We start from the raw sequence: 56,111 nt of genomic DNA on the forward strand, positions 1-56,111 counted from the left end.
CTCGTCTTGGCTCGGGGCACGCGATGGCGGATTCCAGCCGTGCCCCTGGTCTTCTTCACGTGGATGGGCAGCGGCTTCCTGATACCCCTGCTGCCCTACATCTTGGTCAGCGCCGTCCTGGGCTCCGGTGAGAAGGACACCGGCGGCGACGCCGCACCGTCCTGGGAGACGACCTTCATCGGCATCGGATTCACCGGCATGGCCATCGGCCTCGCCATCGCGCTCCCCATCTACATGCGGGAACGCTGGCCGGCCGCCTTCCTGGGACGTCTTCCCGACCGCAGAAGAACCGCCGTCGGACGCGCACGCACCGCCGCCCTCCTGACCGCCGCGCCGATCGCCTTCTGGACGCTCTGGTCGGCAGGCGCAGGCCTCGGCCTCGCACACCGCGACCTCGTCGACCTGAACAGCCGTCTCCTCCTGGGCGACTCGGCACTCTGGGCGCTCCTCGGCGCACTGAGCGTCCTGGCCGTCAGCTCCGCCCGTCCGAACATGCCCGCCTGGCCGCCGATGGCACTCGGCTTCACCGCGTCCGGCTCCCTCTTCGCCTGGGGTGCCTGGAAACTCGCGGTAGCGCTCCTGCGCCCAGGCGGCTACACCCCCGCAGAACACCCAGCCGCCGCTGTGGCCCTCAACGCCCTCGCCGCCGCAGCCGGGCTCCTCATGCTGAACACCCTCGTATCCACCCTCCGCACCCACCCACACCCCAGTCGCTCTGAACACCCGGAGCCGACCCCAGAGGCAGCACCCGACCAACCTGGCGAGGGCTTCCCGCGCCAGGGACGCCGAAGTCAGGAGCGCGCCCCGGCCAAGAAACTGAGGTGAGGCCGCTCCGCCGGGGGAGTCTGCGAGGTTCGCGCCAGTGAGAAGAGCCATGAGTGCGCCAACCGGGTCGGGCCGGCCACCACCGGGGGCGGGACGCTGTTCAGCGAGTCCGGCCCCTTGGCTTCAGTGGTGTCGCCGGCATGGCGGGTGCCGGGATGGGGGAGCCGTCGTAGCCGCGCACGGCACCGAAGCGGTCGCCTCCCATCCAGTCCTCACGGGCGCGGGCGATTTCTTCTCCCGTCCGGGCGACGAAGTTCCACCACATGACGAGCTTCTCCTCGAACGGTTCGCCGCCCAGCAGCACGAGCCCGCTCGCGCTGTCGGCCGTCAGCGGCAGTTCGCGGCGGCCCGATCCCAGGTACAGCATCGAGCCGGGGTCCACCCGCATGCCGTCGACCTCCGTGACGCCGGACATCGTGAGCACGGCGTACTCGAAGTCCGGTTCCACCGGCAGGCGCACGTCGGCACCGCCCGCCAACGCGATGTCCGCCCCGACGATGGGCGTGAAGACCGTGCCGGGCGACGCGGTCCCGTCCAGCTCCCCGAGGATCACGGTGGCGCTGAACCCCGGGCCGTCGACGACGGGCAGGTCGGCGTGATGCTCGAACGCGGGATCCGTGTTCCGGTCCGAATCGGGCAGTGCCACCCAGAGTTGGGCCCCGTGCAGGACGGGACCGTGTCCGCGCGGCGATTCCTCCGAATGCGCGATGGCCCGCCCCGACGTCATCAGCCCGAGTTCCTTCGGCCGGACGGTCTGCAGACTGCCCAGGCTGTCGCGATGGAGCACCTCGCCGCCGTGCAGCCAGCTCACCGTCTGCAGGCCGATGTGCGGATGCGGAGGCACCTGCATGCCCGGCTCGTCGGTGATGTCGTCCGGCCCGTAATGGTCGACGAAGCACCAGGCGCCGACCATCCGCCGCCCCATGCTGGGCAGCAACCTCCGGACCACCGTGCTCTCACCGAGCGGCACCCGCCGGGGAGGCAGCAGCTCATGAACCGGCCCTCCCGGGACACTCTCCCGCCCCCCGCACTCGACCGGCTTCGGCTTGACGTCGAGATTGCTCACCCAGACCGCCCTCCCTGCGACGCCGCCATTCAACAATGCCCCCGCCCACCTTGCCGAACCAACCCCACCACCAGAGCCACAAGACCACACCGGCGCGCAGCCCAGGGGTGGTGCGGCCGTGTCAGGGGCGGGCCAGGCGCCGTGGTGAGTGGGGATCACGGGGATGTTGAGGTGGGGAAGGAAGGGGCCCAGGGCTCGTTGTCGAGTTCCAGTGTGTTGATGAGTTGGCTGATGGTGCGGTACCAGCCGGCGAGCACCACGATTTCGAGTAGTTGCGGGTCGTCGTAGTGCTCGGTGAGGGCGCTCCAGGTTCGGCGGGATATGCGAGCCGCGTCATGGAGTTCGTCGGCCGCGTTCATCAGGAGGCGGTCCTTCGGTGACCAGGGGGTGCTGTCGCCGGACACGGTCGCCTGGAGTTGTTCGTGGTCGAGCCCGGCGCTCTCACCGAACGTCGCGGCGTGGACGCCCCACTCGTACTCGCAGCCGGTGCGGGCGCAGGTCCGGTCGATGATGATCTCGCGGTCCCGGGCGGGCAGGCGGCCGTGGGCGAGGAGTCCGGCGCCGAGCACGCGCATGCGGGACGCCAGTTCGGGGTTGCGGTGCAGGGTGCGGAACAGCACCAGCGGGTCATGCGCGACGCCGGGCGGCATCCACTTGGCCAGGGCAGCGGCGATCTCGGGAGTGTACGGGGGGGCGAGCGGCGGTACGCGTGGCACGGCGGCCTCCGAAGTGCTTCGATTTTCGAAGCAGTCTGATGCTTCGAAAATCGAAACGCAAGGGGGCCGTGTCAGCCGGGGCCTTCGTCGAGTACCGCGGCCCATCGGTCGGACCACCGCGACAGCGGGCGGAGCGCCTCGCGGGCGTCGCGGCCGAGGCCCGTCAGGGCGTACAGGTTCTCGGGCGTCTGGTGGACGAGGCCCGCGTCGATCAGTTCGAGGAGCCGCTGCCGCAGGACGCTGGAGGACATGTCGTCGCAGCGCTGCTGGAGGGTGCGGAAGCCGAGGGGCGCGTCCTGCAGCTCCCAGACGATGCGCAGTGTCCAGCGGCGGCCGAAGAGGTCCAGCGCCGCCATGAGCGGGCGGCCCCCGGACGAGCCGCGCACCGGCCTTCCCGGTTTCGGCATGCCCCCTCCTGTGGTCCGGTTTCCGGAACAGTAGCCGCAGCGGTCGCCTCCCGCCGCACCATGGTCCCGCACGCGGCGGAATCCAGCGCGAGGCCGCGGGGTTCAGATTGACGTGATGCACGGTGAGTACAAGGTCCCCGGCGGCAAGCTGGTCGTCGCGGACGTCGACGTCGTGGACGGCGTGCTGCGCGGCCCGCGGATCAGCGGCGACTTCTTCCTGGAGCCGGACGACGCCCTCGAAACGATCAACGCGGCCCTGGACGGGCTGCCGGCGGGGCTCGACGCGCGGGCGATCGGGGCCCGCGTGCAGGCGAGCCTTCCGCGGGACACGGTGATGCTCGGCATCACCGCCGAGGCGGTGGGGATCGCGGTGCGGCGGGCCGTCGCGCGCGCGTCCGACTGGCGCGAGCACGACTGGCGCCTCATTCATGAACCGCCGCAGGACCCTGCGCTGCACATGGCCCTCGACCAGGTGCTCGCCGAGGAGGTCGGCGCGGGACGCCGCCCGCCGACGCTGCGGGTGTGGGAGTGGGCGTCGCCGGCGGTGGTCATCGGCAGCTTCCAGTCGCTGCGCAACGAGGTCGACGCCGCGGAGGCCGAACGCCACGGCGTGGAGGTGGTCCGCAGGATCAGCGGCGGCGGCGCGATGTTCATCGAGCCGGGCAACACCATCACCTACTCCCTCTACGCGCCGGAGAGCCTGGTGGCCGGGATGTCCTTCGCCGAGAGCTACGCCTTCCTCGACGACTGGGTGCTGGGCGCGCTGGGCGAACTCGGGATCAGGGCCTGGTACCGGCCGCTGAACGACATCACCTCCGACCACGGCAAGATCGCCGGGGCCGCGCAGAAGCGGCTCGCCGCCGGCGCCGTGCTGCATCACGTGACGATGGCCTACGACATCGACGCCGACAAGATGCTGGAGGTGCTCCGCATCGGGCGGGAGAAGATCTCCGACAAGGGCATCGCCAGCGCGGTCAAGCGCGTGGACCCGCTCCGCCGCCAGACCGGCCTCTCCCGTGAAGAGATCATCGACCGCATGATCGCCCATTTCCGCGGCCGCTACGGCCTCTCCGACGACCGCGTGACCGAGGACGAGCGACGTCTCGCCGACAAGTACGCGACCAACAAGTTCACCACCCCCGCCTGGACCGCCCGAGTCCCCTGACACCACGACGCGCTCCCCCCCAGGCACCGAGCGGATCGCCTCCCGGTCCGGCCGCACCCGATGAGTACCCCCGACCCCGCATCGCGGTGTCGCCAGCTGGGGCCAACCCCTCGATGCCCACATCTTGATCGGCCCCATGGACGGCCACCTCCTGTACTGCGCGGATGCGCGATCGGGTGGGTGGGGTTACGCGGTTCGGGTGTGGTGGCAGGGGGTGGGTGCTGGGATGGGGGGCTGTTCGCGCGGGGCGGTTCGTTCGGGGCGCGTTATGAGGCGCCAGGCCGCCAGGGCCGCGGCGGTGTAGGCGGCTCCGATCAGGGAGAACGCGATGATCGCGCTGGTCGTCCAGTCGGTGGACGCGCCGAGGATGGCGCCGACGACCGCGATGCCGATGAGCGTGCCGATCTGGCGGCCCGTGTTGAGGACGGAACCGGCGACGTTGCCGTTACCGGGGCCTGCGGCGTCGACCATGACCGCCGTCATGGCGGGAGAGGTGATGCCGCCCGCGATGCCGGTCGCCGCCAGGGCCGCGGCGGTCGTCCAGTAGGGGCCGGACGAGGTGAGCGCGGTCAGCGCGAACGAGGACGCGGCCGCCAGGAGCAGGGAGGCGGTCAGCAGGGGGCCGGTCCGGGCGCGGGCCGACAGGTGCGCGAAGGCCAGGTTGCTCAGCGGGAGGAAGACGGTCATCGGGAGGACCATCAGGCCGGCCCGGAGCGGGCCTGCGCCCGTGCCGTGCTGGAAGTACAGGCCGACCAGGAACAGCGTTCCGAAGAACGCGGCGTTGAACAGGAAGCCCACGGTGTTGGCGCCGGTGAAGCGCGGGCCGCGGAACAGCGCCCACGGCATCACGGTGGTGCGGGCGCGGCGTTCCCGCACGAGAAGGAGTGCGGTGGTGCCCAGCGTCACGGCGAGCGCGGTGAGGAGGGGGATCGAGGTCCAGCCGCGGTGCGGCCCCTCGATGAGGGCGAAACTCAGGGCGCCGAGGCCGGCGGCCAGGGCGGCGTGGCCGGGGAGGGCGAGCGAAGCGGGTCGGCCGGGGACGGGGGCGATGTGGCGGCGGGCCAGCGCCATGCCCGCGATCGCGATCGGCACGTTGAGCAGGAAGATGCTGCGCCAGCCGAGCGTGCCCACCAGAACGCCGCCGATCGTCGGGCCGAGCGCGATGGAGGACGACACGATCGCCGACCACAGGCCGAGCACGCGCGTGCGGCGCCGCGGGTCGGGGAACGCCTCGACCAGCAGCGCCAGCGAGCTCGGCATGAACAGCGCGGCGCCCGCGCCCTGGACGAGGCGGGCCGCGATGAGGACCTCGATCGCGGGGGCCAGCGCGGCGGCCAGCGAGGCGGCGAGGAACACCGCCATGCCCCACAGGTAGACCCGCCGGGCCCCGAGCCGCCCGGCGAGCCCGCCCGCCAGCATCAGCAGGGCCGCGAACGTCAGCACGTAGCTGTCGACGGCCCAGGTGAGCCGGCTGAGCGGGGCGTGCAGGCGCTCCTGGACGGTCGCCCCGGCGATCTGCATGACCGTGGCGTCCACGCTCGCCATCACGAAACCCGCGGCGAGCGCGGTGATCTTCATGGCGGGGGAGCCCCCGCGCCCGGATGCCATGATCAGTCCCTTCGTCAAACGGACCGATGCCGTCCGCTTCGAGGGAAGTTAGCGCAACCGGACGCGAGCTGTCCACTTGAATCGGACCGGAACCGTCCGCTTGCGGCTAGGATCCGGTTCATGAGCGGTACCAGGAGCGCCGTGGACCGGTTGCTGGACGACGGTTCGGGCCGCCGCCCGCGGGCCGACGCCCGGCGCAACGTGGAGCGTCTCGTCGCGGCGGCGCGCGAGGCGGCCGGCGAGATCGGCGGCGACGTCACCGCCCATGAGATCGCTCGCCGCGCCGGGGTGGGCGTCGGAACGTTCTACCGGCGCGTCAGCACGCTGGAGACGCTCCTGGAAGCGGTTCTCGCGGAGGTGCTCGGCGAGATCGTGGCCAAGGGCGACGAGGGGCTGGCCGATCCCGACCCCTGGGAGGGCTTCTGCGACTTCGCGGCGTCCTACACGCGGCTGCGCAACGAACTCTGCGACATCAACTACGCGCTGGGCGGCGGCATCGACCACGCGCGCGCGGAACTGCGCGAGCGCATCCGCCTGCTCGTGGAGCGCGCCCAGGGCGCCGGCGCCATGCGCGCGGACATCACCTGGCAGGACGTCGCCTTCCTGCTGATGTCCGTCTCCACCGGCGACCACACGGTGGGTCTGCAGGCGGGCGACCAGCAGTGGGACCGCAATCTGCGAATCGTCCTGGACGGCCTGCGCACGCCAGAGCCCGCCCCACTTCCAGGGGTGCCGCCCACCGACTCCTCCGGTTGAGGGCACGCGAGCGAAACGGAACTCCCGAAGGTCGCCGAGCGTCCTCCCTCATGGCATGTCGCGGGGCCGGGCGGCTGCCCGTAGGTTGGTCACAGTCGGTCGATGACGAGGAGCGTTCATGTCGATGCAGAAGGGCGCCAACACGGCGGTTCCGGTTCCTTCGGTGCGGGTCGAGCTCGGCTGGCAGGGCGGCCCCGGCGTGCCCGACGCGGACGCCTCGGCGCTCCTGGTGGCGGAGACCGGCCGGGTCCGGTCGGATGACGACTTCGTCTTCTACAACCAGCCCGTGCACGGTTCGGGCGCGGTCAGGCACGAGGGCAAGCAGCAGGGGCCGACCGTGCTCGATGTCCTGTCGGTCGACCTGAACCGGGTCGAGCCCGCCGTCGACAAGATAGTCATCGCCGCGTCCTCTGACGGTGGAAAGTTCTCACAGTTCAAGGGACTGTACGTGCGCGTGGTGGACGCCGCTGCCGGGACGGAGGTCGCCCGGTTCGAAAGCCAGGGCGCCACCACCGAGACGGCGTTCGTGCTCGGCGAGCTCTACCGCAGGCAGGGCGTGTGGAAGTTCCGTGCGATCGGCCAGGGCTACGACTCCGGGCTCGCCGGGCTGGCCACCGATTTCGGTATCAGCGTCGACGACCCCGGCCAGACGCCGCCGCCCGCGCCTCCGCAGCAGCAGACCCCGCCTGCGCCCCCGCAGGCTCCGCCCGCGCCGCAGGAGCAGTACGCGCCCCCCGGCGGCCAGTACGTGCCTCCGCCGCCCCCGGGCGGCCAGTACGCGCCCCCGCCGCCTCCTGGGGGGCAGTACACGCCGCCGCCCGGCCAGTACGCCCCGCCTCCTGGTCAGTATCCGCCTCCTCCCGGGCAGTACGCGCCTCCGCCGCCCCCTGGCCAGTACCAGCCGCCGGCGGACCAGTACGCCCCGCCTGCCGGCGGGTACACACCGCCGCCCGCCCAGCACACGCCCCCGCCTCCTGCCGGGGCCGCGCCGCCGCAACAGCAGGGCGGCAAGATCTCCCTGACGAAGAACGCGCCGTCGGTGTCGCTCACCAAGCACGGGGCGACGGGCGGCCACATGCGCGTCAACCTCAACTGGACCGCGCGCGAGGGCGCCGCCAAGGGGCTCCTCGGCAAGCGCCGCCGCGGCGTCGACCTCGACCTGGACCTGTGCTGCCTGTGGGAGCTGAAGGACGGCCGGAAGGGCATCATCCACGCTCTCGGCGACATGGGCGCGCTGGAGCGCCCGCCGTTCATCAAGCTCGACAAGGACGACCGCACCGGCGCGATCGAGACGGGGGAGAACCTCCACATCAACCTCGACCACACGGCGGACTTCAAGCGGATCCTGGTGTTCGCGGAGATCTACGACGGCGCGGACGACTTCCGGGGGATGGACGCGGTCGCCACGCTCTTCCCGGTGGGCGCGCCGCCGATCGAGATGCACATGAACGACTGCATGGACGCCTCACGTGACGCGGTCCTGGCGCTCATCGAGAACGTGAACGGGGAACTGGTCGTCCGCCGTGAGGGCCGGTACGTCCTGCCGCCGCCCGGCCGTCCGCGCTGGGGCAAGATGACGGTCGACCAGGCGTACGGCTGGAATCTGGAGTGGGTCGCCTCGCGCGGTAAGGACTGAGCACCCCGCGACGCGCGGAGTGCCGGAACGGGCCCGGAACGTTGGCTGATCCTGCCGATTGTCCCGGGCCCGTGGCCGACGGTAGGAACGGTCACATGAGCACCCAGCCGCGGTATCCCGTCGTGCCTGCGCCCCGTTTCGACGTCTCGCCCGAGCAGTCCGTCGAGCGCGTCCAGGCGTTCGCCGACACGATGACGCTGCGCCGCACCGTCAGGGACTTCTCCGACCGTCCGGTGCCGCGCGAGGTCATCGAGCACGCGATCCGGGCCGCGGCGACGGCGCCCAGTGGGGCCAACCTGCAGCCATGGCGTTTCGTGGTGGTGACCGACCCGGAGCGCAAGAGGCTTCTCAGGGACGCCGCCGAGCGGGAAGAGCGGGAGTTCTACGAACGGCGCGCCTCGCAGGAGTGGCTGGACGCGCTGGCTCCGCTGGGCACTGATTGGCGCAAGCCGTTCCTTGAGGACGCCTCGGCGGTCATCATCGTCTTCGAAGTGCACAAGGGCCCTGAGACGCCGCGGCCGTACTACGTGAAGGAGTCCGTGGGCATCGCCGTGGGGTTCCTGCTGGCCGGGCTCCACCAGGCCGGATTGGCGACCCTCACGCACACCCCGAGTCCCATGCGCTTCTTGAACGAGGTGTGCGACCGCCCGCAGGAAGAACGCGCGTACGTCGTGATTCCCGTCGGCTACCCCGCGCCCGACGCGATGGTCCCCGACATCACACGCAAGCAGGTGGACGAGGTCGCCGTCTGGATGTGACGCTTGCGCGTCCGGCTCACGCGGCTTTCAGGTGCTCGGCGAGCTTCTTGTCCCGGGCCACCCTGACAAGCGCCGCGGTGAGCCGGGCCAGGTCCTTGTCCGGCACCTGCGAGGCGAGTCGGTTCGCGTCGCTGGGCAGGCCGAGCCGCTCGGCGCCCTTCTTCACTTGGCCGTCCACGTAGGGGCGGAGCCACGGCCAGATGGACTGCGCCTCGCGGCAGAAGATGTCCACTCCGGTGGGGCCGATGCCGGGGAACTCCTGCAGCAGCTCCGCCGCCTTCTTGGGGTCGCGCCCGGCTTCGATGGCGAGCCGCCTCAGATCGCCCTTGTACCTGTCTTCGACGAGCTCCGCCATGTCGCCCAGGCGGGACGCGGTGCTCTCGTCGTAGCGGACGTAGTGGCCCCGGCCGAGCGCGTCCACGCGTTCCTGCCAGGTGAGCCTCGCCATGCCGCGTGCCGTGCCGCCCCCCGCCTCGAACAGCTCGCGGGCGGCGGCGAGGGCGATGCCCGAGGAGATGCGGGCGCTCAGCAGGTTCGCCAGGACGAGGAGCTTGAACAGTGGGGCGGGCTGGTCCTTCAGGGTTATGCCCGCGTCTTCGGCGAACGTCCCGCCGGACTCTCGCAGCAGCTTCTTGACGACGGCATCCATGGCATCCACCTCCCCTGTCTGCCGCTCTACCCGAGCCATCGGGGATGACTCATGCGCGGGAGGGGCTCACCAAAGGGTCACAGCAGGCTGAGCTGTCCTTCGCCGGCGAGCGGATCGCGGTGCTTCTTCATGTGCCGCCAGCGTGGAAGGTCGTCCAGGTACGACCACGACAGCCTGTGATGCCGCGTAGGCCCGTGCTCCTCCAAGGCCTTCTGATGGACAGGTGAGGGGTAACCGGCACTGTCGGCGAACCCGTAGCCGGGGAACTCCTCGTCCAGATCCGCCATCAGCCGGTCCCTGTGGACCTTCGCCAAGACCGACGCGGACGCGACGGTGACCGACCTCTGGTCGGCCTTGACCTCGCACCGGACGCGCCAGGGTCGGCTGAGGAAATCATGCTTGCCGTCAAGGATGACCACATCGGGCTGGACGGGCAGCGACTCCAACGCGCGGACGGCGGCACGCCTCAACGCGGCGGTCATGCCCAGCTCGTCGATCTCCTCTGGACTGGACGAGCCTATGGCGTGCCCGTCCAGCCAATCGGGGAGGATTTCTGCGAACGCCTCGCGATGCGCATGCGTGAGGAGCTTGGAGTCGGTCAGCGCGACCGTCTTCTTCCCCCGCCCAGGCAGGGACGGCGGCGGGCTCAGGTCCGTCACCGCCGCGCACACTACGACGGGGCCCGCCCAAGCGCCGCGCCCGACTTCGTCCACTCCCGCGATCACGACCGGGCGGCCGGTGCCGGACGGCGCGGCCCGCAACTCCTCCTCGATCTCGTAGCCCGCGGCGCGCGCCACGCTCGGGGCGGTGGCGGGAGAGGGGACCAGGCCGGGGAGGGCGCCGGTGGGGTCGGTCAAGGGGTCTCCTTAGAGCGGGAACGGCCTGCGCCACCGATCGTAGGGGCGCGCCGTCCCGCGTGCCCGGAGGCGGCGGTTCACAGCCAGCCGTTGTGGCGCGCGGTCCCCACCGCCTCGATGCGGTTGCGCGCACCCGTCTTGCCGATGGCTGCGGAAAGGTAGTTGCGGACGGTGCTCTCCGACAGATGCAGGCGCCCGGCGATGTCGGTGATGGGAGACCCGTCTGCCGCAGCGCCCAGCACGTCCCGTTCCCGTTCGGTCAGGGGGTTCGGGCCCATCGTAAGGGCGGCGGTGGCCAGTGCGGGGTCGACGACCTGCTCACCGGCCAGGACACGGCGCAGGGCGGTGACCAGGTCCTCGATGGGGCCGTCCTTGACCAGGAACCCGCTGGCGCCCGCCTCCATGGCGCGGCGCAGGTAGCCGGGGCGCCCGAACGTGGTGACGATCAGGATCTTGCAAGCGGGCAGCTCCCGGCGCAGGTCGGCGGCCACGTCCAGACCACTGCGGCTGGGCATCTCGATGTCGAGCACGGCGACGTCCGGGGACGTCCGGATCGCCTCGGGCAGGACCTGCGCGCCGTCGCCGACCTGGGCGACGACCTCGACGTCCTCCTCCAGGCCGAGCAGCAGCGCGAGCGCCCCGCGCATCATGCCCTGGTCCTCGGCGAGCAGAACTCTGATCACGGGGCTCATCGTCCACCGGCGTCCATGGCCGCCGTGACGGGGACGGTGACGGTGAGCAGGAAGCCGCCGTCCGGAGCGGGGCCCGCCTGGACGGTGCCGGCGACCACCTCCATCCGCTCGGAAAGGCCGCGCAGGCCGTAGCCGCCGGAACCGACGGAACCGACAGAACCGCCGTGCCCGCCCCCGGCCCCGTCGTCCTTCACCTCCAGGACGGCGCCGTCCTCGCCACTGCGGACGGTGATCTCGCAACGTCCGGCGCCGCTGTGCCGGATGACGTTGGTGACCCCCTCACGCACCGCCCAGCCGAGCAGGGCGTCCGGCCGGGGCGCCAGAGGCGGGCCCGTGCGCCGGACGGCGACGTCCACGCCGCTGTCGGCCAGCGCCATCCTGGCGGCGTCCAGCTCGTCGGTCAGCCCGCGACCGCGGTAACCGCTGACCGCCTGGCGGACCTCTTGCAGGGCCTTGCGTCCGACGGTCTCGATGTCGGCGGCCTGCTCGGCGGCCACCGCGGGATCGCGTTCGGCGACGCGCCGGACGGCCTGCGCCTTGACCACCATCAGCGAGAGCGTGTGGCCGAGCAGGTCGTGCAGGTCGCGGGAGAACCGGAGCCGCTCACGGGCCACGGCGGCCTCGGCGAGTTCCTCCCGGGCGTCGCGCAGCAGCCCGATCGCGGTGAACAACCTCAGGATGACCGCCGTCACGATCCCCGCGGTCACGGTCCCGTACCAGTTGGCGGCGAGGGCACCGCCGTCCTCGCCGCCCAGCAGGCCCGCCAGGACGCTCAGCGACGAGACGCCGCCGACGCCGATGAGCATGGGCAGCTCCGGTCTTCCCGACCTGGCGGGGACGTGTCCCACGACGACGCCGGCGGCGAGACCGAGGAGCGGGAACAGCGTGTACCACCGTCCCTGGAAGGCCAGTGCGGCCGCGGACGTGACACCCGCCTGGACGACCAGCAGCACGATCGGCGACCGCATCGGGCAGCGCCCGTCGAACGCGGTGCGAACGACGGCGAAATGCAGGAAGGCGAAGACGGCGAGTGCGGGTATCGCGAGCCACAGCGGATGGGTCCGGCCCTTGACCATGTCCCAGATCGGCCACACAAGGATGACGAGCCAGAACACGAATGCCTGACCACCTGGGCCATTACGGTCCAGCAGCTCCATGTCCAGAGCCGGTGCACGCCGGGTCGGGGCGCCTTTCCAGCGGATCACGTGACGTTCTTCTCGTTCACGGGGACACGGTACGCGGACCGGTCCGTGCCGGATGCAGAGCCGAACATCTACTTCTGGACAGGACAAATGTCCTGCTCCCCGGTGCGGCCTGGGCTCTGCTCCGCACCAGGCAGACTCGATGTAAGTCAACGAACAGGGCGCGGGTAGTCCCGTTCCGGGCGGTCCTGCGCTTTACTCGCTCTTGATGGCTTTGTTCGGCAGGTCCCGCTCCCGCCCGGCGAAGAACGCCGCGGCGCGGGATCTTTTCGAGCGCCTGAGATGGCGCTACTTCCAGGTCACTCCAGGACTGAGGTTCCTGGGGGCCGCGCTGCTCGTCGCGATCGTACTGGTGGCGACGGTCCTTCTGGACGGGCCGATCCTCTACGTGGCCGCCTTCACGGTGATTCTGCTGGTCGTCGTTCACCTGACGCTGCGCTCACCCACAGGTATGGCCGTCGTCGCGGTCATCCTGGCCTGGCTGGCCCTATCGGTGCCTCTGGGCGGGCTCTACCCGGACGAAGGAAACCCGCCCTACCTGAATCCATCGCTGCTCCTCGCCCTGCTCGCAGTACCCGTCGCATTCGTCGCCTTCCGACTGCGCGGATATGCGCCGTGGCGCACGACGCTGCTGGGGCTGGCCGCCGCGGGTGTGGCGACGGCGGCGTGTGCCCACCCGCTGCCGGAGGCCGGCGTCACGCCGGGCTGGCTGGCGGCACTGGCCGTTCTCGCCTATCGCTGGGATCGTGCAAGACGAGCCGTTCCGGCGGAGGCCTACGAGACGGGTTGGGTGCAGGAACAGGCGAGCCCGAAAGGGGACGCCCTGGCAGGGCCGCGCAAGAACTCCGGTTCCGAGAAGCGCGAACGGCCGGAGAAGCCGAGCAGACCCGACCGGCGCGGTGCCGGAGAGGACGGGGTCGCCGGCACCGCCGCTCAGGCGGTCCACGACCAGCGCGCCGCGGCGCAGGCGGCCGACTCCGGCGCCGCCCCCGAGCGCCAGGCGCCGCCCGAGCGCCGCACGGAGTCGCCCGACGTCTCCGTGGCGGACGCGCTCGCGGAGCTGGAGAACATGATCGGGCTTGAGCCGGTCAAGCGGCAGGTCCGCTCCATCGCCGCGTCCATCGAGGCCGCGCACATGCGCGCCGCCGCCGGGGTGCCCACCGAGAAGCCCATGCGGCATTTCGTCTTCGTCGGGCCCTCCGGCACGGGCAAGACCACCGTCGCGCGCGTGCTGGCCAAGATCTTCTACGCGTTCGGGCTGCTGCCCGAGCCCGCCCTGGTCGAGGCCCACCGCGCGGATCTCGTCGGTGAGTTCCTGGGGGCGACGGCCATCAAGACCAACCGGCTCGTCGACTCCGCCTTGGGTGGTGTCCTGTTCATCGACGAGGCGTACAGCCTGGTCAACTCCGCAGAGGGGCAACCCGACCGGTTCGGGGACGAGGCCGTCCAGACGCTGCTCAAGCGGGCCGAGGACGACCGGGACAACCTCGTCATCATCCTGGCGGGGTACGAGACCCAGATGGCGGAGTTCCTCGACTCCAACCCTGGGCTGGCATCCCGGTTCGGCACGCGCGTGCTGTTCCCGTCCTACCGCCCCTCGGAGCTGCTGCAGATCGCCGACTACCACACCACCCTGCGTGAGGACAGGCTCGACGCGGAGGCCCGCCAGCGGCTCGCCGCCCGCTTCGAAGAGGTCGAACGGCGCGGCATCATCGACGACCTGGGCAACGGCCGGTTCGTCCGGTCGCTGGCCGAGGCGGCGGCGCGCGCGCGGGACGTGCGCGTGGTCGAAGCCGTCTCGTCGTCGGGCGCACCGGCCAGGCCCACCGCCGAAGACCTGGTCACCGTGCGCGCCGAGGACGTGGAGACCGCCTTCGCTGAGGTCACCGAGCGGTTCCGCGGCTACGCCGAGACCCCCACCCTGGACGAGGCGCTCGGCTCCCTCGACGCGATGATCGGGCTGGAGCCGGTGAAGCGGCAGGTGCGCGAGATCGCCGCCCAGTTGCAGGTGGCCCGGATGCGGCAGGAGCAGGGCCTGGTCACCCGCCCCCCGACCCGCCATTTCGTGTTCACGGGACCGCCGGGCACGGGCAAGACCACCGTCGCGCGGGTCCTCGGCGGCATCTTCGCCGCGTTCGGGCTGCTCGCCCGCCCCGAGGTGGTCGAGGCCCAGCGCGCGGACCTCGTCGGCGAGCACCTCGGCGCGACGGCGCTGAAGACCAACAAGGTCGTCGACTCCGCCCTCGGGGGCGTCCTGTTCGTCGACGAGGCGTACGCGCTGAGCAACTCCGGCTACTCGGGGGGCGACGTGTTCGGGGCGGAGGCGGTGCAGACGCTGCTCAAGCGGGCCGAGGACGACCGCGACCGCCTCGTCGTCATCCTGGCCGGATACGACGCGGACATGACCCGGTTCCTGGCCTCGAACCCCGGGCTCGCCTCCCGGTTCGACGTACGCGTGGACTTCCCGTCCTACGGCCCGGACGAACTGCTCCGCATCGCCCAGCTCATGGCCGAGCAAGACGGCGACGAGTGGGAGGAGCACGCCCTGGACGACCTTGCCCTCGTGTTCCAGCGCGCATGCGGAACGGGCCGGATCGACGAACTGGGCAACGGTCGCTTCGCACGCTCCATGTACGAGAAGGCGTGCGCGTGCCGGGCGCTCCGGGCGGCGCGGCTCGGGTCCGCGGCGACCGCCGCCGACCTGACGCTCCTCACCACCGACGATGTACGGGACGCCTTCGCCGAGCTGTCCCACCGCCTCGCCTGACCCGCGTTCGAGGGCCCTGCGTGAACTGTCGGTGAGCTGCGCTGTAATCGAGGCATGGTCTCGGTGACGTGGAAGCAGGTCCTCGCCTGGCGGATGCGGCGGCAGTTCGTCGAACAGGCGGAGGACGTGTCCGCGCCGCAGATGGCCCGGAGACTGGCGGGGGTGCAGGCGCAGGTGGCGTCCGCCGCCGAGTTCGCGGTCGCGGTGCGTCGGCGGACCGCCGTCCCCGGCGAGGTGTCACGGGCGCTGCTGGACGAACGGACGCTCGTGAAGACGTGGGCGGCGCGCGGCACACTGCACCTCCTCCCCGCAGACGAGGCCGCCGCCTATCTCAAGCTTTGCTCGTCCATCCGCAACTGGGAGAAGGGCGCCTGGCAGCGGACCTTCGGCGCCACCCCCGCCGACCTTGAGGCGATCGCCGCCGCCGCCGCCGAGGCTCTGTCGGGCGGGGCGGCGCTCACCCGCGAGGAGCTCACCCGGGCCGTCGTGGACGAGACGGGCTCGCGCCATCTGGCCGAGGTGCTCGGATCGGGCTGGGGCACGCTGCTCAAGCCGCTGGCCTGGTGGGGCGTGCTCTGTTACGGGCCGTCCCAAGGCGCCAAGGTCACCTTCACGTCTCCGGCGCATTGGCTCCCCGGGTGGTCGGGTCTGCCCTCCATGGAGGACGCCGCCCGGACCGTGATCCATGCCTATCTGGGCGCCCACGGGCCCGCGACCCCCGACCTGTTCGACAACTGGCTGATGCGCAAGCAGAGCCGGAAGAAGGACGTCAGGGCATGGTTCGCCGCCGCGGAAGAAGGGTTGGCCACGGTCGAGGTCGAAGGCGTCTCCATGTACGTCCTGGAAGAGCACAGGGACGAGCTCCTCGACACCGCGCCCACCACGTCCGTCAGGCTGCTCGGTGGGTTCGACCAGTACATCCTGGGTGCCGGGACGGGCTCGACCTACCTGGTGCCCGCCGAGCACAAAAGCCAGGTAAGCCGGGCAGCGGGATGGATCTCCCCGGTCGTCCTGCATGAGGGGCGGGTCGCCGGCGTCTGGAGCGCCACAGACGGCGACGTGACCGTGACCCCGTTCGAGGACATTCCCGCCGCGCTGCTCAAAGAGGAACTGAACCGTCTGAGCTCGCTGCTGGGCTGACCCACAACGCGTCTGGAGCGAGGCGGCCGAACCGGCCGACGTCCGGTATGGGCGGTCGTCTAGGGTGCGCAGCGTGGACGAGCCGAATGAGCCGAATGAGCCGACCGAGCCGAATGAGCCGACCGAGTATCGGCAGACGCCGTACAAAGCGCCGGACGGCGCCACCGAAGTGCTGCTCATCAGGCACGGCGCATCCGCGCCCGCGCGCCCGGACCGGCCGTTCCCGCTCGTGGACGGCCATGGCGACCCCGAGCTCGCGCCCGAGGGACGGGAGCAGGCCGAGCGGGTCGGTGAGCGGCTCGCCGGCGAGCGCCTGGACGCCATCTACGTGACGCCTCTGCGCCGCACATCGCAAACGGCCGCGCCGCTTGCCCGCCGCCTCGGACTGGAGCCGCGGGTCGAGGCGGACTTGCGCGAGGTCCATCTCGGCGAGTGGGAGGGCGGCCTCTTCCGCAAGATGGTGGCCGAGAACGACCCGGTCGCCCAGCGGATGTTCGCCGAGCAACGCTGGGACGTCATCCCGGGGGCGGAGAAGAACGACGCGTTCGCCGCGCGCGTCGAGGAGGGCCTCGTCCGGCTTGCTGCGGCCCACACGGGCGGCCGGATCGCCGTGTTCACCCACGGCGGGGTCATCGCCCAGGCCCTCGCGGCCGCCACCGGCGCCAGGCCGTTCGCGTTCCTCGGCGCGGACAACGGCTCGATCTCGCGGCTGGTCAGGCTCGGCGATCTGTCGTCGCTCCGCGGCTTCAACGACGTCTCCCACCTGGACTGGTCCGTCCCCGCCCCGCTGACCTGACCGCTTTTGAACGCGGGTGACCCGGGGACCCTGGGCTAGAGGCGGAAACGAAGTCTCTGCCCAGGGCGAAGTTGCGCGGCATCGGAGACGGCGGCCGAGGAGAGCACGGCGACCACCGGGTAGCCGCCGGTGGTCGGATGGTCGGCCAGGAAGATGATGGGCAGGCCGCTGGGCGGCACCTGGAGGGAACCGACGACCATGCCCTCGCTGCCGAGTTCGCCGTCGCGCGCCCGTTCGAGGGGGCGTCCGTTCAGGCGCACGCCCACACGGTTGCTGTCCGGGGAAACCTCATAGGGCGTGGACGTGAGCGTGGCCAGCGCGTCGTGGGTGAACCAGTCGTCACGTGGACCGGGCAGGATCCGCAGGACCGGGGTCTCCGGCATGGCCGCCGCGGGCACGACGTCCACAGTGATGTGCTGGAAGTTCGCGGCGGAACCGATCGGCAGACGGTCACCTGGCGCGAGGGGCGCCGGCCCGAGGCCGGACAGGAGGTCGGTCGAACGGCTCCCCAGCACTTCATCTACGGTGACACCGCCCCGAACGGCGACGTAGCTGCGGAGCCCGGACGCGGGCGTGCCGAGTTCGACCAGGCCGCCGGACGCCACGAAACAGGGCGCGTTCACTCCATGAGGTCGGTCGTCGATGCGCAGCGTCACCGGAGCGCCGGTCACCGCGATCCAGGCGCGTTCATGGAAGCGCAGCGCCGCCCCACCGAAGGTGAACTCCACGCCCGCCGCGCCCTCCGGGTTGCCCACGAGGCGGTTGGCCAGCCTGAACGCGCGCCGGTCCGCGGCCCCGGAGCGGGGCACGCCGAAATGGGCGCGACCGGGCCTGCCGAGATCCTGGACGGTCGCGAGCGGTCCGGGCCGCACGACCTCGATCAAGAACGCTCCTCGGCGACGAACCGGACCCGCGTCCCCGGCCGCAGCAGGGACGGCGGTTCGCGCGTCACGTCCCACAGCGGCAGGCGGCTGCGGCCGAGCAGCCGCCAGCCGCCCGGCGACCGGGACGGGTACACGGCCGCGTACGGGCCCGCCACCGCCACCGAGCCGGCCGGGACGGCCTTCCTCGGCGACTCGCGCCGTGCCACGTGCAGCGCGGGATCCAGCCCTGACAGGTAGCCGAAGCCGGGGGAGAAGCCCAGGTAGGCGACCGTGTAAGAGCCCGTGGAGTGCCGCCGGACGACCTCCTCGCGCGACAACCCGGTGAGGGAGGCGACCTCGTCGAGATCCTCGCCGTCGTAGACGACGGGGATCTCCAGTGGCGCGGCCTCTCTGACCACGTCGTCCTCCAGGCGCAGCTGCGGGAGGAGCGCGGCCAGGCGGTTCAGGTCGGCGGAGTGGTCCGCCACCACCAGGACGGTCCGCTCCCCAGGGACGACATCCACGACACCGGGCAGCGGGGCGTTCCTGAGGGCGGCGTTCATCCGGTGGGCGGTCGCCAGATCCCCGGTCTCCACGAGCAAGGCGGTGTCGCCGACCCGCCGCACTTTCACGCGAACGATTCCAGGATGACGCCCGCTTCGGACAACGCCGACCGGACGGACCTGGCGAGGACCACTGCGCCGGGGGTGTCGCCGTGCACGCAAATGGAACGGGCCTTCAAGGTGACTTCAGTACCGTCCACGGCGACGACGGTGCCGTCCACCGCCATCCGCACCGCGCGCTGCACGACCGTGTCGGGGTCGTGGACGACCGCCCCGGGCTCGCGGCGGGACACGAGCGCGCCGGACGGCGTGTAGGCGCGGTCGGCGAAGCACTCGGCGATGACGGTGAGCCCGTCGGAGACGTCATGCACCGCCGAGCCCGGAAGAGTGAGCAGGGGGAGCGACGGATCGTAGGCCCGTACCGCGTCGGCCACCGCACGCGCCTGGACGGGGTCGCGCGCGACCCTGTTGTACAGGGCGCCGTGCGGCTTCACGTACGCCACACGACCGCCCTCCGCGCGCGCGATGCCGTCCAGCGCCGAGAGCTGGTAGAGGATCTCGGCGGTCAGCTCCGGAGCCGCCACGTCCATCTCCCGGCGGCCGAACCCGGCGAGGTCCCAGTAGGAGACCTGCGCGCCGATCGTCACCCCTCGCTCGACGGCCGCCGCGCACACCCGCCGCATGATCAGCGGATCGCCCGCGTGGAACCCGCATGCCACGTTCGCGCTCGTGATGACGTCGAGCAGCGCCGAGTCGTCGCCCAGCCTCCAGACGCCGAACCCCTCGCCGAGGTCGGCGTTGACGTCGATGACCGTCATCCTCCGCTACCACCGATCATGCCGTGCCGCCACCGATCCCCGTGCTCAGACGGTCTCCTCGCGAAGGTCCTCGACCTCGTGCCGGGACGCCCACGCCTGGTACACGCCCCGGTCGAACGGCTCCAGGCCGAGCCGCTCCGCCACCGGGACCTTGCCGCCGCTGTACTCCACGCGCAGCCAGCCCTCGTGCTCGCCCAGGACCACGAACGGCTCGCCCCGCCACGTGCAGTGTGTGGTCACGTACTGGAGACTGTCGACGTCCGCCAGGGGCACCACCTGGACGTACCGGTCCGGCGAGACCTGGCTGAACCCCTCGACGTGTCCCGTGGCGTAGAGACGCACCTGGTCTCCGTCCGGGCTCGCCTCGTAGTCGGCGCCCCGCCAGCCCGCGTAGTAGCCCTGCCGGATGCTCATCCGTGGCCTCCCGGCAGTTTCACGAGCCACCTGCGCAGATCGGCGTCGTATCCCGCCACGAGGGACTCCCTGCCCTGCGCGTCGAGCCGGTACATCTCGGCCCCGTGGGGCAGGCGCTGGCTCTCGACCTTGAACTCGGGGATGGCGGGCCCGTCGCCCGGCGCGTACCCCGATCCCGGGAACGGCGCCTTCTCGATGACCCATCCGCCCGGGATGATGCCCATGCTCCACTCGTCGATGCCGCCCAGCGGGCGGCGGAACAGCGCGGGCTTCACGGCCGGCCAGCGGATCACGAAGATCTGCTCGTCCGCGGGCGCGAAGGGCGACCCTTCGTACACCAGCCCCAAGGCCCGGATCAGCGCGGCGGGGCTCCTCAGCTCCTGAACGTCCTGGAACCGGTGCACGTAACCGGCGACCAGGTCGTAACCGCCTTCCAGATAGTGCTGCACATGCTCGGGCCGCACGGCCTTCTGCATCACCACTACCTGGGACGCGTCCGCGGGCCCCTGTGTCTGGGGCGCTGGGCCCCGCGCTCCCGAGGTGGACCGGGCACCGCGTTCGACGATGCTGGGCTTTCTCTCTGCACGGGTCCGCGTGTCGGTAGGCGAGGCCTGCGCGGCGGCTGCCGGGACGCTTTGCTGCCGTGTATCCGTGCTCGGTCGCTTGGGCTCGGTGCGTGGTCGCCCAGGGTCTGTGCTCGGACGCGTCGTGTCGGCTCGTGCACGCTCCCGCTGACCGTAGAGCGGCGCCACAGGAAGCCCGTGAGGATCGCTCGGCGTCTCGCGGGACGGGGGCGGGGGGACGTCCGGCTTCCGTGCGGGCAGGCCTTGCGGGTCCGTTGGCGTCTCCCGGGCCACCGGCCGTTCCTTCGCGACCGGCCGCTCCTTCGGGAGCGGAGTCTCCCTGGTGGCCGGGGCCCGTCCGGCGGCGGGAACCTCGGGACGACGCGGCGGAGCCGGGGGCGCCTGGGCCGGAGCCGGCCGCCGCCGGGCGGGCGGGCCGGCCTCCGGCGCGGGCGGGCCGTCCGGCGGCGCTGTGCTCGCGTGTGAGGGCGCGGACGGCGCGGAGGGTGTCTCGGTTCGGGGCCCCGCCGGTTCCGGGCGCTGAGGCGGCCTGGGGGCCCGGCGTCCGCCGGCCGGGGCGCCGCCGCCCCCGGCGCGGGACGCGGAGCCGCGTGACGAGCGGCGGCGCGACGAGGGGCCGGCCACGTGGACGTCGGTCGGCGCCGGCGGCGTGGGCGTCGAGGGCTCCTCGGGTTCGAGGAGGGCGTTGGCGTCCAGGTAGCAGGCACTCGGCAGGCCGGGATTCACGGCGAGCTGCCACTCCGGGTGGGGCCAGCGCCGCGACAGCTCCGCCAGCGACGCCTGCCGGTGGTGGACCGCCTGGCCCTGGAGGGAGCGGTCCATGGCTTCGGGCGAAGTGAACGCGAGCACGAACGTGCCGTCGCCGAACTGCGCCGTGGCGAACTGGTGATCGCCGCCCTCCGGATCGCCGGGCGCGGGCAGGTACAGCGTCGCGCGCGCGAGCAGCTCCAGGTAGCCGTGCTGGTCACCGCGCTCGCGGGCCTCGCCCAGGGCCGCCTCCAGGGCCGACCCGGACGGGCGCGCCGGGCGCGCCGAGGCCTGGGCGGGACGTTCGTCCTCGGGGACGGCGAGCGGGATGCCGAGACCGGGAAGGGCCAGGGGCCCGCCGTCGGGACCGGCCTTGCTCGCCTGGTAGACGAGTTCGAGCGGGGACTCGATGCCGTACACGTCGCGGAACGCGCCCATCATCTGCCCGGCCAGCAGGGCGCAGGTCTCCAGCAGTTCCGAGGAGGCGCGGCCGCCGCGCTCGCGGAAGGTGAGCCGGTCCCACCAGTTCTTGCGGTCCTCCTCGTCCGGCGGCTCCCAGCCGAGCGCCCTCAGCCGCCGCTCCTGCCGCGACGCGAGGGGGCGGGGCAGGAACGCGCTGCCGACGGCCTCGGCGTCGAGCGTCCCCTCGGAACGCATCGCCTGGACGTAGGGCAGGCCGCTCGGACCCTGCACGATGAGGAACGACGTGACCGGCAGCCGTGAAAGCTCCAGTGTCAGCCGTCTGGCGAAGTCGTTCCAGTCCACTGGGGCTTCACTTTCACGTGCGGGGCGGGATTCCGTACTCGACGGTAGCCGAAGGGCGCGTCACTCGGTCCAGGGAGCCGGAACCGCGTCGGCTCTCACGGGCGTCCAGACGCCGCCTATGGCGTCGTAGACGGCGACCGGTGCCTGCTCGCCCTCGCCTGTCGAACGCCACAGGCGCGTGCCGTGCGGCGGCCGGACAGGGACGCCCGCGGGGCCCGGCCCAGGAGCGGGCGCCCGGTGCGTCGACCGCTCCTGCGGGATGCCGACCGGGCCGCTGCCGGGCAACTGCGTGTCAGCCGGCGGGGTGTCAGCTGGCGGGGTGTCAGCCGGAGGGGGATCGGTGGGCGCGCCGAGAGGCGCCGCCGTGGCCGGTTCCGATGTCCTCGGCGGGGCGCCGCCAGCGTCGAGTGCCGCTCGGAGGTCGGCCGTCGTGAACGGGTCGACCGCCGTATGGGCGTCGTCATACGGGGCGTCGTCGTACGGGGCGTCGTCGTACGGGGCGTCCGCCGAAGGGACCGCCCCAACCGGCGGCACTTCACCCGGTGCCGCTCCGCCCGGAACAGAACCGCCCGGAACAGAACCCTCTGGGGCGGGCGTGCCAGGGGCCGAGCCGTTGACCGGGGCAGCCGAGCCACCGGCGACGGGGTTCGGCCCGGAGAGCGCGTTGGGGTCGACCGTGCCGTACGGGTTGGGCTCGTCAGGCAGTGGGTCGTACTGGAGGGGCTCGGGCGCCCCGGCCCGGCCGCCCTGCAACCGGCCGATGACGGACGAGTCCAGGAGCACTTCGCTGGGCAGGCCCCAGTTGATGGCCAGGCGCCACGCGGGATCGGGCCAGCCCGCAGCGAGCCTGGCGAACGAGGTGCGCCGGTACAGGCCGGGGTGCCGGTCGCCGGTGCGCGCCAGTGCCCCGGGCGAGGTGAACACCGTGACGTAGGTGCCGCTGCCGATGGTGATGGTGGGGAACTCGGCGCGGTCGGGGTCCTCTACGGCGGAGGCGGTCGCGGGCAGGACGAGGTCGGCGTTCTCCAGCAGCTTGAAGTAGGTGGTGTTGTCGCCGTTCGCCTTGGCTTCGGCAAGACGTGGTTCAAGCAGCTCCGCGTCCATGCCCGGCAGCGCCTGATCCGGCAGCGGCAGGCGCGTTCCTGCCGGGGTGGTACCGGCGGGCAAGGGATCGGCGCCGGGCAGGGAGTCGGCAGTGGGACGGACTCCGCCCGACGACGCGCGGCGCTTGCTCACGCGCGACCGATCGGCCACCTCGATCCCGAAGTCGAGCAGTTCGATGAGGCCGGACCCGTGCCGGTGGAACGACTCGTACACGAGGTCGGACGGGCGCCGGACGCCCTGGACGTCCCGGAGCGCCGTGACCATGACGTCGGCCAAGCGCGAGAAGTCGGCGTCGGTCACGCTCAGCATCCCGCCCGGCATGCCCCCCTCTGGGAGCTCCGTCCACCAGTTGCGCGGCGAGGGGTCGGCGGGCGGGCGCCACCCCGACTCGCTCATGACCTCTTCGTCGGCCAGGGTGAGCAGGAGCGGGCCTTCGAGGAAGTTGTTGCTGACGGCCTCGGCGTAGAGCCGGTCGGGCTCGCGCATGGCCTGGACGTAGTGGCGGCTCTCGTCGCGCTCGCGCACGATCAGGATCGTGTCCCGTTCGAGACCCGCCAGTTCACGTCCCAGGCGCCGGGCGAACTCGGACCACTCCAACAAGATCACTCCCTACGACCAGGGGCCGGTGCCGACCCCCGCGAGACCGCGCCCGGGACCCGATGATTGTCGCCGGGAGCGCGACGCGCAAACCAGGAGTTCAGTCGGGCGGGGGTTCGTGACGAAGCACACGCAGGGCCTCACGGAGAGCCTCCGGGACGTCCCCGTAGCGGTCGAGGACGTCGATGAGTTTGTGCAGGACCGCATGGCGCTCGTAGCCGACGTCCAGCAGCGACTGGGCGGTTTCCCACAGGTGCGGCGGCTCGCCGTCCCACAGCATCGCCGTGAGCCGCGCGTGCGCGTCGAGGTGCTCCTCGTCGCCGCCCGGGTGCTCGAACTCCAGCAGGGTGCGGCGGTCGACGGGGTCGGCCGGGTCGAGCTCCGACAGGTCGACGGTGCCGTGCCGCCCCGCCGGCCGGTGCGTGCCCGACAGGAACGGCAGGGCGAAGGCGCGGCGTGGGAGGGCCTCCAGGTCGCCGTCGGGCAGCAGCCGGTCGACCAGACTCCGGTCGAGACCGAACGCGGCCGGGTCGCGGTAGGCCGCGGAGAACTTCGCGGTGGCGTCCCACAGGGCGTCCAGAGTCGCTCTGACGCCCTCTTCCGGCAGTCCCGTCCTCCGCCCGGCCCAGCGGACCCACGCGGCCAGGACGTGGGGGACGGCCTCCTGCTCCGAGGGGGAGAGCAGGACCTTGCGCGGCAGCCAGTCGAGCAGGAACATCTCGCACTTGAGCGGGCTGACCCGCAGCGGCCTCCCGAAGTCGTGGGCGCAGCCGTAGTCGATGATCTGGTCCACGCACCGGATCGCCGCGGAGATGTCCGACAGCTCACCCGCCTCGTCCGAGGCGAGGAACCGCGTCGCGATCGTGGCGCGCCTGTCGCGCCCGTACACCGGAGGCTGGGGCAGGCGCCCGCCCGGCGGAAGGATGTCCACTCGCGCGCGGACGAAAGCGTGGTAGGAACCGAAATTGTCGTTCACCGGCGGATCGCCGGTCTCGTCGGTGAGATCCAGGGCGCTCTGCAGCAACGCCTTGGTGTCGCGCGGGTCGAGCTCTTCGAACCGCATCAGCGGGTTGTCGCGGCTTTCGCGGCGGGTGTGGTCGAGAAGCCGGTCCACCCGCGAGGAGACCCAGGCGTCCCGGACCATCCCGCTCGCCGGAAGCCGCCCCGCGGGCGCGCCGGACGCGAACGGACCGCCGCGCGGCCGGACGACACCGGCCCTGTTGCGGTCGACCAGGATGACCAGGGCGTGCCTTTCGGCGCCCCCGTACGTGTAGGTGCAGATGACGGAGTCTTGGTCGCCGTAGACGTCCCTTGACGCGAAGCACGCCTCGGGCTCGACCATGCCGACGCGGTCGGCCCAGCCGGGCCGGGCGACGCCGTCGCTCATCAGTTGCAGCGCCGCGCGTTCGGCCTTGGCCGCCTGCCTCGGGGTGCCCATGTAGGCGATTCCGGTGAGCAGGGCCAGCGCCGCCGGGGTGGCGGCGGCCGCGGCGTAACCGACCAGGGCTTCGCCGATGACCTCCTCCACGTCGCCGTCCGGGACGCGCTGCCCCCACCAGGAACCGAGGATCTCGCTGACGATGAGCTCCGCGTCCAGGGGGCTGCGCACCGCCAGCAGTTCGCGGGCGTGCTGGAGCATGCCGTCGAAAATCGCCGAGACCTCGTCCGGGGGGTGCGGGCCGTCCCGGGCCGGGTCCCCGGAGGAGCGGCTGCGGCTGCGGGGACTCACGCCTCTAGCCTCTCAGATCCGGCGCGGACCGTGGCCAGGACGCGACCGAAGGCCGGAATGGGTCGCCTTCGCGTCACCCGCGCGGCCGACCGGCCGCTCAGCCGGCGGTCGCACGCCCAGAGGGCGGCCGCGATTTCAGGATCCCGGTGAGCTGTTCCCGGGCCATCCGTTCGACCCTGTCCGGTGTGGCCTCCAGGCCCAGATGGGCCATGCAGGCCTGGACGTCGGCCACACACCGGCGTACCGCGTCTGACGGGAAGGACCCGAACTCGTCGCAAAGCCGTTGTGCGAGCGCGTCACGTGTCTCGTTCCGGTGATCGGCCAGTGCAGGCATCAGCGCACACCTCCGCGCACGGGGTTCTCGATGTCACATTCAAGCCCTTGAACAGGGAGAGTCAAGACATGCCAGGAGGTCGTTGTGTAAATTCTGGCCCCTGTTCACCGGACGTTCCGCGGGGATCGGCCGCCGCCTCGCCCGCCCACGCGCTCGCCTCGTCCACCTGCGCGTTCGCCCCGCCGGAGCCCGGCCGTCCACCGGCGTTCGGCGACCGGCCCGCGGCGTCGGCCCAGCCGGCGTGATGTCGTGCGGCCCAGCCGGGGTCCACCCGCCCGGTCAGCATCCCCGCGAGCGCCTCGCGGTCCCGCAGCGCCTCCCACAGGTGCCCGGCCGTCACCACGAGGACCGCGAGGAAGAGCCAGTCGTGGACGAAGGTGGACCCCGTGCGCCACCGGTCGCCCCACGGCCCCGGGAAGGTCAGGATCTCGCCGGTGCCGAGCATCACGAGGATCGCGCCCGCCGTGAACGCCGCGTTCAACTTCTGGCCCGCGTTGAACTTGCCCACGGGCAGGACCCCGCGCCCGTCCTGCACGGCCCTGCGGTCGCCGCGCCTGAGCCACCGCCAGTCCGCGGGCACGAACCTGTTCAGCCGGCGAAGGTCGGCCCTGAACGCCCGAGACAGCAGACCGAGCACGATGGGCACGGGGAGGGCGAAGCCGCACCAGACATGGACGGTCTTGACCATCTCCCTGCGACCCACCAGCGTCGACAGCAACGGCAGGTAGAGCAGCGCCGCGGTCAGCAGGCAGACCAGCATCAGCAGCGCGGTGACGTGGTGGATCGAGCGTTCGGCCCGGCTGAACCGCACGAGCCGCCCCGATGACGGCTCAGGTCGGCGCATCGCTACGTCCGTTCGACCGTCCCACCCAGGCGTCCACGTCGTAACCGAGTTCCTCCCAGTAGCCGGGCTTCACCCGGTCGGTCAGTTCGATGCCGCCGAGCCACTTCAGCGACTTGTAGCCGTACATGGGCGCGACATACAGGCGCGTGGGTCCGCCGTGGTCATGGGTGACGGGCTTGCCGTCCATCTGGGTCGCGACCAGGACGTCTCGGCGTCGCGCCTGCTCCAGCGTCAGCGACTCGGTGTAGACGCCGTCGAACGAGGTGAACCGCACGGCCCGTGCGCGGGCGGAGACTCCGACCGCCCCCAGCAGATCGGGCAGCGCCACGCCGATCCACCGCACGTCCGGCACCCGCCAACCCGTCACGCACTGGAAGTCCCTGTCCAGCACTGTCTGCGGGAAATGCGCCAGATCGGCCATCCCAAATGATTGCGGCTTGTCGACAAGGCCGGAAACGGTCACCCGGTGCGTCGCGACATCGTGCCGTTTCACACTGGGCGTGACCGAGTAGTAACGGAACCCGCCGGCGGCCGGCAGGACGTCCCCGATCGGCCCCACCGGCGCCAGGGCCCGGCTCACCCTGTCCTGGACGGATGCTCCCACGGCGACCCCCGCCGCGCCGAGGCCGAGCATTCCCAGGACGACCCTTCGCCCAACCGGGCTGCCTTCCGCCCGCTCGTCCTCGTTCACGACCCCATTCGAGCACCACCGCCTGCGGCTCGCCAGGGCTCGGCGGACGTCGTAAGACTTCTGACAGATCCGGGCACCGCCCCCGACCGCGCCCGGGGGCCGCCCTAAGCTGAGCTCATGGCCACGAAGGTTCACCTCGCACAGCGTCCAGAGGCCGACGAGCTGCTCGGACGCAGTCCGCTGGCCGCTCTTGTGGGCATGCTGCTCGACCAGCAGATCCCGATGGAATGGGCGTTCTCGGGCCCCTACACCATCGCGCAGCGGCTCGGCTCGGACGATCTGGACGCCCACGAGATCGCCGCCCACGACCCCGAGCGGTTCGCGGCGCTCCTGGCGGAGAAGCCGGCCGTCCACCGCTACCCCGGTTCGATGGCCAAGCGGGTCCAGCAGCTGTGCCAGTACCTCGTGGACCACTACGACGGGGACGCCGAGAAGGTGTGGAAGGGCGTCGACACCGGCAAGGAGCTGTACAAGCGGCTGAACGGCCTTCCGGGCTTCGGAAAGCAGAAGGCCCAGATCTTCCTGGCCCTGCTGGGCAAGCAGTTCGGCGTCCGGCCGGACGGCTGGCGCGAGGCCGCCGGCGCCTACGGCGAAGAGGGCTCGCACCGGTCCGTCGCCGACATCACCGGCCCCGACTCCCTCGCCAGGGTGCGGGCCTTCAAGCAGGAAATGAAGGCCGCCGCCAAGGCCGCCCAGTAGGGTCGGAGCAGGGTGGAACTCGCCGAACGGGGCGAGTTGACACCCTGTGACGCATGCACGCCGTAACATCTCCTACTTGCCGTCCGTGCCGGGCCACCCCGCGTGCCCTCCATGACGGTGTCCGAAACCGACGAGTTCGTCTGGGGCCGAAGGGACAAGGATGTTCAGCAGGGCTTCCGTAGGCGGCGAACCATCGGGATGATGAGTACCTGACTCCGACCGGTGTTGTGATGGAGGCGGGAGCGTTAACCTGCTCCCATTCACTCATAGTGATGAATAATTGCCGTGCGGTACGGGACCCTCTGGGGCGGAGGTGTTGTCCTTGAGCACCGAGACGTCCGTCCCGCATCCCCGCTTCTCAGGGGTGGAGGGGCAGCCCATGGATGCGTCCGACGCCGCGCTGTACGCGACCTTGCTGAAGGAAGCGCCCGAAGGGCTGGCGTTCTTCGACCGCGACCTGCGTTGCCGCCGGGCGAACGACGCGCTCGCGACGCTGCTGGACGTGCGCGTGCGCGACCTCCAGCAGCGCCGGCCGTCGGAGGTGCTGCCCGAGGCGCTCGCGGCGGCCTTCGAGACGGCGCTCCGGAAGGTGATCGCCGAGGACCGCCCGGTCGACCATCTCGAGATCGTCGTCCCGGTCGGGCCGCCCGCGGCGCCCGGTGCGGCGCCCGGCGTGGCCACCGCCGTCGAGGAGCGGATCCTGGCGTGCACGTGGCTGCCCGCCAAGGGCGGCGGCGACGAGCACCCGGGCGTCGTCCTGACCGCCCAGGACGTGACCGAGCGGCGCAGGGCCGAGGAGGTCATCCGCCGCAAGGAGCAGCGCTACCGCTCGCTCGTGGAGGCCAGCGCCCAGGTGGTGTGGGTCGCCGCGCCGGCCGGCGGCGTGATCGACGACGCGCCCGAGTGGCGCGCCATCACCGGCCAGACGCCGGACGACTACGCGGTCGGCGGCTGGCTGTCGGTCGTGCACCCCGAGGACCGGCCGCGCATCGAGGCGCACTGGCGCGACTGCGTCGGGGAGAACCGGGTCTTCGAGACCAACTACCGCATCCGCACCAAGAGCGGCACCTACCGGCACTTCGACGTCAGGGCCGTGCCCATCTGGCGCGGCGACGCGGTGATCGAGTGGGTCGGGGCCAACACCGACGTCACGGGCCAGCGCGAGGCCGAGGAGATGCGCGGCCGGCTGACCGAGCAGCTGTCGGCGGCGGCGCTGCGCACCGCGCGCCTCCAGCAGGCCACCTCCATGCTCGCCGAGGCCCTGACCGTCTCCCAGGTGGTCCAGGTCATCACCGAGGTCGGGCGGTCGGCCATCGGCGCCGACTACTCCGCGGTGGCGCTGCTGGACGACGACAAGCTGCGGCTCAGCATCGTGGCCCCGTCCCAGCCGGGGTCCGAGAGCGAGACGCCCTCGGCGTCCCGTGACGAGATCAAGGTCAGCGACCAGACCGTGATGTCGGTGGCGGTGCGCGAGAGCCGGCCGTTCCTGGCCGAGCACCCCGACAGCCTGCGCCTGCAGTTGGGCCACGGCGAGCGGGACCTGTTCGCCCAGCACACGGAGGAGCGCGCCTGGGTGGGCCTGCCGCTGCTCGCGGCCGGCGCGCCGATCGGCGCCCTCCGCTTCTCCTTCACCCGGCCCAGGGAGATCACCGAGGAGGAGCGGGTCTTCCTGGAGGCGCTCGCCGGCCAGTGCGCGCTGGCCGTGGAGCGGGCCCTGCTGTTCGAGCGCGAGCACAAGACCGCCGAGGAGCTCCAGAGGAGCCTGCTGCCCAGCGACCTGCCGCAGCTGCCCGGCATGGCGCTGGCGGCTCGCTACAACCCCGCGACACGCCACGTGCAGGTGGGCGGCGACTGGTACGACGTCTTCCGCCTCGCCGACAACCGGCTCGCCGTGGCGGTCGGCGACGTGATGGGCAAGGGCGTCCTCGCCGCGGCCGGAATGGGCCGCGTCCGCAACGCCCTGCGCGCCCTCGCGCTGAACGATCCGCGCCCCGCCGCCGTCCTGGCCGGGCTCGACCGGCTGTTCAGCGCCACCGAGGACGAGGAGCAGTTCACCACCGTCGTCTACGCGGTCATCGATCCCGAGACCGGGCAGGGGGAGCTCAGCAACGCGGGCCACCCTCCGGCCCTGCTGATCTCGCCCGACACGCCCGCGCGCGTGAGCACGCGGGAACCTGGAACGCCCCTCGGCTGGCCGAGCCAGCGGCAGCAGACAAGTTTTTCCATCGAGACCGGCAACACTGTGGTCTTCTATTCCGATGGACTTGTGGAGAACCGTAGGCGTGGGGTGGACGCCGGGCTTGAGGAGCTCGTCGCCGTCGCGGCGGACGCCCCACCTGAAGTGGTAGGAGATCCCGAGAGACTCGTCGACTTCCTGGTCGATCGGATGCTTGCCGGGTATGAGCAGGTAGACGATGTGACCGTGCTTGCCCTGCACGTCCCGCCCAAGTCCGAGTGAACCCCGCCGAAGACGGCGCCGAGACGGTCCGGCACGTTCGAAGGACCGCCCCGCGCCCTCTAAGGTGGAGTGTTACCGGGTAGGACTCCAAGGCGGAATGCGCAGCAGTGCCAGAATGCTTGACCCAGAGAGAGCGGGTACGCTGCGGTCCCGCACCGGGAGGTCCGCTCCGTGTGTGGTCCCACCCAGTGTGAGGCCGAGCCCGTCAGGGCACTTGGGTCAACCAAGCCACACGTTCGTTCGAGAGGTATTTGTGTCGCCTGCTAGCTCGACCTCGAAAGCGTCAGATCTGCACGATCACGTCATCGCGCAACTGATCGAGCGTGGACGGTCCCAGGGTTACCTCGAAGCCGACGACGTACGACGTACGTTCGAGGAGGCCGACATCCCCGTGTCGAAGGCCTCCAGCATTCTGCGGAGCCTCAGCAAGGAGGGTGTGACCGTCATGGTGAGCGCTGCCGACTCCGCGGCGCCCAAGCGTCCGCCGCGCAAGCGCGCGACGCCGCCGGCACGCAGGCCCAAGACCGCCGCCGCCGCCAAGGAGCAGCCCGACACGGTGACCGCCGTCGTCGGCGACGACGCTCCGGAGGAGGCCGCCGCCGCGCCGCGCCCGGCCGCTCCGAAGCCCGCGCCGCCGAAGAAGGCCGCACCGGCCAAGGGCGCCAAGGCGAAGAAGGGCGCGCCGGCGAAGAAGGGCGCCGCCCAGCCGGTCAAGGGCGCCCCGTCCGACAAGGCCGACAAGGGCGAGGACCCGGAGGTCGACGACGAGGTCGACGTCGACCTCGACGAGGACCTGACCGACCTCGAGGTCGAACTCGTGGACGACACGGCCGAGGAGCCCGAGGCCGAGGAGCCCGAGGCCGCCGCCGCGCCCGTCGCGAAGGCCGCCGCTCCGACCGGCAAGGGCGACAACCCGTCCGAGGAGGAGGGGTTCACCCTCGGCGACGACGACGAGGACGCGCCCGCGCAGCAGATCGCGGCCGCCGGAGCCACCGCCGACCCGGTCAAGGACTACCTCAAGCAGATCGGCAAGGTGCCGCTGCTGAACGCCGAGCAGGAGGTCGAGCTCGCCAAGCGGATCGAGGCCGGCCTGTTCGCCGAGGAGCGCCTCGCCGTCGCCGGTCCCTCGATGTCCGAAGAGGACCTTGAGGACTTCGAGTGGATCGCCGAGGACGGCCGCCGCGCCAAGAACCACCTCCTGGAGGCCAACCTCCGCCTGGTGGTCTCGCTGGCCAAGCGCTACACCGGTCGCGGCATGCTGTTCCTGGACCTGATCCAGGAGGGCAACCTCGGCCTGATCCGCGCGGTCGAGAAGTTCGACTACACCAAGGGCTACAAGTTCTCCACGTACGCCACCTGGTGGATCCGGCAGGCCATCACCCGCGCGATGGCCGACCAGGCCCGCACCATCCGCATCCCGGTGCACATGGTCGAGGTCATCAACAAGCTCGCGCGCGTGCAGCGGCAGATGCTCCAGGACCTGGGCCGCGAGCCCACCCCGGAGGAGCTGGCCAAGGAACTCGACATGACCCCGGAGAAGGTCGTCGAGGTCCAGAAGTACGGCCGCGAGCCCATCTCGCTGCACACGCCGCTCGGTGAGGACGGCGACAGCGAGTTCGGCGACCTCATCGAGGACTCCGAGGCCATCGTCCCGGCCGACGCGGTCAGCTTCACGCTGCTCCAGGAGCAGCTCCACTCCGTTCTGGACACGCTCAGCGAGCGCGAGGCGGGCGTGGTGTCGATGCGGTTCGGCCTCACCGACGGCCAGCCGAAGACGCTGGACGAGATCGGCAAGGTGTACGGGGTGACCCGGGAGCGCATCCGGCAGATCGAGTCCAAGACCATGTCGAAGCTGCGCCACCCGTCCCGTTCCCAGGTCCTGCGCGACTACCTGGACTGACCGGACGCCTGCGGCGGCACGGCAGGGCCCCGGCGATCTCGCCGGGGCCCGCTGTCGCGCCCCCGCGTGCGCGCCGTCCCCGTGTGCGCGCCGTCCCTGTGTCGTCCGGCGCGTGCCGTCAGTCGTGCAGGATGACGTCGAGGTTCGCACCGTTCAGTTCGACGGTGTGGCCGAGGCCGGAGACGGCCTTCAGCAGCTCCTCGGGGGTGCGCGGCGCGGCGCCCGCCTCGATCAGGTCGTGGGCGATCCGCCCGCGGGTGGCCTTGGCCATGTGGCTGACGACGGTCCGCTTCGCTACGCCGCCGTCGAGCCGCTCCCGGAACACCCGGACGGAGACCGCCGGGCCGGGAGCCTTCCACACCGCCGCGTACGGTCCGGACCGCATGTCGACGACCAGGTCGTCGTCCAGGCGGAGGGCCTTGCGCATCGCCGGGCGCCATGACGCCCCCAGGCTGTGCCCAGGCGGCAGCGACACGCCCATGGACAGCCGGTAGGGCGGAACGCGGTCGGTGAGCCTCAGAGCGCCCCACAGGCCCGAGAACACGATGATCTGCCGGGCGGCCGCCTCCGGGTCCAGATCGGCCAGGTCGAGGTTGTCGTAGAGGACGCCGGTGTAGAGCCGTGCCGCCGGCAGGGTCGGCGCCTTGCGCACCGCCTTGTTGCGGGCGAGGGCCTCGCCCGCCTGCCCGGGGGGAAGACCGAGCGCCTCCGCCGCGCCGGCGCCCCGGGACGCCTTCCCCAGGGCCGCGAGGACGCGCCGCCGTGTCGGCGTCAGGCCGGGGAAGCTCAGAGAGGCCAGGTCGAGGGGCGGACCGTCCCCCTCGGTAGCCTTCTTCTCCGACGGCGGCAGCAGGATGTGCACGATCCCCCCGAAAGCGGTGACAGATGGCGCGGCCCCTGGACAGGCGGTTGGACGAACTCGTCGCCGAAGCGTGGCCCGCGCCGTCCGCACAGGATATGGGCGGCTGGCTGCTGCGCCACGCCGACGGCGTCACCAAGCGGGCCAACTCCGTCCTGCCCGTCGGCGACCCAGGGGACGTGGACCGGGCCGTTGAGCAGGCTGAGCGCTTCTACACCGCGCTCGGGCTGCCGACGGCGTTCCTGATGGCCCCCCAAGCGCGGCCTGAGGGGCTCGACGGGGTTCTTGAGGGGCGAGGCTACGACCTCGTCGAACCGACGATCGCGATGGCGGCCGACCTGAGCGGACCCTACGAACGGGAGGGCGTGGACGTCCTGGACGCCCCGTCCCGGGAGTGGCTCGATCTGTGGTGGTCGGTGGACGGTCGCCACGACCGCCTGCTTCGGGCGGCGGAGAGGATCCTGACGGGTGTGAGCGCCGGCTACGCCTGCGTGGACGGTCTCGCCGTGGGCCGCGGGGTCCCCCAGGGGGAGTGGCTCGGCGTCTACGCCATGGCCGTCGCGCCGGACGCGCGAAGGCGGGGTCTGGGCCGGCGCGTCCTGCGGGCGCTGCTCGGCTGGGGGAGCGAGCAGGGGTGCGAGCGGGCGTACCTGGTCGTCGTCGAGCGGAACGCTCCCGCCAGGGCACTGTACGAGTCGGAGGGGTTCGTGCCGGTGGCCGCCTATCACTACCGCGTAAGGAATGTCACCGCGAGGTGAGAAAACGAAGGACCGAGGGCATCACGGCACTGTCCTAATATGGCTACGGTATGCAGTCACTCGCATACTCTCTGCATTTATCGGCGCATCGTGCTGCGGGGCGCGCGAAAGCAAAGAAAGCGAACGGCGGCCACCGTCTCCGGTGGCCGCCGTCCTTGGCTCGCTCTATTTGGAGGTCTACCGCTCCTCGTCAGGAGCGGCGGCCGGGGTTTCGGTGAGCCGGTCGGTCTCGTCCTGTATGTCGGCCCCATTGGAGCGGAGGGCCTCTGCGTACTTGCGCCCGTGGTGGGCACAGAACAGAAGGTCGCCGCCGCCTACAAGGACTGCACGGACGTAGGCCTGAGCGCCGCAGCGGTCGCATCGGTCGGCGACGGTCAGCGGCTTGGTTGGGGCAAGGGCTCCAGTCACGGCACCTTCCTCATGCTCGGGGTCGGTACTTAGGACAACATCTAACCCGACGCTGGCGTTCCCAACCTGGTTCTTCGTACGCCCACAGCAGAATGGCCCAATAAGTGACCGAGGTCACATTAGACGGCGTCCCATCGGAACAGGCGCACGGCGATCAAGGCGCCGACGACCGCGACCCCCAGCAGAACGGCGATCTGGGGCAGTGCGGAGGCCGGCCCGAGCCCCCGGCCCATCACATTCAGCATGCCCTCGTTGAGATAGCGCAGCGGGAAGATGTAGGACAGCGTCCTCATCCAGGTCGGCGAGGCGTCCAGCGGGAAGAACGAGCCGCCCAGGAACGCCATCGGCAGCACGATCAGCTGGGTCACCGCCTGGGCGGTCTCCTGCGTCTTGGCCCACGCGCCGATCAGCATCCCGATCGACAGGAAGGCCAGCACGCCCGCGATGACCACCGGGATGGCCATCCACCAGGCGCCGCTGAGCTTCAGGCCGAACATCGGGAGCTGCGCCACGAGCACGAACAGCGCGAACTGGACGAGGGCCACGGCGAGGCTGACCGCCACGCGCGCGGCGAACACGGTGGGAATGGGCGCCGGGGAGAGCTGGAGGCGGCGCAGGATGCCCTTGGTCCGCCACGTGACGAGCGTCTGGGACGCCCCGAAGACGCCCGCCGACGCCAGTGCCCAGCCGAGCAGGCTCGGCGTGAAGAACTGGATGGCCTTGAGCGAGTCGTCCTCCACCCGCTGGTCGGACAGCCGGTAGGCGGGCGGCTTGCCGGAGGCCGAGAGGTTCGCCGACTGGACGACCGAGTTCATCAGCCCCCGCACCGTTCCGGACTTGACCTGGTCGGCCGCCGAGTAGTGGACGACCAGTTCGCCCCCGCGCTGCTCCACGACCGCGTCCGCGTCGCCCTTCTCCACCGTGCGCAGGGCGGCGGCGCGGTCGGAGGACTTCTCGACCTTCATGACCTTGCCGAGCTCCCCCGCCCCCTGCGCCACCGCCTGGTCGAGGACCGGTGCGCTGCCCACCTCCAGGACCTTCACCTTGGACGTCGACTGGTGGCCGAAGACGCCGCCGAAGACGACCAGGAACATCAGGGGGAACAGCACCGTGAAGAACAGGGCGGTGCGGTCGCGCCGGAAGCCCAGGAACATCGCCCTGGACAGGCTCTTGAAACTCTCGAACGTGCTCACGCCCTGTACTCCCGTCCGGTGAGCTCCAGAAAGACGTCCTCAAGGGTGGCGCCGCGGATCTGGACGCCGTCCAGCGCGTCCTTGGCGGCCATGGCGGCGACCACCGCGGAGGGGTCGCGGGTGGAGATGGTCAGTGAGACGCCGTCGTCCTCGGCCTCGTCCGCGCCCGGCAGGAGCCGCGCGTCGGCGACGTCCAGGACGCCGCTGGCCACGCTGATCCTGGCGGGGGCGTCCAGCCCGCGCACCAGCACCGCCGGCGGGCCGAGCCGCAGGATCCTGCCCGCGTCCATGATGGCGACGCGGTCGCACAGGCTCTCGGCCTCGTCCATGTAGTGCGTGGTCAGGACGATGGTCCGGCCCTCGGTGTTGATGGACCGGAGCACGTCCCACAGGTTGCGGCGCGCCTGCGGGTCCAGCGCGGCGGTGGGCTCGTCCAGGAACACCAGCTCGGGGTCGTGCACGAGCGCGCACGCGATGGACAGGCGCTGCGCCTGGCCGCCCGAGAGCTTCTCGACGCGGGTATCGGCCTTGTCGTCCAGGCCGACCAGTTCGAGCATCGCGTCGGCCTTCTTCGCCGGGACGCCGTAGAGGGAGCCGAACGTCCGCAACTGCTCGCGCGCGGTCAGCCGCTCGAAGAACGAGGACGCCTGCAGCTGGACGCCGATCCGGGGGAGCAGCTTGGAGTTGCGCGGCCAGGGGGACATGCCGAGCACGGTGAGGTCGCCCTCGTCGGGCTCCCGCAGCCCCTCGATGATCTCCAGTGTGGTGGTCTTGCCCGCGCCGTTCGGCCCGAGGATGCCGAAGAACTCGCCCTCCTCGACGGAGAACGTCACCCCGTCCACGGCCCGGACGTCCCCGTATCGCTTGCGGAGGCCGGTGACCTCGATCGTTTGCGCCATGCGAGGACAGTAGGGACGAATCGGGCTTCGGTGCACCCACCCGAAGGTGGAGGTCCGGGTCCAGAAGTCGGAGTGCGGGTAGCCTGGCGGACCGTACGGGCCTTGCCGCGCCGGCGTGCGGAACGTCGGCGGCGGCGAGCCTTTCGGTGGATTGTCGGCGGCCGGGGGTACCCTGCTGCCGACCGTCCTACCCCCGAGGAGCACACGCACGTTGACCGCCGCGACCGCCGAAGCGACAACCGAAGACCCGCACGGCTACTCCGCCCGGCACCTCTCGGTGCTGGAGGGGCTGGAGGCCGTGCGCAAGCGACCCGGCATGTACGTCGGATCGACCGACAGCCGTGGCCTCGCGCACTGCCTGTGGGAGATCGTCGACAACTGCGTCGACGAGGCCCTCGCGGGCTACTGCACGCACATCAGCGTGACGATGCACGCCGACGGCTCCTTCGAGGTGGGCGACAACGGTCGCGGCATCCCGGTCGACCTGGAGCCGAAGACGGGCCTGCCCGGAGTCGAGCTGGTCATGACGCGGCTGCACGCGGGCGGCAAGTTCGGCGGCGTGTCCTACACGGCGTCCGGCGGCCTGCACGGCGTCGGCGCCTCCGTGGTCAACGCCCTGTCCGCGCGGGTGGACGTGGAGGTCGACCGCGACGGCCACACCCACGCGATCAGCTTCCGGCGCGGCCTGCCCGGCGAGTTCGCCGACGAGGGCCGCCCGAACGCCCGGTTCAAGAAGAGGTCGGGCCTGCGGCAGATCCGCAAGGTCGCCAAGAAGACCACCGGCACCCGCACCCGCTTCTGGCCCGACCTGCAGATCTTCCTGAAGGACGCCACGGTCGAGCAGTCCCTCGTCCTCGACCGGATGCGGCAGACCGCGTTCCTCATCCCGGGGCTGACCATCGACGTCCGCGACGAGCGCGGCGAGGAGGTCCTCGACGAGACGTTCCGGTTCGACGGCGGCATCGGCGAGTACTGCTCCTACCTCGCCAAGGACGTCCCGCTCGTCGAGGTGCTGCGGCTCCAGGGCCGGGGCCACTTCACCGAGACCGTCCCCGTCCTCGACGACCAGGGCCACCTGACGCCCACCGACGTCGAGCGCGACCTGGAGGTCGACGTCGCGCTGCGCTGGGGCAACGGCTACGACACGATCACCAGGTCGTTCGTCAACGTGATCGCCACCCCGAAGGGCGGCACGCACGTGCGCGGCTTCGACCGCGCGGTGCTCAAGGTCCTCAACGAGCAGCTCCGCGCGACGAAGCTGCTGAAGAACGGCGACGAGGACGTCATCAAGGAGGACGCCCTGGAGGGCCTCACCGCCGTGGTGACGGTCCGCCTGCCCGAGCCGCAGTTCGAGGGCCAGACGAAGGAGGTCCTCGGCACCTCCGCGGCGACGCGCATCGTCTCCCAGGTCGTGATGCGCGAGCTCCGCGCGATCTTCGAGAACCCGTCGCGCGGGCAGAAGCAGCCGCTGCGCGCCGTCCTGGAGAAGGTGGTCGGCGCGGCCAAGACCCGCATCGCCGCCCGCACCCAGCGCGACAACCAGCGCCGCAAGAACGCCCTGGAGAACTCGGCCCTCCCGGCCAAGCTCGTCGACTGCCGGTCCGCCGACGACCGCAGCGAGCTGTTCATCGTCGAGGGCGACTCGGCCCTCGGCACGGCCAAGCTGGCCCGCGACTCCGAGTTCCAGGCGCTGCTGCCGATCCGCGGCAAGATCCTGAACGTGCAGAAGGCGTCCGTCGCCGACATGCTGAAGAACGCCGAGTGCGCCGCGATCATCCAGGTCCTCGGCGCCGGGTCGGGACGGACGTTCGACGTCGACGCCGCCCGCTACGGGCGCGTGGTGATCCTCGCCGACGCCGACGTCGACGGCGCGCACATCCGGACGCTGCTGCTCACCCTCTTCCACCGCTACATGCGGCCGATGCTGGAGGCCGGGCGGATCTACTCCGCCGTCCCGCCGCTGCACCGCATCGAGCTCGTCAAGCCGCGCAAGGGGCAGGAGAAGTACATCTACACCTACTCCGACGCCGAGCTGCGGCAGCGGCTCGTCGAGCTGGAGCGCAAGGGCCAGCGCTGGAAGGAGCCGATCCAGCGCTACAAGGGCCTCGGTGAGATGGACGCCGACCAGCTCGCGGAGACGACGCTCGACCCCCGGCACCGGGTGCTGCGCCGCGTCCGCATCGAGGACGCCGAGGAGGCGGGCAAGGTGTTCGACCTGCTGATGGGCAGCGAGGTCGCGCCGCGCCGCGCGTTCATCACCGCCGGAGCCGCCGAACTGGACGTGGAGCGCATCGACACCTGAGCGGGGTCTCCACCCTGAGGTGGAGACCGGGAAATCCAGCCGGGCGCCGATCCCCGGAACGGTCGCTCCTGCCTACCCTCAGGGGTATGAACACGCTGGACGACGCCGTCGCCGCTCCGGTCCCGCACCGTGTCGTGAAGGGGGTTGCGGAGCGGACTGCGCGGCTTGCGGTCTTCGGGGTTCTGCTGGCCTGGGGTCTTGTCGCCTATGTCCGGGGGATACTCAGGGCCGATCCCGCTCCCGCACTGCACGGTGCCGGCCTGGCTCTCGTCGTGCTCAACGTGGTCATGTTCGGCCTGCTGGCGAGTGGTATCTGGCTCGGACGGGAGGGAGAGGCGCGGCGCCGGCGTCTGGGGATCGTCCTCCTGCTGGGGGCCCTCTGTTCGGCGATGGCGCTGTACGGGCTCGCGCCCGACTCCGGCAACGGGTTCTTCATCTCCATGGCCGGGCTGTGGATGCTGCTGACGTGGCTGCCGGTGCCGGGAGGCATCACGGTGAGCGCGCTGACGATCGCCGCGATCGGCGGGCTGGGGGAGGCGCTCGGCTCCGGCGGCGCCGACCTCGGCCAGATGGCGGCGGTCGCGGGCATCACCCTGGGCGCGCTCGCGAGCCGCCGGGGCAAGGCCGCGCAGGAGGCGACCCGCCGCGCGGAGGCCGCGAACGCGGTGCTGGCGGAGCGGTCGCACATCGCACGGGAGATCCACGACATCCTGGCCCATTCGCTGTCGGCGCAGATCGTCCACCTGGAGGGGGCGCGGCTGCTGCTGTCGCGGGACGGCGACCGCGTCCAGGCCCTGGACCGGGTGGAGCGCGCGCGGAACCTCGCCCGCTCCGGGCTGGAGGAGACCAGGCGGGCCCTGGCCACGCTCCGCGGGGAGATACCGCAGCCCAAGGAGGTCATCCAGGAGCTCGCAGAGGAGTTCTACGCCAGCACCGGACGCCCCTGCGACGTGCGCGTGACCGGCGCGCCCCGCGAACTGCCCCCGCAGGCCGGGCTCGCGGTCGTCCGGACCGCGCAGGAGGCGCTCACCAACGTCCGCAAACACGCTCCCGGCGCGCGCGCACAGGTCGCCCTGCGGTACCTCACCGGCAAGGTGGAGCTCGAAGTGACCGACACGGGCGGCACGGAGCCCGTCGAGGCTCTGGGCGGCGGCGGGTACGGCCTCGTGGGGATGCGGGAGCGGGCGGAGCTGATCGATGGCACGCTGGTGACCGGACCGGACGGCAGGGGATTCCGCGTGTCCCTCAGCGTGCCGGCCTGACGGGAGGGCGAGCGGTGGGCGACACGGCGAGGATTCTGGTCGTCGACGACCAGACGGTGGTGCGGGAGGGCCTGGTCCTCCTGCTGGAACTGCTGCCCGGCATCGAGGTCGCGGGGGCGTGCGGCGACGGCGAGCAGGCCGTGGCCATGGTCGCCGACCTCCGTCCCGACGTCGTCCTGATGGATCTGCGCATGCCGCGGATGGACGGGGTGGAGGCGACCCGCCGGATCAGGGCGAGGCACCCGGACGTCGGGATCGTCGTCCTCACCACCTACGCCGACGACGAGTCGATCTTCGCCGCGCTGCGCGCCGGGGCCCGCGGCTACCTCACCAAGGACGCCGACGCCGACGAGATCGCCCGCGCCGTCGCCGCCGTCCGCGGGGGAGCGTCGGGGCTCGACCCGGCCGTCCAGCGCCGCCTGGTCGAGGCCGTGGCCGCCGGCGAGGCCCCCCGCCGGGCCCCGGGCGGCAGGCTGCCGGACGGCCTGACCCGGCGCGAGGCGGAGGTGCTCGCGCTCATCGCCCAGGGACGCTCCAACGCCGAGATCGCGGGTGACCTCTTCATCTCCGAGGCGACCGTCAAGACGCACATCAACAACCTGTTCGCCAAGGCGGGCCTGCGCGACCGGGCCCAGGCCGTCACCTACGCCTTCCGGAACGGCCTCGGCGGATGATCTTCGGTCAGCGTCCGGCAAGGGCCCGGTCAAGGCCCCTTCCCGCGCGCCCGCGCGGGCCCAGCATGGGACCGTGCTGAGAACCTGCATGATCGCGGACTACCTGCGCCCCTACGCGCAATGGCGGATCAACCGCCCCGACCCCTGCGACGACGGCCGCAACGCCCGCGCCGCGGTCGGCCTCATCGACGCGGCCTCCTACGTGAACGGGCTGGACGACAGCGAGCGCGTCATCGTGCGCATGGCCATCGCCGGCTGCTTCACCCTGGGCCGCTTCAACCCGGGCGCGGAAGGCGAGCAGATCATCCGGTTCTGGCACTACGACGACGCCTCCGGCGGCCCGGCCGACCTGCTGGAGAGGCTGGCGGACTGCGCCGAACGCGGCCTGCGGAGCCCGGTGCCGCGTCCCCGCGAGGGCCAGACCGCCCTGGCGTGATCAGCCGGGCTCGTTGCCGGGCCTCCACTTGATGCCGCAGCCGAGGCTCGGCGTGTGGGGCTCGGGGACGTCCTCGCCGGCCAGGACCAGGTCCAGGGCGGCTCTGAGCGCGGCTCCGTCGGCCTTGACGTCGTTGCTCGGCCTCGCTCCGTCGAACTCGCCCCGGTAGGCGAGCGTGCGCTCCCGGCCGTAGACGAAGAAGTCGGGCGTGCAGGCGGCCCTGAACGCCTTCGCCGTCTCCTGCGACTCGTCCACCAGGTAGGGGAAGCCGAAGCCGGCCCTCGTCGCCTGCTCCCGGAGGCGCTCGGCGCCGTCGTCGGGATAGTTCGCGACGTCGTTGCTGCACACGGCGACGGTGGCGAGCCCCCGGTCCGCGTACTCGGCGGTGAGGGCGCCGATCGCGTCCTCGATCCGCCGCACGTAGGGGCAGTGGTTGGACAGGAACACCACGAGGAGGGCCGCCGCGTCCGGGAGGTCGCCGTCCGACACGGAGCCGCCTTCGACGGTGGGGAGCCGGAAGGCGGGGACGGGAGAGCCGAGCGGAACCATGAACGATGCGATAGCCATCCCCCCATCATGGACGACCGGCAACCAAGCGATCGCTTGCTAGGCTTCGGGCATGCCCTCCCAGGACCACATGAAGCAGGCGCTCCAGACCTACGTCGACGCCTTCAACGCCGCCGACGCGGCGACCGTCTGCGGCCTCTACGCCGACGACGCCGTCATCGAGGACCCGGTCGGCCACCCCCCGATGAGCGGCCGCGCCGCCATCGAGGAGTTCTACGCCAACGCCATCGCCGGCGGCGCCAAGCTCACCCTCGACGCGCCCATCCGCGGCTCCCACGGCGACCGCGCCGCCATGGCCTTCACCGTCGACGTCCCCGGGCTGCGCGTCCGCGCCATCGACGTCATGACCTTCAACGACGAGGGCAGGATCGTCCGGATGGAGGCGCACTGGGGTCCGGACGACGTCGAGACCTGACATCCGGAACGGACTCCGCCGCGCCGTCCCGCCGTCGGCGCGTCCGCGGATCCAGGAGGCCGGGAGCCGCACCGTTCGCCGCCGAGACGCACTCGTGAGCCGCCCTCGGCCGGGTTTGGTGCGACTGGCCCGCCGTCACCGAAATGGGCTGGAACGACCCTGCTCGCGGCAACGCCGCCGCACTGGCCGGCCAGCCTCCGGCGCCTCAGGGCGCGCGATGTGAGGGGCCGGATCTGGACACGTACTTTCTGTAATCAATCGACTACCACAGGTGAGAGGCGTGGGAAGCGGGTCAGACCCTCGCTCAATCGCAGTATGTGCACACTCCGTAATCAAGGGAGTCGTTCAGGCGTCTGGCAGCCGAGCGTGACGTGGTGAACACTCCTTGTGTCCGGTCCTCGGGCTCGCCCGCCGACCCTCGCGGCTCCCGCACACCCTGCGTCTCCGGGGTGCGCGTGGGCGCCGGCGGCGGGGAGCCACCGTCGAAGGAGAGCACATGCCGTCGATCAAGACCACCGCCCTGGCCCTTGCCGCGACCGCCATGGTGACCGGCCTGGCCACCGCGGGAGCCGCCAGCGCGCAGACCCCCTCCCAGCCGACCGCGGCGCGCGCCGCCGCCGTTCCGCCGGGCTACCAGGTCGTCGCCCTGCCGAACGCCAACGTCCCCAACTTCCAGCGCCGGACCGTTCTCTGCCCCGGCACCAAGCACGTCCTCGGCGGCGGCGGGGAGGCGCAGGGCAACGGCGCCGTCCTCGTCGGCTCGTTCCCCACCCCCGACGGGCGCGGCTGGATCGCTCTCGGCCGCCAGATCGGCTTCAACGACGTCGGCATCAGCGTCTACGCGATCTGCGCCGACTGACGCACCCTCCGGCCGCCGATCCCGCCCGCCGCCGCGGCGGCGGGCGGTGAAAGGCAGAGGCCCCGGGCGCTCGCCCGGGGCCTCGCGCGCGTCATTCCTCTTCGGGCGGTCCCTCTTCGGGGGCCGGGCCGATGGGGCCGCTGACGGCGGTGAGGGGCTTGTCCAGCGGCTCGCCGGAGCCGTCACGGCGGCCCATGGTGACGTTGAGCGTCGCCGGCCTGCCGTTCGGGCCCGCGGCCCGCAGGGGCGTCAGGGCCACCCACGCCTGGATCAGCGCGTCCTCGCCCTTGAGGAAGCGGTGGGCGCGGACGCCGCCGGTGGCGCGGCCCTTGGACGGGAAGTCGGCGAAGTCGGCGAGTTTGATCGCGCCGGAGTGGGTGCCGGGCAGCGCCGAGGACGAACCGGAGACCGTGATGACCCGGGCCTCGCGGGACGGGTCGAGGGCGCCGAACCACAGGACGCTCGCGCCGGAGCCGAGCTTGATGCCCGCCATGCCTCCGGCGGCCCGGCCCTGGGGACGGACGAGGGACGCGGCGAAGTGCAGGAGCTGGGCGTCGGTGCTGATGAAGGCGAGATGCTGCTCCTCGGACATCAGCTGGACCGCGCCGACGACGCGGTCGCCGTCCTTCAGGCCGATGACCTCGAACTCGTCGCGGTTGGCGGGGAAGTCGGGAACGACCCGTTTGACCACGCCCTGGGCGGTGCCGAGGGCCAGGCCGCCGCCTTCCTCGCCGACGGAGCCGATGCCGACGACCTTCTCGTCCGGCTCCAGATCGACGTACTCGGTGACCGGCGCCCCGCCCGCCAGGGACGGGGGCGTCGCGGACGGCGGCAGCGTCGGCAGGTCCAGCACGTCGATGCGGATCATCCGGCCCAGGGACGTCACCGCGCCGACCTGGCCGCGGGCCGTGGCGGGCACGACCGAGGTCAGCACGTCGTGCGCGGCCCGGGGGCCGCTGTCGGGCAGGGGCGAGGCGTCGTGCGTGCGGGCCATGAGGCCGGTGGCCGACAGCAGCACCGTGCACGGGTCGTCGGCCACCTCCAGCGGCACGGCCTCCGCGGCGGTGTGGCCCGAGGACTCCAGCAGGATGGTCCGGCGCGGGGTGGCGAACTCCTTGACGACCTCGCCCATCTCCCGGGAGACGACGCCGCGCAGCTTGCGCTCGGAGTCGAGGATCGCGGTCAGCTTCGCGATCTCCTTGGCGAGCTGCTCCTTCTCCTTCTCCAGCTCCAGGCGGTCGAAGCGGGTGAGGCGGCGCAGCGGGGTGTCGAGGATGTACTGCGCCTGGATCTCCGACAGCTCGAAGATCTGCATGAGGCGCTGCTTGGCCTGCGCGGCGTCGTCGCTCTGCCGGATGACCTGGATGACCTCGTCGATGTTCAGCAGGGCGACGAGCAGGCCCTCCACGAGGTGGAGGCGGTCCTCGCGCTTGCGGCGCCGGAAGAGCGAGCGCCGGCGGACGACGTCGATGCGGTGGTCGATGTAGACCTGGAGCAGGTCGCGCAGGCCGAGGGTGCGGGGCTGGCCGTCGACCAGGGCGACGTTGTTGATGCCGAACGTCTCCTCCATCGGCGTCAGCCGGTAGAGGTCGGCGAGGACGGCCTCGGGGTTGAAGCCGTTCTTGATCTCGATGACCAGGCGGAGGCCGACGGTGCGGTCGGTGAGGTCCTTCAGGTCGGCGATGCCCTGGATCTTCTTGGCGTTGACCAGTTCCTTGATCTTGGCCTTCACGCGCTCGGGGCCGACGGAGTAGGGCAGCTCGCTGACGATGATGCCCTTGCGCCGGGGCGTGACGCTCTCGACGGAGACCGTCGCGCGGGTGCGGAAGGTCCCCCGGCCGCGCTCGTAGGCGTCGCGGATGCCGTCCAGCCCGACGATCTTCCCGCCGGTGGGCAGGTCGGGGCCGGGCACGAAGCGCATCAGCTCCTCGAGCGTGGCGTCCGGGTGGTCGATCAGGTGCCGGGCCGCGGCGACGACCTCGCCGAGGTTGTGCGGCGCCATGTTCGTGGCCATCCCGACCGCGATCCCGGCCGCGCCGTTGACCAGCAGGTTCGGGAAGGCGGCGGGCAGCACCTCCGGCTCCTGCTCCTGCCCGTCGTAGTTGGGCCGGAAGTCGACGGTGTCCTCGTCGATGGAGGAGACCATCAGCATCGCCTCGCGGGACAGCCGCGCCTCGGTGTACCGCATGGCGGCGGGCATGTCGTCGCCGCCGAGCGAACCGAAGTTGCCGTGCCCGTCCACGAGCGGCATCCGCATCGCCCAGGGCTGCGCCATGCGGACCATCGCGTCGTAGATGGCGCTGTCACCGTGCGGGTGCAGCTTGCCCATGACCTCGCCGACCACGCGGGCGCACTTGACGTGCCCGCGGTCGGGGCGCAGCCCCATCTCGTTCATCGAGTACAGGATCCGGCGCTGGACGGGCTTCATGCCGTCGCGCGCGTCGGGAAGGGCCCGCTGGTAGATGACCGAGTAGGCGTATTCGAGGAAGCTGCCGCGCATCTCGTCGGAGACGTCGACGTCGACGATGTTCTCCTCGAAGTCCGGCGGAGGTGGAGGGGCTTGGGATCCGCGTCGTGCCATGCCCCACATTGTGGCCGGTCCCGGGGACATCTTTCGCCCGCCCCACCGGGTGATCCGGCCAAGTCGGCGGATCGATCCCGTTTCGTCACCTCCGCGGACCTGGCAGATTGAGCGGGAACCGATTCGGTTTCCCCAGGTGGAAGTTCGTCGAGCAGGTGGAGGTTTCGTTGAGCGGGCTGGCCGACTTCCAGAACTCGATCTATCTGCAGGGGCTCGGGGACGTCCTGCCGGCGCTGCCGACGGACCTGACGCGGCTGGAGGGCCTCGCCGAGCGGTCGCTGTCGGCGAAGGCGTTCGGCTACGTGGCCGGGTCGGCGGGCAGCGAGGCGACCGCGCGGGCCAACCGCGCCGCGTTCGACCGGTGGCGGATCGTCCCGCGCATGCTGCGGGACGTCGCCGAGCGCGACCTGTCGGTGACCGTGCTGGACACCCCGATGCCGTCGCCGGTCCTGCTCGGCCCCATCGGCGTGCAGTCGATCTTCCACCCGGACGGTGAGAAGGCCGTCGCGCGCGCGGCGGCGGCCGAGGGGCTGACGATGGTGCTGAGCACCGCGTCCTCGTTCGGCATCGAGGAGGTCGCGGAGGCGAGCGGGGACGGTCCGCGCTGGTACCAGCTGTACTGGCCGAAGGACCGGGAGCTCGCCGTCAGCTTCCTGGAGCGGGCGAAGGCGGCCGGGTACACCGCGCTCGTCGTCACGCTCGACACGTTCACGCTGGCGTGGCGCCCGCGCGACCTGGACCAGGCCTACCTGCCGTTCCTGCGCGGGATCGGGGTCGCGAACTACTTCGGCGACCCGGTGTTCCAGAGGGCCGTCGGAGGGCCCGTGACGGAGGCCAACCGCGACACGGCGCTCCTGCACTGGGTCGCCAACTTCGGCAACCCGAGCCTGACCTGGGACGACCTGATCTTCCTGCGCGAGCACTGGGACGGGCCCATCGCCCTCAAGGGCATCCAGCACCCCGACGACGCCCGCCAGGCCGTGGACGCCGGAATGGACGCCGTCGTCGTCTCCAACCACGGCGGACGCCAGGTGGACGGCGCGGTCGCCTCGCTGGACGCGCTCCCCGGCGTGGTCGAGGCTGTCCGCGACCAGGCGACGGTCCTCTTCGACAGCGGGATCCGGACCGGGGCGGACATCGTCAAGGCGCTCGCCCTCGGCGCCAAGGCGGTCCTGGTCGCGCGCCCGTACGCGTACGGGCTGGCCCTGGGCGGCCAGGCCGGCGTCCAGCACGTCCTGCGCTGCCTCCAGGCCGAACTGGAGCTCACCATGGCGCTTTCGGGCGTCAAGCGCCCGGAGGAGCTGACCCCGGAGATGCTCGTGCGCGCCTAGCCGGTTCAGGACCGGGGCCCGCCCGCCGGACTTTCGCAAGCGATTGCGGGTAGGGGGAGGCGCATGCTCTGGCCCGATCACGCCATCTGGTGGCACGCCTATCCCCTCGGCTTCGTCGGCGCCGAACGCGAGGCCGCCGCGGCGCCGGAACCCCGGCTCGGACGGATCGCGGGCTGGCTCGACCATCTCGTCGGCCTCGGCTGCAACGGCCTCGCGCTCGGGCCGGTGTTCGCGTCCGAGACGCACGGCTACGACACCGTCGACCACTACCGGGTCGATCCCCGCCTCGGCGGCGAGGGCGACCTGCGGCGGCTGATCGACGAGGCGTCCGGCAGGGGCGTCCGCGTGCTGCTCGACGGCGTCTTCAACCACGTCGGGCGCGGGTTCGTCCCGTTCGCCGACGTCGCCGCCAAGGGCGACGCCTCCGCGTACAGGAAGTGGTTCCACGCCGACCTGCGCACGTTCGAGGGCCACGACCGGCTCGTCACCCTGAACCATGCCGAACCCGAGGTCGCCGACTACGTCACCGCAGTCATGACCCATTGGCTGGAGCGCGGCATAGACGGATGGCGCCTCGACGCCGCCTACGCCGTCCCGCCGGACTTCTGGCGGACGGTCACAGACCGCGTCCGCGCGCGCTTCCCCGACGCCTGGCTCGTCGGCGAGGTCATCCACGGCGACTACGCGGGCCTTGTGCGGCGGACCGGATTCGACTCCGTCACCCAGTACGAGCTGTGGAAGGCCATCTGGAGCTCACTGAACGACCGGAACTTCTTCGAACTCGCCCACGCGCTGGATCGCCACAACGGGATGCTGGCCACGTTCGCTCCGCAGACCTTCCTTGGCAATCACGACGTGACCCGCATCGCCACCCGGCTGACCGACCGGCGCGTTCTGGCCCACGCGCTCGTGATCCTGATGACCGTCGGCGGCGTCCCGTCCATCTACGGGGGGGACGAGTTCGCCTTGGAAGGCGTCAAGGAGGAGCGCGAGGGCGGGGACGACGCCATACGCCCGGCGTTCCCGGACCGGCCCGGCGCCCTTCCCGGTCACGGCGGCGCGCACCACCGCCTTCACCAGGACCTGATCGGCGTGAGGCGGCGCCACCCATGGCTCGTCCGCGCCCGGACGATGGCGGCCACCTTGACCAACACGGCTTTCTCCTACACCGTGGAGGACGGCCCGGAGCGGCTGGGAGTCGTCCTGAACACGGGCGAGGAGCCCGCGAAGGTGAGCCTTCCGGCCGCCGGCTGGACGCGCGTGGCGGGCGACGCCGCCTTCACGGGGGACGGCGCCCTGGTCCCGCCCTCCGGATGGGCGATCGCGGAACCATGACATCCGTCATGGGCCATCCCTGAGAACTTCATGATCGTTTCCTGACGTCCGTGACTGCACGCGCGCGCCGCCGCCGGACAGCATGGAGCCCATGAAGGCACCGGTGATCGAGGTACGCGGCCTGGACCTGGACGAGGCCGTGCGCAACGTCTCGTTCACCGTGGCGCGGGGGGAGGTCTACGCGCTGCTGGGCCGCTACGGCTCGGGCAAGACGGCCCTCCTGGAGATCCTGGCGGGGCTGCGGCGGCCCACCGGCGGAACCGTCCGGCTCCGCGGCGCCGACCCCTACGCCGACCGTGATTCCGCGCGCGCGGGCGCCGTCTGGCGCGACGGCGGCCTCTTCCCGGGGCTGACCGTCGCCGAGGTGGTCGACACCTGGCGGCGCTGGACCCTCGACCCGCTCACCCGCGACGAGGCGCTGCGGCTGGTCGGCCTCACCCGTTTCGCCGACGCGCCGTTCGAGCGGCTGGACGCCGGGCGGCGGCGCATGCTCGACCTGGCGCTGGCCCTGGTCGGACGGTCGGACGTGCTCGTCCTCGACGAGCCCGCCGCGGGCCTCGACCGCGACGCCGCGCGCGAGGTGTGGTCGGTCCTGGCGAGGCTGGCCGCGGACGGGACGGCCGTGGTGGTCACGACCCGCGACCCCGGCGAGGCCTGCCGCGCCGACCGGGTCGGGATCCTGGACGAGGGCCGCCTGGTCACCGGGCGGGACGCCGCCCGCCTCCGCGCCGCCTGAGCCCCGCGCCTCCCCTTGACGGCCGCATACGCTGGGCGCGTGCAGCCCAGGATCCCCCGTCCCACCCTCATCGCCGCGATCATCGTGGGGATGACGGTGCTGACGCTGGCCGGGTTCCTGCTGCCGGTGCTCTGGTACGAGATCGTCGACCGGCGCGACGCCGGACGCCTGGTCCTGGCCCTCCTCGCGACCGGCGCCGCCTTCACCCTCTACGCCCGCCTCCTGTGGCAGAACCTGATGCGCCGGACCGCCCCCGCGCACAGGCTCGGGCTCGCCGCGATCGCGGCGATCTGCTGGGCGCTGCCCCCGCTGCTCGGCGCCGGTCAGGGCTGGGGCAACGCGCTCCTGGTCCCCGCCGGACTGATCGCCGTCGTGCTCCCGGTGCGCGAGGCGGTCGCCGTGACCGCGGCGGCGACCGTCCTGACCCCCGTCTACGGCGTGCTCCTCGGGCTCCCCGCACTGACCGTCCTGTACGAGGTGACAGGCGTGCCGCTCGGCGCCTTCTCCGGATACGTCACGGTCTGGCTGTTCCACGTCGTCCAGGAACTCCGGGAGGCGCGCGCGGAGCTGGCCCGGTCCGCGGTGGGGGAGGAGCGCCTCCGGTTCGCCCGCGACCTCCACGACGTCCTCGGCCACAGCCTCCAGGCCGTCGCGCTGCGCGCCGAGGTGGCCGAGCGGTTCGTCGAAAGCGACGACGGCCGCGTCCGCAAGGAGCTCACCGAGATCCAGACGATGGCGCGGGACGCGGTCCGGGACGTGCGCGAGGTCGTCCGCGGCTACCGGGCCACGTCCCTGCGCACCGAACTGGACGGCATGTCCGCCGTCCTGCGCGCCGCCGGGATCCGCTGCGAGCGCCCCGAGGTGTCGCCGGAGCTGCCCGCCCACGTCCACGAGCCGCTCGGCTGGGTCGCCCGCGAGGCCGCCACCAACGTCCTGCGGCACTCCAGCGCCGGCTGGTGCGAGATCACCGTCCGGGCCGGCCGCGACCGCGTCCAGCTGGAGATCGTCAACGACGGCGCCGCGCGTCGCGCCGCCGGGGACGCCGGAAGCGGCCTGGCCGGGCTCGCCGAGCGGATCGCGGCCGCGGGCGGCCGCTTCCAGGCCGGCCCCGCGGGCGACGGGACGTTCCGGGTGACGGCCGCCGTCCCCGCGAAGGGAGACGCATGATCCGCGTGCTGCTGGCCGACGACCACCTCCTGATCAGGGAGGCGCTCGTCCTGCTCCTGGAGACCGAGGACGGCATCGAGGTCGCCGCCGACGTCGGGCGCGGCGACGAGGCCGTCGAGCGCGCCCTCGCCCTCGAACCCGACGTCGCCGTCCTCGACATCGACATGCCCGGCCTGGACGGCCTCGCCGCGGCCGAGCGGCTGGCCCGCGAGCTGCCCGCCTGCCGCCTGGTGATCGTGACCGCGCACGGCCGCCCCGGGAACCTGCGCCGGGCCATGGCCGCCGGCGTCCGCGGCTTCCTCGGCAAGGACGCCCCCGGCCGCCGGCTCGCCCAGGTCATCCGGCAGGTCGCCGCCGGCGCCCGCTACATCGACCCCCAGCTCGCCGCCGACGCCCTCGCCGCCGAGGAGTGCCCCCTCACCCCCCGCGAACTCGACACCCTCCGCGCCGCCGCCGGCGGCGCCCCCGTCTCCCACATCGCCCGCACCCTGGGCCTCTCCGAGGGCACCGTCCGCAACTACCTCTCCGCCGCCGTCACCAAACTCGGCACCGACAACCGCCACACCGCCGCCCGCACGGCAGAAGACCAAGGGTGGTTGTAGCGCTCCGGGCAGCAGGCATAGCAACCACGCACCGACCTCGATGGTCGCGATCGCGTCCGAAGGCAGATTCGAGCGGAGCAAGAATCTGATCGCGCAGCGAGCCTCAAGGCGAGCCGGAGCGATGCCGGCGATCGCCCGCGTTTCTCGACGATGGAGGGCCTCCAGGCCCGAAGGAGGAGAGAAAGGCAAATCAGCGCCGCGCCAGCACCAGGGAGCCTCGTTTCGTGATCGGGAGGGGGGTTCGGAGGCGGGTGGCGGCCTCGGTGGCCTGGGGGCGGGGGACCCGGCGGGCGATCAGGTAGTCGCGGACGGCGGCCTGGTCGGGGAGGGTGATCAGCGGGGCGTCCCAGCGCTCCACCTCGATCTCGCCGAAGACCTCGCCGACGCGGGCCGGGGCCTCCTCGGCGTCGAACGTGGTCGGCTCGGGACGCCAGACCGGCGACAGCTCGGGGCTGTCGGTCCGGCAGATCGCGGTGACCAGGAGGAGACCGCCCGGGGCGAGGACGCGGCGGGCCTCGCGCAGCGCCCGGCCGGGGTCGTCCAGCTGGGGCAGCAGGTTCACGGCCACGGCGGCGTCGAAGGTCCCGTCCCGGAAGGGCAGGCGCAGCGCGTCGGCGCGCAGGCGCGGCGCCGGGTGGGCCGACACGAGGTCGGCGGAGACGTCCAGCCCGACGAGCCGGAACGGCGGCGGCTGGGGGAGGGCGTCGCTCAGGGCGCCCTCCCCGCAGCCGATGTCCAGGACGCGGGACACGCCCGAGCCCAGCAGCTTGGAGGAGATGTGGTCGTGCAGGCTCCGCGCCCCGATCAGGTACTTCCTGGTGACCCTGGCCGCGAGGCGGAAGCGTTCGGGGCCGGAGTCGCGGTCGGGTGTGAGGGCCATGCAGAGAGTCTTCCCGGTGTGCCGCCCGGAAAGCGTCGTCAGGCGGTGGCGCCTCCGTCGACGACGAGGTCGTGGCCGACCACGTGGGACGAGGCGTCCGAGGCGAGCCACAGGACGGTCTCGGCCACCTCGGAGGTGCCGGCCACACGGCCCGACGGCGCGGAGGCGCGCATCCGCTCGGCGCGCTCGGCGGGCGTCTCGCCGGGCAGCAGCGACATCGGCGTGTCGGTGGCGCCCGGGCTGACGGCGTTGACGCGGACGCCGTCGGCGACGTGGTCGAGCGCGGCGGTGCGGGTGAGGACGCTGACCGCCGCCTTGGACGCCGCGTACGCCGCGAGGCCGGGACGGCGCCCGTGCGCGCCGATGTTGGACGCCACGTTGACGATCGACCCGCCGCCGTGGGCGCGCATGTGGGCGATCTCGTGCTTCATCGACAGGAACACGCCGGTCAGGTTCACCGCCAGGACGTCGTTCCAGGCGGCGGTGTCGATGTCGGCGACGGGTCCGGCGGCGCCGAGGATCCCGGCGTTGTTGACGGCGACGTGAAGGCCGCCGTGGCGGCGCACCACCGCCTCGACCATCCCGGCGGCCGACGCGGGGTCGGACACGTCCGCGACGACATGGTCGGCCCGGTCGGAGCCGATCTCCTTCACCGCCTCCGCCAGCGCCGCCGCGTCGCGGCCGGCCAGGACCGCGGTCGCGCCCTCGCGGGCGAACGCGTGCGCGGTGGCGCGGCCGATGCCGCCCGCGCCGCCGGTGATGAGGACGATCCTGCCGTCGAACCGCATGGTGAGCTCCAAAATATTAGATCGATCGGTCTTGAATAAGGGGCGAAAGAAACCCCGCCGAGCGGCGGGGCGGCTCCGGTCAGGCGAAGAGGGCGGCGGCCTGGCGCGCCGCGTCCCTGAGGCGGTGGTCGTCGGCGGGCGCACGGCCGAGGACGCGCATGCCCTGGAAGACGACCAGCAGGAGGCGGGCCAGCGCGCGGGGGTCCTTCTCCGGGGGCAGCTCGCCCTGGGCCCGCGCGCGGGTCAGCGCCGTGGTGAGCGAGGCCTCCAGGAAGTTCCAGCTCGCCTCGACCAGCCGCGCGGCCTCGGCGTCGCGCGCGGCCAGTTCGACCGCGGTGTTCACGACGAGGCAGCCGAGCCGTGGCCGGTCGCGCGCCGACTCCTCGGCGTAGCGCTCGATCAGCTCCCGGACCGCCGGCAGCACGGGCCCGGGCTGCGACAGCGCCTCGGCGATCTTCGGGTCGGTGTCGCGGAGGTAGCGTTCGAGCGCCTTCAGGTACAGCTCGCGCTTGCCTCCGAACGTGGCGTAGACACTGGCCCGTGCGATGCCGAGGTGCGCCACGAGGTCGGCCATGGAGGTCGCCTCGTAGCCGCGCTCCCAGAACAGCTCCAGCGCCCGCCGCAGCGCGGCGTCCGGATCGAACTCCTTGGTCCGTGCCATGGCGACGACGATAGACCGTTCAAGAACGAACGGTCAAATATCAGGCCTGTGCGGCCGCCGGCACGGACGGGCGGTCCAGGTCCATGACGCCCAGCACCGCGCCGTCGGCGGCGAGCGCCTCCACGACCGGTCCGCGGCGGGCGCCCCAGACCACGACGACGTGCCCGTGCTCGGGGACGTCCAGGATCCGCTTGCCGACCCGCACCCGCGCGACCTCGGCCGAGGCCCGCAGCCGCGCCTCGTTCACCCACTTGGCGCCCCACGGCAGCAGCCGGTTGGCATTGCGCACCGTCCGGCTCGACCCGTACTTGAGCAGATGGCGCCCCATCTCGCCGCGCGAGCGGCGCTCCAGCGGCTCCGCGGGGGCCGATCCGCCCGCGCCGCCGAGGTCCATCCATTCGCCGTCGCGCCGATGGAACGTCCAGCCCTCGATGAACGAGGACGCGGCGTCCTCCCACTGGTACAGGAACGTGACAACGGCGATGTCGCCGTCCTTGTCGAGCCCGAGCGGAAGGTAGTCCCGCCCCTCGGCGAAGGCGGCGGGAGCGGGGACGGGAAGGCCGTCCCGGAGGAGCCGCAGGCACTCCTCGTGCACCTCGTGGTCGTTCATGATGGGGGACCTCTGATCGTGCAGGCAGGGCAAAGGGCCCTCCCGTGAGAGGGCCCCACGTCGGACTCACTCTAGAGGTCCGGCTCGTCTGGTTTCACCCGTCTGGCGTACTCCCGACAAGCCTTTGCCATCTGTCCTTCATCTCGTGGTCGATCAACGCGTCGCGGGACCGGAACGCCCGCGCGGCGAGGACGGCGCACAGCGCGGCCAGCGGCAGTTCCACCCCCGCCGCCAGGGCGATCGCCATCGCCCGCTCCGCGCCGGGGGCGGAGGTCATCACGTCGAACCACGCGTCGACGACCAGCAGCGCCCCGGCCGCGGCGGCGCCGAGTGCGTGGCGCGGGTCGCGGCGCACGAGCAGCACGCCGGTGCCGAGCAGCGCGGCCGCCTCCATCGCGTCCAGCCCCACCCAGGCGGCGGACCAGTTCGGCACCGCGGCGGTGGACGGCATGCCGGTGGCGAGCATCCACATCCACGGCACCAGCGCCGCGGCGCCCCCGATGAACGCCCAGCCGAGCCGCCGGCTCATCGACGTCCGCGGCGGCGCGGGAGCGGCCGCACGGCCGCCGCCGGAGGGCGGGCGGTGCCGGACGACGATCCCGGGACGGGGCGAGGGGCGGCGGGGACGGGTGACGACGGCGACCATGGGGACTCCTGCGGGCGTTGACCGGTGCGCATCCGCTGCCCGGATGCCTGATCAAAGCCTTGCCGCGATCCGCCGCACGATCAGTAGCGCACCCTTCCGACTCGGGGTGGCACTGGTTTCACCCCCGACCCTGCACCCCGGTTCATGGCAGTGCCCGAACTGGGGCAATACGGTTTCCCCATGGCATCCCTCTCCGTGGCCCGGCGCGTCCGCGTGCACGCTCCGTGGTCGGCCGCGGCGTGGCGCGACACGGTGTTCGTCGTCTCCGGGGTGCCGCTGCAGTCCGCCGGGTGGCTGATCCTCGGCTCCCTCTGGACGGTCTGGACGCCGGTGCGGGTGACGCCGATCCTGGCGCTCACCTGCGCGTCGGCGGTCCTGCTGCTGCTCGCGCTGCGCCCGCTGACGTCCTGGCAGCGGGAGCGGTGCTGGGCGATGCTCGGCCTCGACATCCCGCCGATGCCGGGCTTCGACGACGGGCGCGCCTGGGACGTGCTGCGCGACCTGCGCTCGCCCGAGCTGTGGCGCGTGCTGCGGTACCACCTGCTGGCCGGGCCGTTCCTGGCCCTCGGCGGGCTGGCCGTGATCGCGGCGTGGGCGGCCGGGCTCGCCCTCGCCGCGACGGCGACCTACGCGTGGGCGGTGCATCCCGGCGACTCGCTGGCCGGCCATCCGCAGCGCGTCGCCGTCCTCACCGCGGTCGGGGTGCTGCTCCTGGCGGCGGCGCCGTGGGCGGCGGCGGGCGTCCGGCGGCTGGACGCCCGCGCCGCCGCCGCGCTGCTCGGCCCCGACCGGGCGGAGGAACTGCAGCGGCGCGTCGAGGACCTGGCCGAGAAGCGCGCCAGCGTGGTGGACGCCGCCGACATCGAGCGCCGCCGCATCGAGCGGGACCTGCACGACGGCGCGCAGCAGCGGCTCGTCTCCCTCGCGCTCAACCTCGGGCTGGCGCGCGAGACGCTCACCGGCGTCCCGGACGAGGCCATGCGCGTGATCGTGGAGGCGCACGACGAGGCCAAGGCGGCGCTGACCGAGCTGCGCGACCTGATCCGGGGCCTGCACCCGGCCGTGCTGGAGGACCGCGGCCTGGACGCCGCCCTGTCCGGCGTCGCCGCGCGGGTGCCGCTGCCCGTCCGGCTCAGCGTCGACATCGAGCCGCGCGCGTCCTCCACCGTCGAGGCCGTCGCCTACTTCGTCGTGTCCGAGGCCCTCACGAACGTGGTCAAGCACGCGCGGGCGAACGAGGTGGACGTCCGCGTGGCCCGCCGCGGCGACGTGCTTCTGGTGACCGTCCGCGACGACGGCGCGGGCGGCGCCGACCCGTCCGCCGGGACCGGCCTGACGGGGCTCGCGCGCCGCGTGCGGTCCGTGGACGGTACGTTCCGGATCACGAGCCCCGCCGGGGGCCCGACGACCGTCACCGTGGAGCTGCCGTGCGCATTGTGATCGCCGAGGACTCGGTCCTGCTGCGAGCCGGGCTGATCAAGGTCCTGGAGACCTCCGGGTTCGAGGTCGCCGCGGCCGTCGGCGAGGCCGAGGGGCTCCTCGCGGCCGTGCGCGAGCACCGGCCCGACGCGGCGATCGTGGACGTCCGGATGCCGCCCGGCTTCACCGACGAGGGCGTCCGCGCGGCGCTGGTGATGCGGCGGGAGACGCCCGGGACCGCGGTGCTGCTGCTGTCGCAGTACGTCGAGGAGCGGTACGCGGCGGACCTGCTGTCGAGCAGCACCAGCGGGGTCGGCTATCTGCTCAAGGACCGCGTCGCGGACGTGTCGGCGTTCCTGGACGCGCTGCGCCGGGTCGCCTCCGGCGGCACCGCGCTGGACCCCGAGGTCGTCTCGCAGCTCTTGCTGCGCCGGCACCGCGACCCGCTCGACCGGCTCACCCCGCGCGAGAAGGAGGTGCTCGCACTCATGGCCGAGGGCCGCTCCAACGCGGGCATCGCCGCGGCGCTGGTGGTGAGCGAGAGCGCGGTCGCCAAGCACATCAACAGCATCT

General features: G+C 72.2%; 54 protein-coding genes (2 of these 54 cut by a window edge). 25 read left to right on the forward strand and 29 right to left on the reverse strand.

Annotated features, from left to right (window positions below):
* Window positions 1-825 carry the 3' portion of a hypothetical protein gene (locus ACQEU6_RS41375; protein ID WP_499339166.1) on the forward strand. Its footprint begins 210 nt before the window's first position, so only the last 825 of its 1,035 coding nucleotides appear in the window; the start codon falls outside the window, past its left edge; it ends in the stop codon at window positions 823-825.
* 100 nt (window positions 826-925) lie between these two features.
* Here the strand turns inward: ACQEU6_RS41375 and ACQEU6_RS41380 are convergent, their stop codons facing one another.
* From ACQEU6_RS41380 to ACQEU6_RS41390, 3 genes are all read right to left on the reverse strand, one after another.
* On the reverse strand, window positions 926-1,891 hold the full coding sequence (locus ACQEU6_RS41380) for a pirin family protein (protein WP_499339167.1): 966 nt from the start codon (window positions 1,889-1,891) through the stop codon (window positions 926-928).
* A gap of 155 nt (window positions 1,892-2,046) precedes the next feature.
* Window positions 2,047-2,607 (reverse strand): carboxymuconolactone decarboxylase family protein, encoded by a 561-nt coding sequence (locus ACQEU6_RS41385; protein WP_499339169.1) that lies wholly within the window; start codon window positions 2,605-2,607, stop codon window positions 2,047-2,049.
* 71 nt (window positions 2,608-2,678) lie between these two features.
* Window positions 2,679-3,014 (reverse strand): winged helix-turn-helix transcriptional regulator, encoded by a 336-nt coding sequence (locus ACQEU6_RS41390; RefSeq protein ID WP_499339171.1) that lies wholly within the window; start codon window positions 3,012-3,014, stop codon window positions 2,679-2,681.
* 115 nt (window positions 3,015-3,129) lie between these two features.
* Here ACQEU6_RS41390 and lplAB point away from each other — a divergent pair, with 115 nt between their 5' ends.
* Window positions 3,130-4,179, forward strand: a complete 1,050-nt coding sequence (gene lplAB / locus ACQEU6_RS41395) for a lipoate-protein ligase LplAB (protein WP_499339173.1) — start codon at window positions 3,130-3,132, stop codon at window positions 4,177-4,179.
* A gap of 186 nt (window positions 4,180-4,365) precedes the next feature.
* Here the strand turns inward: lplAB and ACQEU6_RS41400 are convergent, their stop codons facing one another.
* Window positions 4,366-5,787, reverse strand: a complete 1,422-nt coding sequence (locus ACQEU6_RS41400) for an MFS transporter (protein WP_499339174.1) — start codon at window positions 5,785-5,787, stop codon at window positions 4,366-4,368.
* Between the two features lie 120 nt (window positions 5,788-5,907).
* Here ACQEU6_RS41400 and ACQEU6_RS41405 point away from each other — a divergent pair, with 120 nt between their 5' ends.
* The 3 genes from ACQEU6_RS41405 (at window position 5,908) to ACQEU6_RS41415 (ending at window position 8,937) form a co-directional block, all read left to right on the forward strand.
* Complete coding sequence (locus ACQEU6_RS41405; protein ID WP_499339175.1) at window positions 5,908-6,543, forward strand: TetR/AcrR family transcriptional regulator; 636 nt, start codon at window positions 5,908-5,910, stop codon at window positions 6,541-6,543.
* A 118-nt stretch (window positions 6,544-6,661) separates the two neighbouring features.
* The gene (locus tag ACQEU6_RS41410; RefSeq protein ID WP_499339176.1) at window positions 6,662-8,179 is read left to right on the forward strand and encodes a TerD family protein; all 1,518 of its coding nucleotides are present in this window, start codon (window positions 6,662-6,664) and stop codon (window positions 8,177-8,179) included.
* Between the two features lie 95 nt (window positions 8,180-8,274).
* Window positions 8,275-8,937: a nitroreductase family protein gene (locus ACQEU6_RS41415; RefSeq protein ID WP_499339177.1), complete on the forward strand. Its 663-nt coding sequence runs from the start codon at window positions 8,275-8,277 to the stop codon at window positions 8,935-8,937.
* 16 nt (window positions 8,938-8,953) lie between these two features.
* Here the strand turns inward: ACQEU6_RS41415 and ACQEU6_RS41420 are convergent, their stop codons facing one another.
* The 4 genes from ACQEU6_RS41420 to ACQEU6_RS41435 form a co-directional block, all read right to left on the reverse strand.
* The gene (locus tag ACQEU6_RS41420) at window positions 8,954-9,586 is read right to left on the reverse strand and encodes an HhH-GDP family DNA glycosylase (protein ID WP_499339178.1); all 633 of its coding nucleotides are present in this window, start codon (window positions 9,584-9,586) and stop codon (window positions 8,954-8,956) included.
* Between the two features lie 77 nt (window positions 9,587-9,663).
* Window positions 9,664-10,413 carry a ribonuclease HII gene (gene rnhB / locus ACQEU6_RS41425; protein WP_499340519.1) on the reverse strand — a complete coding sequence of 250 codons (750 nt, stop codon included), beginning with the start codon at window positions 10,411-10,413 and terminating at the stop codon, window positions 9,664-9,666.
* A 107-nt stretch (window positions 10,414-10,520) separates the two neighbouring features.
* Window positions 10,521-11,126: a response regulator gene (locus tag ACQEU6_RS41430; RefSeq protein ID WP_499339179.1), complete on the reverse strand. Its 606-nt coding sequence runs from the start codon at window positions 11,124-11,126 to the stop codon at window positions 10,521-10,523.
* A 5-nt stretch (window positions 11,127-11,131) separates the two neighbouring features.
* On the reverse strand, window positions 11,132-12,292 hold the full coding sequence (locus ACQEU6_RS41435; protein WP_499339180.1) for a sensor histidine kinase: 1,161 nt from the start codon (window positions 12,290-12,292) through the stop codon (window positions 11,132-11,134).
* A 253-nt stretch (window positions 12,293-12,545) separates the two neighbouring features.
* Between ACQEU6_RS41435 and ACQEU6_RS41440 the strand changes: the two genes are divergently transcribed.
* From ACQEU6_RS41440 to ACQEU6_RS41450, 3 genes are all read left to right on the forward strand, one after another.
* Window positions 12,546-15,104, forward strand: a complete 2,559-nt coding sequence (locus tag ACQEU6_RS41440) for an AAA family ATPase (RefSeq protein WP_499339181.1) — start codon at window positions 12,546-12,548, stop codon at window positions 15,102-15,104.
* 54 nt (window positions 15,105-15,158) lie between these two features.
* On the forward strand, window positions 15,159-16,244 hold the full coding sequence (locus ACQEU6_RS41445) for a winged helix DNA-binding domain-containing protein (RefSeq protein WP_499339182.1): 1,086 nt from the start codon (window positions 15,159-15,161) through the stop codon (window positions 16,242-16,244).
* A gap of 73 nt (window positions 16,245-16,317) precedes the next feature.
* Window positions 16,318-17,040, forward strand: coding sequence for a histidine phosphatase family protein (locus ACQEU6_RS41450; RefSeq protein WP_499339184.1), 723 nt, complete (start codon window positions 16,318-16,320; stop codon window positions 17,038-17,040).
* A 35-nt stretch (window positions 17,041-17,075) separates the two neighbouring features.
* Here ACQEU6_RS41450 and ACQEU6_RS41455 read toward each other — a convergent pair whose 3' ends face one another.
* From ACQEU6_RS41455 to ACQEU6_RS41500, 10 genes are all read right to left on the reverse strand, one after another.
* Window positions 17,076-17,924 carry a 5-oxoprolinase subunit C family protein gene (locus tag ACQEU6_RS41455; protein WP_499339186.1) on the reverse strand — a complete coding sequence of 283 codons (849 nt, stop codon included), beginning with the start codon at window positions 17,922-17,924 and terminating at the stop codon, window positions 17,076-17,078.
* The gene (pxpB, locus tag ACQEU6_RS41460) at window positions 17,921-18,535 is read right to left on the reverse strand and encodes a 5-oxoprolinase subunit PxpB (RefSeq protein ID WP_499339187.1); all 615 of its coding nucleotides are present in this window, start codon (window positions 18,533-18,535) and stop codon (window positions 17,921-17,923) included. Before pxpB ends, ACQEU6_RS41455 begins: the two co-directional genes overlap by 4 nt.
* Window positions 18,532-19,284, reverse strand: coding sequence for a LamB/YcsF family protein (locus ACQEU6_RS41465; RefSeq protein ID WP_499339188.1), 753 nt, complete (start codon window positions 19,282-19,284; stop codon window positions 18,532-18,534). Before ACQEU6_RS41465 ends, pxpB begins: the two co-directional genes overlap by 4 nt.
* 45 nt (window positions 19,285-19,329) lie before the next feature.
* A complete protein-coding gene (locus ACQEU6_RS41470; protein WP_499339190.1) occupies window positions 19,330-19,698 on the reverse strand; it encodes a UCP033725 family protein in 369 nt (122 codons plus the stop codon).
* Window positions 19,695-21,794, reverse strand: coding sequence for an SseB family protein (locus ACQEU6_RS41475; protein ID WP_499339191.1), 2,100 nt, complete (start codon window positions 21,792-21,794; stop codon window positions 19,695-19,697). Before ACQEU6_RS41475 ends, ACQEU6_RS41470 begins: the two co-directional genes overlap by 4 nt.
* A gap of 60 nt (window positions 21,795-21,854) precedes the next feature.
* Entirely contained in the window at window positions 21,855-23,498 is a 1,644-nt protein-coding gene (locus ACQEU6_RS41480) for an SseB family protein (RefSeq protein ID WP_499339193.1), read from the reverse strand.
* Window positions 23,499-23,595: 97 nt separating this feature from the next.
* Complete coding sequence (locus ACQEU6_RS41485) at window positions 23,596-25,134, reverse strand: hypothetical protein (protein WP_499340520.1); 1,539 nt, start codon at window positions 25,132-25,134, stop codon at window positions 23,596-23,598.
* 187 nt (window positions 25,135-25,321) lie between these two features.
* Window positions 25,322-25,558 (reverse strand): hypothetical protein, encoded by a 237-nt coding sequence (locus tag ACQEU6_RS41490; RefSeq protein ID WP_499339194.1) that lies wholly within the window; start codon window positions 25,556-25,558, stop codon window positions 25,322-25,324.
* A gap of 61 nt (window positions 25,559-25,619) precedes the next feature.
* Window positions 25,620-26,402, reverse strand: coding sequence for a cytochrome b/b6 domain-containing protein (locus tag ACQEU6_RS41495; protein ID WP_499339196.1), 783 nt, complete (start codon window positions 26,400-26,402; stop codon window positions 25,620-25,622).
* Window positions 26,389-27,093 (reverse strand): molybdopterin-dependent oxidoreductase, encoded by a 705-nt coding sequence (locus ACQEU6_RS41500; protein WP_499339198.1) that lies wholly within the window; start codon window positions 27,091-27,093, stop codon window positions 26,389-26,391. Before ACQEU6_RS41500 ends, ACQEU6_RS41495 begins: the two co-directional genes overlap by 14 nt.
* Before the next feature lie 117 nt (window positions 27,094-27,210).
* Between ACQEU6_RS41500 and ACQEU6_RS41505 the strand changes: the two genes are divergently transcribed.
* From ACQEU6_RS41505 to ACQEU6_RS41515, 3 genes are all read left to right on the forward strand, one after another.
* Window positions 27,211-27,792 carry an HhH-GPD-type base excision DNA repair protein gene (locus tag ACQEU6_RS41505; RefSeq protein WP_499339199.1) on the forward strand — a complete coding sequence of 194 codons (582 nt, stop codon included), beginning with the start codon at window positions 27,211-27,213 and terminating at the stop codon, window positions 27,790-27,792.
* Between the two features lie 322 nt (window positions 27,793-28,114).
* Window positions 28,115-30,250 carry a SpoIIE family protein phosphatase gene (locus tag ACQEU6_RS41510; RefSeq protein ID WP_499339200.1) on the forward strand — a complete coding sequence of 712 codons (2,136 nt, stop codon included), beginning with the start codon at window positions 28,115-28,117 and terminating at the stop codon, window positions 30,248-30,250.
* Between the two features lie 253 nt (window positions 30,251-30,503).
* Window positions 30,504-32,150 carry an RNA polymerase sigma factor gene (locus tag ACQEU6_RS41515; protein ID WP_499339201.1) on the forward strand — a complete coding sequence of 549 codons (1,647 nt, stop codon included), beginning with the start codon at window positions 30,504-30,506 and terminating at the stop codon, window positions 32,148-32,150.
* A gap of 118 nt (window positions 32,151-32,268) precedes the next feature.
* Here ACQEU6_RS41515 and ACQEU6_RS41520 read toward each other — a convergent pair whose 3' ends face one another.
* On the reverse strand, window positions 32,269-33,012 hold the full coding sequence (locus tag ACQEU6_RS41520) for a YaaA family protein (protein WP_499339202.1): 744 nt from the start codon (window positions 33,010-33,012) through the stop codon (window positions 32,269-32,271).
* Window positions 33,013-33,035: 23 nt separating this feature from the next.
* Here ACQEU6_RS41520 and ACQEU6_RS41525 point away from each other — a divergent pair, with 23 nt between their 5' ends.
* Window positions 33,036-33,767 (forward strand): GNAT family N-acetyltransferase, encoded by a 732-nt coding sequence (locus ACQEU6_RS41525; RefSeq protein WP_499339204.1) that lies wholly within the window; start codon window positions 33,036-33,038, stop codon window positions 33,765-33,767.
* A 177-nt stretch (window positions 33,768-33,944) separates the two neighbouring features.
* Here ACQEU6_RS41525 and ACQEU6_RS41530 read toward each other — a convergent pair whose 3' ends face one another.
* The 3 genes from ACQEU6_RS41530 to ACQEU6_RS41540 all read right to left on the reverse strand — a co-directional run bounded on the left by ACQEU6_RS41530 (window position 33,945) and on the right by ACQEU6_RS41540 (window position 36,267).
* Window positions 33,945-34,175, reverse strand: a complete 231-nt coding sequence (locus tag ACQEU6_RS41530) for a DUF7455 domain-containing protein (protein WP_230298700.1) — start codon at window positions 34,173-34,175, stop codon at window positions 33,945-33,947.
* A gap of 119 nt (window positions 34,176-34,294) precedes the next feature.
* Window positions 34,295-35,368: an ABC transporter permease gene (locus tag ACQEU6_RS41535; RefSeq protein ID WP_499339206.1), complete on the reverse strand. Its 1,074-nt coding sequence runs from the start codon at window positions 35,366-35,368 to the stop codon at window positions 34,295-34,297.
* Entirely contained in the window at window positions 35,365-36,267 is a 903-nt protein-coding gene (locus ACQEU6_RS41540) for an ABC transporter ATP-binding protein (protein ID WP_499339207.1), read from the reverse strand. Before ACQEU6_RS41540 ends, ACQEU6_RS41535 begins: the two co-directional genes overlap by 4 nt.
* Window positions 36,268-36,478: 211 nt before the next feature.
* Between ACQEU6_RS41540 and ACQEU6_RS41545 the strand changes: the two genes are divergently transcribed.
* The 4 genes from ACQEU6_RS41545 (at window position 36,479) to ACQEU6_RS41560 (ending at window position 40,941) form a co-directional block, all read left to right on the forward strand.
* Entirely contained in the window at window positions 36,479-38,569 is a 2,091-nt protein-coding gene (locus ACQEU6_RS41545; RefSeq protein WP_499339209.1) for a DNA gyrase/topoisomerase IV subunit B, read from the forward strand.
* An 86-nt stretch (window positions 38,570-38,655) separates the two neighbouring features.
* On the forward strand, window positions 38,656-39,831 hold the full coding sequence (locus ACQEU6_RS41550) for a sensor histidine kinase (protein WP_499339211.1): 1,176 nt from the start codon (window positions 38,656-38,658) through the stop codon (window positions 39,829-39,831).
* A gap of 14 nt (window positions 39,832-39,845) precedes the next feature.
* The gene (locus ACQEU6_RS41555) at window positions 39,846-40,505 is read left to right on the forward strand and encodes a response regulator (protein ID WP_499339213.1); all 660 of its coding nucleotides are present in this window, start codon (window positions 39,846-39,848) and stop codon (window positions 40,503-40,505) included.
* A 73-nt stretch (window positions 40,506-40,578) separates the two neighbouring features.
* Entirely contained in the window at window positions 40,579-40,941 is a 363-nt protein-coding gene (locus tag ACQEU6_RS41560; RefSeq protein WP_499339215.1) for a hypothetical protein, read from the forward strand.
* Here ACQEU6_RS41560 and ACQEU6_RS41565 read toward each other — a convergent pair whose 3' ends face one another.
* Window positions 40,942-41,508: a thioredoxin family protein gene (locus tag ACQEU6_RS41565; RefSeq protein WP_499339217.1), complete on the reverse strand. Its 567-nt coding sequence runs from the start codon at window positions 41,506-41,508 to the stop codon at window positions 40,942-40,944.
* Window positions 41,509-41,560: 52 nt separating this feature from the next.
* Here ACQEU6_RS41565 and ACQEU6_RS41570 point away from each other — a divergent pair, with 52 nt between their 5' ends.
* Window positions 41,561-41,923 (forward strand): nuclear transport factor 2 family protein, encoded by a 363-nt coding sequence (locus tag ACQEU6_RS41570; RefSeq protein WP_499339219.1) that lies wholly within the window; start codon window positions 41,561-41,563, stop codon window positions 41,921-41,923.
* Window positions 41,924-42,419: 496 nt separating this feature from the next.
* Window positions 42,420-42,782 carry a hypothetical protein gene (locus ACQEU6_RS41575; protein ID WP_499339221.1) on the forward strand — a complete coding sequence of 121 codons (363 nt, stop codon included), beginning with the start codon at window positions 42,420-42,422 and terminating at the stop codon, window positions 42,780-42,782.
* A gap of 91 nt (window positions 42,783-42,873) precedes the next feature.
* Here ACQEU6_RS41575 and ACQEU6_RS41580 read toward each other — a convergent pair whose 3' ends face one another.
* Window positions 42,874-45,363: a DNA gyrase/topoisomerase IV subunit A gene (locus ACQEU6_RS41580; protein ID WP_499339223.1), complete on the reverse strand. Its 2,490-nt coding sequence runs from the start codon at window positions 45,361-45,363 to the stop codon at window positions 42,874-42,876.
* A 167-nt stretch (window positions 45,364-45,530) separates the two neighbouring features.
* On the opposite strand from ACQEU6_RS41580, the gene ACQEU6_RS41585 reads away from it, so the two are divergent.
* The 5 genes from ACQEU6_RS41585 to ACQEU6_RS41605 all read left to right on the forward strand — a co-directional run bounded on the left by ACQEU6_RS41585 (window position 45,531) and on the right by ACQEU6_RS41605 (window position 50,534).
* Entirely contained in the window at window positions 45,531-46,694 is a 1,164-nt protein-coding gene (locus ACQEU6_RS41585) for a lactate 2-monooxygenase (RefSeq protein ID WP_499339225.1), read from the forward strand.
* Window positions 46,695-46,757: 63 nt separating this feature from the next.
* Window positions 46,758-48,029 (forward strand): alpha-amylase family protein, encoded by a 1,272-nt coding sequence (locus ACQEU6_RS41590; RefSeq protein ID WP_499339227.1) that lies wholly within the window; start codon window positions 46,758-46,760, stop codon window positions 48,027-48,029.
* A 91-nt stretch (window positions 48,030-48,120) separates the two neighbouring features.
* Window positions 48,121-48,765 (forward strand): ATP-binding cassette domain-containing protein, encoded by a 645-nt coding sequence (locus ACQEU6_RS41595; RefSeq protein ID WP_499339229.1) that lies wholly within the window; start codon window positions 48,121-48,123, stop codon window positions 48,763-48,765.
* 39 nt (window positions 48,766-48,804) lie between these two features.
* Window positions 48,805-49,932: a sensor histidine kinase gene (locus ACQEU6_RS41600; RefSeq protein ID WP_499339231.1), complete on the forward strand. Its 1,128-nt coding sequence runs from the start codon at window positions 48,805-48,807 to the stop codon at window positions 49,930-49,932.
* Window positions 49,929-50,534: a response regulator transcription factor gene (locus ACQEU6_RS41605; protein WP_499339233.1), complete on the forward strand. Its 606-nt coding sequence runs from the start codon at window positions 49,929-49,931 to the stop codon at window positions 50,532-50,534. The genes ACQEU6_RS41600 and ACQEU6_RS41605 overlap by 4 nt, the downstream gene beginning before the upstream one ends.
* 190 nt (window positions 50,535-50,724) lie before the next feature.
* Here ACQEU6_RS41605 and ACQEU6_RS41610 read toward each other — a convergent pair whose 3' ends face one another.
* From ACQEU6_RS41610 to ACQEU6_RS41630, 5 genes are all read right to left on the reverse strand, one after another.
* A complete protein-coding gene (locus ACQEU6_RS41610; protein ID WP_499339235.1) occupies window positions 50,725-51,414 on the reverse strand; it encodes a class I SAM-dependent methyltransferase in 690 nt (229 codons plus the stop codon).
* Between the two features lie 38 nt (window positions 51,415-51,452).
* A complete protein-coding gene (locus ACQEU6_RS41615) occupies window positions 51,453-52,202 on the reverse strand; it encodes an SDR family NAD(P)-dependent oxidoreductase (RefSeq protein ID WP_499339237.1) in 750 nt (249 codons plus the stop codon).
* A gap of 79 nt (window positions 52,203-52,281) precedes the next feature.
* Entirely contained in the window at window positions 52,282-52,863 is a 582-nt protein-coding gene (locus ACQEU6_RS41620) for a TetR/AcrR family transcriptional regulator (protein WP_499339239.1), read from the reverse strand.
* Window positions 52,864-52,903: 40 nt separating this feature from the next.
* A complete protein-coding gene (locus ACQEU6_RS41625) occupies window positions 52,904-53,473 on the reverse strand; it encodes a hypothetical protein (protein ID WP_499339240.1) in 570 nt (189 codons plus the stop codon).
* 94 nt (window positions 53,474-53,567) lie between these two features.
* A complete protein-coding gene (locus ACQEU6_RS41630; protein WP_499339241.1) occupies window positions 53,568-54,119 on the reverse strand; it encodes a hypothetical protein in 552 nt (183 codons plus the stop codon).
* 180 nt (window positions 54,120-54,299) lie between these two features.
* On the opposite strand from ACQEU6_RS41630, the gene ACQEU6_RS41635 reads away from it, so the two are divergent.
* Both ACQEU6_RS41635 and ACQEU6_RS41640 read left to right on the forward strand, forming a co-directional pair.
* Window positions 54,300-55,559 (forward strand): sensor histidine kinase, encoded by a 1,260-nt coding sequence (locus ACQEU6_RS41635; RefSeq protein WP_499339243.1) that lies wholly within the window; start codon window positions 54,300-54,302, stop codon window positions 55,557-55,559.
* Window positions 55,547-56,111 carry the 5' portion of a response regulator transcription factor gene (locus tag ACQEU6_RS41640; protein WP_499339245.1) on the forward strand. The gene runs 83 nt beyond the window's last position, so the window shows 565 of its 648 coding nt (coding positions 1-565); its start codon is at window positions 55,547-55,549; its stop codon lies off the right edge, out of view. The genes ACQEU6_RS41635 and ACQEU6_RS41640 overlap by 13 nt, the downstream gene beginning before the upstream one ends.

It is taken from the genome of Spirillospora sp. CA-108201 (assembly GCF_050936235.1).
In the GTDB taxonomy this organism is placed as follows: Bacteria; Actinomycetota; Actinomycetes; order Streptosporangiales; family Streptosporangiaceae; genus Spirillospora.

Bases quoted from the DNA above. Each gene is read 5' to 3' on its own strand.
- ACQEU6_RS41525 (WP_499339204.1), top strand. From the start codon at position 33,036: ATGGCGCGGCCCCTGGACAGGCGGTTGGACGAACTCGTCGCCGAAGCG.
- ACQEU6_RS41595 (WP_499339229.1), top strand. From the start codon at position 48,121: ATGAAGGCACCGGTGATCGAGGTACGCGGCCTGGACCTGGACGAGGCC.
- ACQEU6_RS41490 (WP_499339194.1), bottom strand. From the start codon at position 25,558: ATGCCTGCACTGGCCGATCACCGGAACGAGACACGTGACGCGCTCGCA.
- ACQEU6_RS41610 (WP_499339235.1), bottom strand. From the start codon at position 51,414: ATGGCCCTCACACCCGACCGCGACTCCGGCCCCGAACGCTTCCGCCTC.
- ACQEU6_RS41590 (WP_499339227.1), top strand. From the start codon at position 46,758: ATGCTCTGGCCCGATCACGCCATCTGGTGGCACGCCTATCCCCTCGGC.
- ACQEU6_RS41410 (WP_499339176.1), top strand. From the start codon at position 6,662: ATGTCGATGCAGAAGGGCGCCAACACGGCGGTTCCGGTTCCTTCGGTG.
- ACQEU6_RS41570 (WP_499339219.1), top strand. From the start codon at position 41,561: ATGCCCTCCCAGGACCACATGAAGCAGGCGCTCCAGACCTACGTCGAC.
- ACQEU6_RS41635 (WP_499339243.1), top strand. From the start codon at position 54,300: ATGGCATCCCTCTCCGTGGCCCGGCGCGTCCGCGTGCACGCTCCGTGG.
- ACQEU6_RS41445 (WP_499339182.1), top strand. From the start codon at position 15,159: ATGGTCTCGGTGACGTGGAAGCAGGTCCTCGCCTGGCGGATGCGGCGG.
- ACQEU6_RS41575 (WP_499339221.1), top strand. From the start codon at position 42,420: ATGCCGTCGATCAAGACCACCGCCCTGGCCCTTGCCGCGACCGCCATG.
- ACQEU6_RS41390 (WP_499339171.1), bottom strand. From the start codon at position 3,014: ATGCCGAAACCGGGAAGGCCGGTGCGCGGCTCGTCCGGGGGCCGCCCG.
- ACQEU6_RS41415 (WP_499339177.1), top strand. From the start codon at position 8,275: ATGAGCACCCAGCCGCGGTATCCCGTCGTGCCTGCGCCCCGTTTCGAC.
- ACQEU6_RS41420 (WP_499339178.1), bottom strand. From the start codon at position 9,586: ATGGATGCCGTCGTCAAGAAGCTGCTGCGAGAGTCCGGCGGGACGTTC.
- ACQEU6_RS41435 (WP_499339180.1), bottom strand. From the start codon at position 12,292: ATGGAGCTGCTGGACCGTAATGGCCCAGGTGGTCAGGCATTCGTGTTC.
- ACQEU6_RS41580 (WP_499339223.1), bottom strand. From the start codon at position 45,363: ATGGCACGACGCGGATCCCAAGCCCCTCCACCTCCGCCGGACTTCGAG.
- ACQEU6_RS41630 (WP_499339241.1), bottom strand. From the start codon at position 54,119: ATGGTCGCCGTCGTCACCCGTCCCCGCCGCCCCTCGCCCCGTCCCGGG.
- ACQEU6_RS41565 (WP_499339217.1), bottom strand. From the start codon at position 41,508: ATGGCTATCGCATCGTTCATGGTTCCGCTCGGCTCTCCCGTCCCCGCC.
- lplAB (WP_499339173.1), top strand. From the start codon at position 3,130: ATGCACGGTGAGTACAAGGTCCCCGGCGGCAAGCTGGTCGTCGCGGAC.
- ACQEU6_RS41495 (WP_499339196.1), bottom strand. From the start codon at position 26,402: ATGCGCCGACCTGAGCCGTCATCGGGGCGGCTCGTGCGGTTCAGCCGG.
- ACQEU6_RS41405 (WP_499339175.1), top strand. From the start codon at position 5,908: ATGAGCGGTACCAGGAGCGCCGTGGACCGGTTGCTGGACGACGGTTCG.
- ACQEU6_RS41605 (WP_499339233.1), top strand. From the start codon at position 49,929: ATGATCCGCGTGCTGCTGGCCGACGACCACCTCCTGATCAGGGAGGCG.
- ACQEU6_RS41485 (WP_499340520.1), bottom strand. From the start codon at position 25,134: ATGCTCCAGCACGCCCGCGAACTGCTGGCGGTGCGCAGCCCCCTGGAC.
- ACQEU6_RS41465 (WP_499339188.1), bottom strand. From the start codon at position 19,284: ATGACGGTCATCGACGTCAACGCCGACCTCGGCGAGGGGTTCGGCGTC.
- ACQEU6_RS41400 (WP_499339174.1), bottom strand. From the start codon at position 5,787: ATGGCATCCGGGCGCGGGGGCTCCCCCGCCATGAAGATCACCGCGCTC.
- ACQEU6_RS41440 (WP_499339181.1), top strand. From the start codon at position 12,546: ATGGCTTTGTTCGGCAGGTCCCGCTCCCGCCCGGCGAAGAACGCCGCG.
- ACQEU6_RS41615 (WP_499339237.1), bottom strand. From the start codon at position 52,202: ATGCGGTTCGACGGCAGGATCGTCCTCATCACCGGCGGCGCGGGCGGC.
- ACQEU6_RS41620 (WP_499339239.1), bottom strand. From the start codon at position 52,863: ATGGCACGGACCAAGGAGTTCGATCCGGACGCCGCGCTGCGGCGGGCG.
- ACQEU6_RS41550 (WP_499339211.1), top strand. From the start codon at position 38,656: ATGAACACGCTGGACGACGCCGTCGCCGCTCCGGTCCCGCACCGTGTC.
- ACQEU6_RS41505 (WP_499339199.1), top strand. From the start codon at position 27,211: ATGGCCACGAAGGTTCACCTCGCACAGCGTCCAGAGGCCGACGAGCTG.
- ACQEU6_RS41625 (WP_499339240.1), bottom strand. From the start codon at position 53,473: ATGAACGACCACGAGGTGCACGAGGAGTGCCTGCGGCTCCTCCGGGAC.
- ACQEU6_RS41540 (WP_499339207.1), bottom strand. From the start codon at position 36,267: ATGGCGCAAACGATCGAGGTCACCGGCCTCCGCAAGCGATACGGGGAC.
- ACQEU6_RS41470 (WP_499339190.1), bottom strand. From the start codon at position 19,698: ATGAGCATCCGGCAGGGCTACTACGCGGGCTGGCGGGGCGCCGACTAC.